Below are 55257 nucleotides of genomic sequence, written 5' to 3' on the forward strand. Positions count from 1 at the left end.
TCTCCCCACGATCGATGATCCGTCGAAACGTTTTCTCGGGACCATCGTGTCAAACCGGGTCGAGGGGGTGGCCGCCGCGCCCTCTCGGCCCGGCGCGCGACGGGATCCGGTCAGGCGATCGGGACCAGCAGTACCGGTGCCTTGGAATGGTGCAGCAGCGTGTGGGTGACACGGCCGAGGTTGGGCCCGAAGCGGCCGTGGCGGCGATGGGCGGCCAGAACGACCAACTCGGCCTCGTCGCCGGCGGCGAGCAGCGCGTGGGTGGGAATGTCGCAGACGATCTGCTCGGTGAGCGGTACCTGGCGATAGCGGTTCACGAAGGGTTCGAGGGCCGTGGCGAGGGTGGCCTCGGCGTTCTTGCGGCCGTCGTCGCCGACCCACAACGAGGGCGCGTAGGGCGCGGCGGGCGAGACCGGGGGCGCCCACGCGTGTACCGCGCGCAGTGCGACGCCGCGCGCCTGGGCCGCGGCGAACGCGGCCTCGACGGCGGGGGCGCAGTCGAGGCCGGACACACCCACGACGACCGTGCCGGGTGCGTCCAGGGGGGCGTTCGCGTGCGGCGCGCGCACCACCAGGATCGGGCAGCGCGCGGCGGCGGCGACGGACAACGACACCGAACCCAGCAGCAGGCCCGCGAAGCCGCCCAGTCCGCGACCGCCGAGGACGACGAGCGCCGCCCGGTCGGTGGCCTGCTCCAGGGTCGGCACGATGCGGGCGACGGTGACCGTGGTGACGATCGCCAGGTCCGGATGGCGCAGCCGGGCCCGCTCGGCGGTCGTTCGGACCAGGGATTCCGCTTCCTCCCGCAGTGCGGCCACCTGCTGGTCCTCCTCGCGGTCCGGCGCCCGGTCGACGACGTGCAGCACCTCCAGGGGCACGCCGCGGAAGGCCGCCTCGTCGGCGGCCTGTTCGACGGCGAGGTCCGCGAGCGCGGAACCGTCGACGCCGACGACCACGTGGCCGCGCAGGGGCGCGCCGTTGTGCTCGGGGGTGGGGACGGACGAGGGGTTGTGGTTCATGGACAGCTCCCGGGTCGGGTGGGGTGGGACCGTCGGATCGAGGTGCGAGGTGATGCGCGGCGGGGGCGCGGGACGGGTGACTCCGCCGCCCGTTGCGCCGGCCGACGCGGACGCCCGGACCGGGTCGTCGGCGGTCGGACGGCCGAAGTTCCTTCGTGCGTTGGGGAGTTCTTGCCACGAGTGGCCACCGGAACACGATGTCTCGGTGCTTCCGGTGCACCCATGCGTACCCCCTTGCCCGCAGGTGAAAAGTCGCCGACGGCATCGGGATCGGCGTCCTCGGCCGGACCCGTCGAGCATGGCGTCGATCCCGGCGGCCCGGCAGGGCCGCGTTACCCGGTCCATAGGGCCGTTCGGCCCGGACAACCGCCCGCGCCGGGCGTGCGCCGCACGGTTCGCGATCGCGGGCGAAGGTCTCTCGGCCCTGGTGGGTTCGGGACCTCCGGCCCTGTCGGGCGCGGTTGGCCCCGCGCAGAATGGGCATGACGCCGACCCGACCGGGTGGCGCGTGTCCGTCACCGTCGGGGAGCACACACCATGGATGCCGGGTCCACCACCGAAGTCGTCGCCGGAGTGCGTCCGCCCCGCGACACGGGTGCCACGCGAACTTCCGCGCCGGAGCGGGTGACCGGGCAACCGGGCGCCACGATCCGGGTGTTCCTTCTGGACGACCACGAGATCGTCCGCCGCGGCCTGGCCGATCTGCTCGGCGCCGAGAGCGACATCGAGGTGGTCGGCGAGTCGGCGTCGGCGGCGGAGGCGACCCGCCGGATACCGGCGCTGCGCCCGCATGTCGCCATCCTGGACGGGCGGTTGCCGGACGGCAGCGGGATCGACGTGTGTCGCGCGGTGCGTTCGTCGTTCCCGGAGATCAACGCGTTGATCCTGACCTCGTACGACGACGAGGACGCGCTGTTCTCCGCGATCATGGCCGGCGCCGCGGGCTACGTCCTCAAGCAGATCCGGGGCAACGATCTGGTGCGCGCCGTTCGGGAGATCGCCGCCGGTCGTTCATTGCTGGATCCGGCGAGCACCGCGAAGGTCCTGGAACGTGTGCGTACCGGAAACCGCGAGGACTCGCTCGTCGCCACCCTCTCCGACCAGGAACGGCGCACCTTCGACCTGGTCGCCGAGGGCCTGACGAACCGCCAGATCGCCGAGCGCATGCATCTCGCGGAGAAGACCGTCAAGAACTACGTCTCCACGATGCTCCACAAACTCGGCTTCGAACGCCGCGTCCAGGCGGCGGTCTTCGCGGGAACCCTGTCCCACCCGGCGGCACCGTCACCGGAGGCGTCCCGAACCGCCGGGCGCGGGTGACGGTACCGTCGGGGCCGCGATCGGGCAGGTCCCGCCGCTTCAGGGCCTGCGGCCGCGGAAGGTGCGGCGCAGGTCGTGCACCCAGGCGTCGGGGTTCTCCCAGGGGATGAAGTGGCCGCCGTGGTCGTGGGCGTTGACGTTGACATGGTTGAACCACGCGGCCTGCGGACCGGTTTCGAACGCCCGGACACGCTCGTCGGCGGTGTGGATGCCGGGCGGGTTCTCGTATGTGACGAGGGTGATGCCGACCGGGGCCCGCACGACCGGGGTGCGGTCGTGGGCCGGGGTCCACGGGTGGCGGTTGGCGTTGGCGTAGTAGCGCATCGACGTGGCGATGGAGTTGTTCACCCAGTAGATCGTGGCGTGGGTGAGCAGATCGTCCTTGGTGAAGACCGACTCGACGTCGTCGCCGTTGTCGCTCCAGGCGTTCCAGCGCTTCAGCAGCCAGGCGAGCAGTCCGGCGGGCGAGTCGCTCAGCCCGTGGGCCAGCGTGGCGCCGTCGAGCATGTGCACGGCGAGGTGGGTCGCCCAGCGGTGGTCCATCTCGACGATGCGGGCGCGGACTTCGGCGGGCTGATCGTCGGTGAGGGGTCGGTTCCGGGCGAAGTCCCAGGCGCGGGGGCCGTTGAAGAAGTCGAGCGGCAACCCTGATCCGATGTGGATGCCGTAGAGCCGGTCGGCGTACTTGTGGCCGAGTTGGCCGGAGACGAGTCCGCCGATGTCGCAGCCTCCCGCGGCGTACTTCTCGTACCCCAGGGTCTCGGTCATCAGGGTGTGCCAGAGGTCGGCGACCTTCCAGAAGTTGACGTCGGGAAAGCCGGTGAGCGGGCCGGGGAAACCGAAGCCGGGCAGGGACGGCACGATGACGTCGAACGCGTCGGCGGGGTCGCCGCCGAACGCGGCCGGGTCGGCGAGCGGGTCGATCACCTTCGACCAGTGCCAGAACGTCCACGGCCAGCCGTGGGTGAGGATCAACGGGATCGGGCGGGGGCCGCGGCCGGGTTTGCGCATGAAGTGCACCGGGACACCGGCGACGTTCACCCGGTAGTGCTCGTGGGCGTTGATGGCGGCCTCGGCCTTGCGCCAGTCGTAGCCGTCCCGCCAGTAGGCGACCAACTCGCGCAGATAGCAGTCGGGGACGCCGTAGGACCAGTCCTCGTTGCCCTCGTCCAGCGGTGCACGGGTCAGGGCGAGACGGGTGCGCAGGTCGTCGAGGACGTCGTCGGCCACATGGATCGGGGTGGGCTCCAGGGGGAAGGCGCGCGAGGTCGTCATGGCGTGGTTCCTTACCGGGCGGGGAAGCGGGCTCCGACGATGGAATGTTTCCACATGCGGCCGAGCGTGAGGTCGCTCACACCGTGTCACAGCCTGGCCGGGTGTCTTGTCCGGGAGGGCGTGACGAAAACACGGCGGGCTTCGGTGCCGACCATCGGGGGCGACTACCCTGCGGACGTCGTACGGAGGCGTCCTCGAGGGGAAGGCATGGACATGAGCGGCGACGGGCCGGGCGGGAGGGGTTCCGTGGGTGAAGCGGTGGACGAGACGGGCGCGATCGGATATCGGCCGCTGCTGTTCTCCATCGCCTACGGGATGACCGGCTCCGTGGGTGACGCCGAGGACATCGTCCAGGACGCGTTCCTGGGCCTGACACGCGCCTGTCGGGCGGGTACGACGATCGTCGAGCCGAAGGCGTACCTGACGACGGCGGTGACGCGCCTGGGCATCAACCACCTGCGCTCGGCGCGGGTACGGCGGGAGACGTACGTGGGGGACTGGCTGCCCGAACCGGTCGTCACCTCGGCCGAGGCGCCGGGGCCGGCCGAGCACGCCGAGCTGGCCGACTCGTTGTCGATGGCGTTCCTGGTGCTGTTGGAATCCCTTTCGCCGGTGGAGCGGGCGGTGTTCATGCTGCGCGAGGTGTTCGGACACGGCTATCCGGACGTCGCGCGGATCACCGGCAAGTCCGAGGTGAACTGCCGGCAGATCTTCACGCGCGCCAAGCAGCGCATCGCCGCCGCGGGAGAGGCGCGCGAGAGCGCACGACCTCCGGAGCGGCGGGCGGAGGGCGCGGAACTCGCGCGCCGATTCTTCGACGCGGCCGGAGGCGGCGACCTGGACGCGCTGCTCGACATGCTCGCGCCCGACGTCGTCTTCCACGGCGACGGGGGCGGCAAGGCGCGGGCCCTCGGGCGGCCGATGACCGATCCGCGGCGGGTCGCGCAACTGCTCGTCGGTGGCCTGCGCCGGGTCCGGAAGCTCGGCGTGTCCCTGCACCCGGTCCTGGTCAACGGCCGACCGGGCGTGGTGTTCCACGACGCCGAGGACCGCGTGCTCAGCGTGGTCGAACTGGACATCGCCGACGGCGTGATCCGGGCGATCCACTCGGTGGCGAACCCGGACAAGCTCGCCCATCTCGGCCCGGTGTCGGATGTGGGATTGCTGCCGACGAACTGACCGGATCGGCTACGCCCCGTGTGGGCCGGGAGCCGGTCTCGTGCGGAAGTCTTCGTGTGGTCGAAGAAGTCGGGCCGCGTCGACGTTCCACTCGTGCGGAAGCGCCTCGTCGCAGACCGCGCGGACGTCGTGCCGATCGCGCACGACGTCGCGTTGCCGACAGGAGGGGCAACGACGGAGGACCACCGGACGCCTCCTGCGGTCCGCGTGCCGAGATCCACGCGTCGACGTGCGCGGCCGAGCCGATCGACCGCCCCGCGTCGTCCGGACGGACGAGGGTCGTCGGGTCGGCGGGCCCGACGTGGCGATACCTCCGCGCGGGCGCCGTGTCCGCCGACCCGACGCGACCCGAACTTCCGGTTACGCTCGGCAGATGCAGAAGGGATGGCCGGCCGGGTCGGTGAGAACCCGCGCCTTGGCGGCGTCATGGGGCTGGTGGTCCGGCTTGCCGGCGCCCAGTTCCAACAGTCGGGCCTCGGCCTCGTCCAGGTCCACGACATCGAAGCACAGGTGCAACTGCTGGGGAACCGTCTGCCCGGGCCAGTGCGGAGCCCGATAGTCGTCGACCCGCTGAAAACCGATGAAGAGCCCGTCCTCGCGGTCGAGACCCGCGAAGTCGGCATCCGACTTCGGGTGCGGTTCGAGGCCCGTGGCCTCCTGGTAGAAGGCCGCCAATGCCGGCGGGTCGGGGCAATCGAGCGTTATCGCGACCAACTTCATCTGCAGGGACATGGCACCTCCGGGCCCATCACCTCACCGGACTTTCGTGACGTCCACCCTAATCGTCGTCGTTCCGAAGGAAGGGCGAGGTGAGGCATGCGGGCGGCGGCCTCGGCCGAGGCCGCCGCCTCGGCCTCGGCCCCGTCGTGCGTGCACCTGTGGCTATTGGAAGTGGTGGGCGTTCTCCGCGAGGAAGGACTCCAGTGTGCGCGGCCGGCGGTTCAGCAGGGTTTCGACCGTTCCGGTCGGGGACTCCGGGTGGGTGATGGCCAGTTGCTGGATCTCGACGATGTGGTCGGCGAGCCAGGCGGGGAGGCCGGCGGTGGTGGTCAGGGTGGTGTGCATGGCCTCGGCCGGCAGGTCGATGTATCGGATGGGGCGGCCCAGGGTGCGCCCGAACAGGTCGGCCAACTCGGGGTTGGTGTAGGTGCGGTCGCCGGTGAGGGTGTACGTGTGGCCGGCGAGGTCCGGGCGGGTCAGGATCTCGGCGGCCACGTCGCCGATGTCGCGGCAGTCGACGTAGTTGCAGGGGGCGTTGCCCATGCTGCTCAGGAACACGCCTTCGGCGGCGATCGACGGTGCGAGGGTCAGCAGTTTCTGCATGAACGCGTACGGTCGGAGCACGGTGTGCGGCAGACCCGTGTCGCGCAGCGCCTGCTCGATCGTGTGGTGGCCGCGCGAGACGGCGACCGGCGAGTCCGAAGTGGCCTCCGGGGCGGAGAGTTTGACGATGTGTCGGATGCCGGCGGCGGCCGCGACGGAGATCGCGCACGTCTCGTGGGCCACCTGCGCCGGGCTGTTGGCCATGGCGAGGAACAGTTGGCTCGCGCCGTCGAACGCCTTGTGCAGCGAATCCGGGTCCGCCGCGTCGGCCCCCCGTACCTCCACGAGCGCGCGGGCCGGCCCGTCCAGGCGGTCGCGCAGCGCGTCCGGGTCTCGGCTCAGCGCGCGGCTCGGGACGCCGAGGGTGACCAGGCGGTGCAGAAGTGCGCTTCCGGTGGTCCCGGTCGCGCCCATGACGACGATCATGTCCGTGCTCCTTGTGCCGTGGGTGAATGGTGCCGTCGGGCGCCGCGCCAGCGCCAGGTGATGATGGTGGTGGCCAGGGCCGCCGACAGCGGCAGGTCCAGGCGCAGCCGGTTCGGCCAGTTCCCGTGGTGGGGAATGATCCGCTCCGGTACCTGGCCCCCGACGAACCAGCCGACGCAGGCCGCGAGGGCGGTGATCGCGAGCGCCAGGACGAGGGTCGGGATCACCCGGGGGGTCGAGGTCAGCCAACCGCGGCGCGGCCCGCGTCGTTGCAGCCAGGAGCCGACGAGTGCGGCCACGATCGCCGAGGTCCCGGCGATCGACGTGCAGGCGGCGATGGTCAGCTCCCGCTGTCCGGTGGCCACGCCGCCCGCCCCGGCCATCAGGGCGGGGGCGAGGTAGGCGACCAGTACCTCCCGCCACAGCGTGAAGGGGGGTGGGCCGGCGCCACGTCCGGTGGAACGTCCTTGCCTCATGGGGATATCGAGCTCCGTTTCGGGGTCGCCATATAATTAGCTCCCTAACTATATGGGCGAAGAAAAGACCATCCCCGGTCATCGCACGCACGGCGTGACGACAACCTCGGGACGGCATACCTGCATGACGAGTGACGAGTGACGAGTGACGAGTGGGAGGTGACGAGGGATGGGTGGCGAGTGACAAGCGAGACGAAGCGGCGGACGCGAGAAGCGCCGGGTGAACCCGGGTGCTACTCCGCCGTCAGCGCCGGAATCCCCCGCACCACACGGCCGAGCAGATCCAGGAAGACGGTGCGCTCCTCGGGGTCGAGCGCGCTCACCATCTCCTGGAGTCGGCCGAAGTGTGTCGGGGCCAACTCGCGCATCCTCTGCGCCCCCCGCGCGGTCAGTACGACCACGGCGGAGCGGCCGTCCTCGGCGGACGGTCGGCGCAGCACCAGCCCCTCCCGCTCCAGGCCGCCGAGCAGTCCGGTCACCGTCGCCCGGGTGACCCCGAGTACATCGGCGAGGCCGGAGGGGGTCATCTCCCCGTCGGCGTCCTCCAGGGCCGCCAGCAGTCGATAACGACCGGCCGACAGGCCGAATCCGGCGAAGTGCGCCTCGACCGCCTGTCCGAGTCGCGCCCCGGCCGCCAACAATCGCACGGCGACCAGCACGGCCTGCGGGTCGGCGTCGAGCCCGTAGCGCCGGATCTGGCGGGCCGCCTGATCGAGCGTGGGGGTTTCCTCGGGCAGTGGGTCGTGGTGCATGGAAAGTAGTATGGCTCCTAACTACTCATTCCGTCAACACGCCCTCCCGTCGTGCGGGCACGGACCCGGGTGGTGAACGTTTCAAGGGTGACGACGACCGGGCGCCGCGCGCCGACGGCCGGCCCGAGTGGGTCAATGGGTTGCTCCCGTTGGTCGTCGGGGTGCCGGCCCGCACGGGTGAATCCCGGCGGGGACGATGTCGCGGTCGTGGTGGCGGGGCATGCGGGGGGCGACCTTCGTTCACCGTCGTTTCGATCGGGAGTATGCCGTGGTGGTTGCGCCGTTGGATCATTCCGCGTCCGGTTACAGCCTCGAGCAGGCCTATTGGATGGCGCAGGCCGCCGCGCTCGCGTACAAGGAACCGGATGTCGTCGAACAGCAGGCCCGGGATTGGGGGTTCGACGACGTGCGGCACCTGAAGTCGACGCACGCGATGCCGTTTCCGATCGAGGACACGCAGGCGTACGTCGCCGTGTCCGACCGGATGATCCTGGTGGCGTTCCGGGGTACCGAGCCGGCGCAGATCCGGGACTGGCTCACCGACGGCACCACCCCGCCCTCGCCGGGGCCGGGCGGGAAGGGCTTCGTGCACTACGGATTCGACCGGGCGTTGTCCTCGGTGTATCCGCAACTGCGCGACACGCTCGCGGAGTCGGACGACGACGGTCGCACGGTGTGGTTCACCGGGCACAGCCTCGGCGGCGCGCTCGCGATGCTTGCCGGGGCGCGGCTGTACTTCGAGGACCCGCGTCGCCTCCCGGACGGCGTGTACACGTTCGGCCAGCCGCGCACCTGCGAGCGACTGCTGGCCGCGGCGCACCGGACCGCGTTCAAGGATCGGCATCACCGGTTCGTCAATCATCACGACATCGTTCCGGAGCTGCCGCCGGAGCCGGCGTTCACGCACGTCGACCGCCTCCTGTGGTTCGACGCCGACGGGCGCCTGAAGGAGAGGGCCGCCGGTCTCGGCGGCCTCGCCGGTCGGGCCACGTCGACGGTCGGGGACCCGTTCGGATCGGCGACCGACGGTGTCAAGGACCACTCCGTCGCCCGCTACATCGCGGCGATCGAGAAGAACCTGACGCCGGCGAACAGCACGGCGTAGGCGGCGCATCCCGCGCCCGGGCACCGCGGCCCGCCCACTCGGCCGGGGTGTCCGGCATGGATTCGGCCGCCGAGGGCGCCCGTCGGCGACGGCACGACGGTCTCGGCGGCCGGTGGGACGCTCACCCGGGGGCGGCGATCGGTCGAGCGATCCCAGGGCATGTTGCCGGGCGCTCGGGGGCTCGGGCGGCGGGATCGGGTGTGGGCGTCGGACGGGCCCGCTGACAGACTGGTCGGCGGGGCGGGGGTTCGCGCCCGACGTCGGTGGGGACCGAAGGGGGCGAAGGATCGTGCTCAGCAGGGCCGTCTCGACACTGTGGCGGCATGCCGATCCGGCCGTGGTGACCAGGCTGGTCGCGCGTTGCGACCCGGCCGAACGCGGCCGGGTGCTGGCCGAGTTGGCGGATGTGCCCGGCGTGCTCGAATACGCGCTGGCACACGGCGACCGGACCGATCATCTCGCGCTCGCCCGATACGATCGGCAGCGGCGATCCGTTCTGGATGCCCTGGTCGCGCTCGACGACCCCGAGGTCGATCGGCACGTCTTCCTCAATCCGCGCGCCGATACCCGCATCCGGCGTCGGATCCTGGGCCGCGACCGCCCGCCGCACCCCGAATTGCGCGAGATGTTGTCGACGACGCGGGCCCGGCCGTACATCCTGGCCCTGGTGTACGCGCGCGAGGCCCGGTTGATTCGGCACGCGCTGGCCGTACTGGGCCGGCAGCCGAACCGGGCCGTCGTCGAGCGGGCCCGGCTCCGGGCGCTCGTCGGGCTGTGGCGGGCCGAGGGACCGGAAGCGGTGCTCGCCGCACTGTCCGTGGAGCGCTACCGCACCCGGGTGGTCGCCCCGCTCGTGCGCGCGGCGCTGGACGCGCCCGAGGGGCTGATGTTGCTGGAGGTCGGGGCGTGTGCCGACGCGGACACCGACGAACTGATCGGGATGTTGCGGTCCGCCGGCCTGCGCCGCGCCGAGGCGCGGCACGTGCTCTCGCTCGCGGCCACGCCGCCGGACTGGGACGCGCTGCTGCGGGCACACCGGCGGACCCCGTTCGCCCCGATCGTGGCGGCGGCGCTCGCCGGCACCGAGGGTTGCCCGCCGGAAGCGGTCGTCGAGTTCGACGCCCTCCTCGACCACGCCAATCGCCCGCTCGAACGCGCCCTGCTGGAACAGGTGTTGACGCCCGAGCGCTTCCTGCACGCGGGCCGGCCCGCGTGGGACGTGCTGCGCTCGGTCGACGATTTCTGTCCCCGCTCGGCGCAGGCCGCCGCGTTCGGCCCGCTCGTGACGGGGCTGCGGGCGCTGCTGCCGGACGACGTTGAGGGGTGGCTGCGGCTGGCCCGGGTGGGGCCGTCGTATCCGGGCACGGTGCACGAACTGCTGCGCCACGTCCGGGAGTCGGGTGGAGCGCACGGGGACGACGGGACCGGGAGGGCTTCGGTGGCCGGCGCCGACCCGGCCGCGCGGCCCCGGCCGCCGGTCGGGCCGTCCGAGCTGCTCCGGGGCGCCCCCAGCCCGCTGTCGCTGCTGCTGTCCCGGGTCGATCCGGACCTGGTGGCCGAGGTGGTCGCCGGACTCGAACCGGCCGACCTGCTCGCGTTCGGCGCCGGCCGGCACACCCTGGCCCCACCGGTCGCGCTCGCGCTCACCCGCCGCGGGCTCGGGGAGTTCCCGTACCGGCTCGCCCGGCGGATCACCGCACGCGGCGACGCGCTCCAAGCCCTGGCGGCGGTCGACGACGAACTCCCTTCGCACGTGCGCAAGTCGCTCGCGGACGCCGACGAGGGCATCTGGTACTTCGATCCCCACCGCGGCCGAACCCACTACCGGATCGAGGGCCGTGCCTCGGTGGCGGACCTGGCGACGTGGCCGGCCCCGGAAGCGCTGCGCGCACTGCCTTCTCGGGTGCCGGCGGCGCTGTGGGCCCGGCTGGCCGAGGGCCCGGTGCCCGCGCCCACCCGTGATCCGGCGGTCGTCGTCGCCGCGTACCACCCGGACTGCCCCGAGGCGCTGATCCCGACGCTGATCCGCCGTCAACCGGGCTTCTTCTCCCACGGGTCGATTCGATCGCCCGCGGTCGCGCGCGCCCTGATCGCCGACCCCCCGGTACGCGACCTGCCCATCTGGGAACTCGGCGACCTGCTGTACGACGGGCTGCTCACCCCCGGCGAGATCCTGACCGGAGCCCGCCCGGCCGCACCCGCCCTGGCCGTCTGCCACGCGTACGCCCGCGACCTGATCCGTGGGCATCTGCGCGACGACGACGACGCCTGGACGGTGGCCGCCAACCTGCTTCGCGACTTCACCGGGACACCGGCGGAACTCCTGACCACGGCGGTGGCGATGACGTCGTGACGGGGTGACGCACGCGCGTGGCGGGCCGGTCGCCCGGGAGCCGCGACTGTGGCGACTCCCGGGCGACCGGCGGGCGTTCAGGAGGTGCCGCGGGAGGCCGTCTGTCGGATGGAGATGGCGACCAGGACGAGGACGCCGCCGAGGATCCGGCGGCCGTCGAGGTGTTCGCCGTGCAGCAGCACGGCGAGGACGGTGGCGGTGAGCGGTTCCAGGAGCACGGCGATCGTACCGGCGCCCGGGCCGGCCCGGTGGAGTCCGGCGAAGTAGCCGGTGTAGGCGGCGGCGGTCGGGAACAGGCCGAGGAAGAGCAGGACGCCGAGGGTGTCGGGGCGGACCTGGAAGGTCATCCCGGATACCAGGCCGGCGGGCAGGAGCAGGGCCGCCCCGGCGAGGAAGCCCAGGCCGGTGGAGGCGATCCGGTCCAGCCCGGCGGGTTGCTCGCGGCGGTCCAACGACAGGACGGCGAAGCCCGCCGCGGCGAGCAGGGCCAGTGCGGCGCCCGCGACCCGATGGCCTCCCGCGGTGGGTGAGCCGAGCAGGAGGACCAGGCCGCTCGCGGCGGCGACGAGGGTGCCGACGGCACGGCGCGAGGGCCGGCGCCGGTCGAGCAGCGCGGATCCCACGGTCACCATGACGGTGACGCCGACCATCGTGGTCAGCGTGGCCAGACCGACGGAAGTGGTCGCCACCGCACCGAAGTACGCGGCCTGGAAGACCGCGAGCAACAGACCGGCGGTCACGATCCGGGACAGTGCGGCCCGTCCGCGCGGAAGGGCCCCGAGACGGCCGCCGGCCGCGGCGTAGGCGGTGATCAGGATGCCGCCGAGCAGCAGGCGGTACGCGGCGACGGCCAGTGGGCCCAGCCCCGCGCGGGAGGCGAGGAGGGAGCCGGCGAGGCCGCCGGTACCCCAGAGCAGGCCGGCGAGGATCAGCAGGCCGGTGCCGCCGCGCGGGTTGCGGGCGGCGGGCGAGGAGGATGCCGAAAGGAACGACGATGGACGTGCGGACATGGGGAAGCTCCGACTTCGACGTGGACGAGGACAACGTCGGAGCGGGGTGTCGGCGGTTCAACGCGGATCACTGCACAACGGGCAGCACCGAATGGGGCCTCGGCGGCAACGGCCTGCCGGACCCGGAAGACGCCCCGCTCAGTGGCGGGGCGGCGGGGTGATGACGCGATGGCGATGCACGAGGATCACCGTATCGTGCGGCCCCGCGACGGCGTTCGACGGGACGCGAAGTGCCGTGCGGGTGGTGCCGTCGTTCGCGAAGTGCCGTGCGAGGCGCGGTGATACGTGAAGTGGCGTGCGGAGAACGGTGCTACGGCAAGGGCCGTGCGGGCCTGGGCCGGATGCGAGGCGGTGTGCGGGTGGCGGGGTTCGCGCAGGGCTGGGTGAGGCTCGGTGCGGCGCGAAGTGCTCTGCGGCGCCTGGTGGTACGTGCGTGCGGGGTTGTGCGGGCCTTGGTGGGATGCGAGACGCCGTGCGGGGCTCGGGTTCGCGGAATGGCTTGTCCGTCTTGCGGCGGTGTGGCCCGGTGTCAGTCTCGGCGGAGGATCGCGGCGGCCTCCTCGGGGGTCTCGATCACGATCGAGTGGTAGCTCTCGATGCGTGATACGACGCCCTCGCGCGGGCCCCGGCGCCAGGTGTCGCTCGCGTAGAACGCCTCCTCCTGCTCGCGGTGTTCGTCGAGCGAGGCGAACGCGCGGATCAGGTACGCCTCTTCGTGGCCCTCCTCGGCGACGAGCGAGGATCCGCAGTCGACGACGCGGATGCCCGCCTTCTCCAGCATCGGCACCGCCTCCTCCCGCATGACGCGGACGAAGTCGTCGGTGGTGCCCGGCTTCAGGCGGTACGTACGGATCTCGAGAATCACGAGCGATCTCCCGGGTGGTCGGGTCGTTCTCGGCGGGTACGGAGGCACGTCGGGCGGCCGGCCTTCGGCACGCTACCGGCTGCCCCGGACACCGCGCCCGGGGATCGGCGGAGCGCGCCCCGGGTCGACCGGCCCGTCGATTCACGCGTCGTCCCGGTCCGGGGTCGTTGTGTCGGGAGCGCCGGGCACACCGGGAACACCGAGGATGCCGAGGAACGCGCTCGCCGCCGGGGTACGGGCGAAGCGGCTCCAGATGACGTATTCGACCCGCGCCGGCGCATCGGCGATCTCCAGCGTGACGACACCGGCGAAGCGCGGCGCGTAGGCGGCGGGCAACATCGCCACGCACAGGCCGCGGCCGACGAGGCGGGGGATGAAGTCGGTGGTGGTGATCTCGAAGGCGACGTCGCGGGTGAGCCCGGCCGCCGCGAAGGCCTGGTCGGACTGGATGCGCCCGGCGGTCCCGGCCGGGAGGTCCACGAAGACCTCGGCGGAGAGCCGGTGCAGGTCGACGGTCGACGCGGCGGCGAGCGGGTGGTCGGGGGCGACCATGGCGACGAGGTGGTCGCGGCCGAGTTCGTGGGCGGCCACGCCCTGGGGGTGGGCGGTGGTGGGCAGGCCGAGGAAGGCGACGTCGAGCGTCCCGTCCCGGACCCGGTCGATCAGGTCGTCGCTGGCGCCGACCCGCAGGCTGATCCGCACCTGCGGGTAGCGCCGGCGGAAGTCGCCGAGCGCGTCGGGGATGTCGGCGGCGGAGACGGTGGGGATCAGGCCGACGGCGAGGCGTCCGCGTACTTCGCCGACGGCGGCGGCGACCTCGGCCGCGGCCCGTTCGGCCGCGTCCAGGCACTGGCGTGCGGCGGGCAGGAACGCCTCGCCGGCGGGGGTGAGTCGCACCCGCCGACTGGTCCGGGCGAACAGTCGCGCGCCCAGTTCGCGTTCGAGCCGGGCGATCTGGTGGCTGAGGGCGGACTGCACGACCAGGCAGCGCTCCGCGGCGCGGGTGAAGCTGTTGGTCTCGGCCACGGCGACGACATAGCGCATCTGTTGGAGCTCCATGGATCCATCTTGAATCGAGATCGATGCGGTGACAAACATGTCTTGGACTCATCGATCGATGTCGGGCCAGACTTCGAGCCATGACAAGCCGAGCCGGCCGCGGGCCGTCCGGCGGCGCGGGCGGCGTCCGCCACGGGAGCCTGCCGCGCACCGCCCTGACCGCCCTGGCGCCCCTGGTCTGGGGCACGACCTACATCGTCACCACCGAACTGCTCCCGTCCGGCCACCCGCTCTTCGCGGGCCTGATGCGCGCGCTGCCCGCCGGTCTGATCGCGCTGGCGTTCACCCGGACGCTGCCGCGCGGCGCCTGGTGGGCCAAGGCCGCGGCGCTCGGCGTCCTGAACATCGGACTGTTCCTGCCGCTGCTGTTCATCGCGGCCGAACGCCTGCCCGGTGGCGTCGCCGCCACGCTGTCCGCGGCCCAGCCGCTGATCGTCGCCGTCCTGGCGGTCGGCGTGCTGCACGAACGCCTCTCCCCGCGGCGGCTGTTCTGGGGCGTGACGGGCGCCGTCGGCGTCGGCCTGGTGGTGATCGGGCCGAACGCGGCGCTCGACACCGTCGGCATCGTGGCGGGTCTGGGGAGCGCGGCCATGATGGCGTCCGGCCTGACGCTCACCAAACGCTGGGGGCGTCCGGACGGGGTCGGCCCGCTGGCCTTCGCCGGGTGGCAGATGACCGCCGGGGGCCTGTTCCTGGTACCGGTCACCTTCCTGGCCGAGGGAGCGCCGCCGGCGATCGACGCGAACGCCGCCGCCGGCTACCTCTGGCTGGGCGTGGTCGGCGGCCTGATCACCTACGTCCTGTGGTTCCAGGGCATCGGTCTGTTGCCCGTCACCTCCGTCGCGGTCCTCGGCCTGCTCTCCCCGCTGGTCGCCGCGACGCTGGGTGCCGTCGTCCTCGACCAGAGGCTGGGCCCGATCCAACTCGCCGGGTTCGCCCTCGCCCTGGCCGCCATCGTCGCGGGCCAACTCCCCGCCCCCACCCCGAAGCCCGCCGTCCCCGCTCCCGCCGCCCCGAGGAAACGAACGGTCGACTCGGCCGGCCGGTGACCGCCGATCGCGACCCGTCGACCCCGTCGACCCGGCGTGATCGGGCGGCCGTCGGTTCCCCGCCGACGGCCGCCGGCCCGTGCCGGGCCGGGCGGCGCGCGGCGGCGTCCCGCGTCACTCCTCGTCGCTGTGGGCGTACAGCTTCAGCACCGGCACACCCACCTTGTGCCGGGCGCGGCTCGCCCAGTCCCGGTGGAAGAACTCCTCGACCAGGTGCGGGGCGGTCAGGACGATCACCTCGTCGGCGTGCGTCTGATCGACCACGGACCGGAGCAGATCCAGCGGATGGCCCTCGACGAGTTGTCCGACGGCCTCGCTTCCCGCGTCCCGCAGGCTGCGGAGCGAGTGCTCCAGGGCGAGGGCGGCGGGCCGGCGCGCATCCTCGCCCTCCGGCTCGTCGGATTCGTGGGCCGCCTGCTGGAGTTCGCCCAGGGCGACGTCGTCGATGGCGCGCAGCAGGCGGTCCTCGGCGCCGCGCGGCTGCAGCAGTACGACGAAGGACATCGTGTCGTCGTGGAGAGTGGTGACGAGGTCGACGTCCGCCGCGGACAGCGGCTGCTCGACCATCAGGACGCTCGTGAACACCGTGGCCCCTTCCGTGGCGCGCCCCGAACGGGCGCGGACGGTGAGTAACGATAGCGACACGGATCGGTCGCGATGCCGGTTTCGCGCCGGGCGGCGCCGAGGTCGTCGATTGCCCGGTGGCCGGTGCGACGGGCCGGGACGCGGGGATCGCCGGCATACCCTGTTGTCCGTACGCGTCGGGCGGCCGAGTCGTGCGGCCGGGCGCGTTCGTGCGCGTCGGGGCCGGGAGTTCGGTCGGGGATCCGCGCGGTTGGCTCGGTACGGACGTCCGCCTCCCGATGGGGGAACCATTGCTCGCGCCCACCCTGGAGTCGACGCGGCGTGCCGTCCGCGCGTTGCGCGCCTGGATCGTGTCGGCGCCGGCCACGTACCTCTGGCTGTTGATCATTCACGTCACGACGCTCGACATGTATGTGCGACTGACCGCCGACGAGCGGATGGCCTTTCTGCGCCGGCAGAGCACGAATCTGCACAATCTCGACACCAGGCCGCTGCGGGTGATGGTGGCCAGCGCGGTGTGGGCCGAGGGCTGGCACGTGATCAGGTTCGTCGTGATACTCACCGCGCTGTGCGCGGTCGCCGAACGGTGGGTGGGGACCCGGCGCATGCTCACGGTCGCCGCGCTCGGGCATGTGGGCGCCACGTGCGTCAGCCAGGCGCTGGTCCTGGTCCGGATCCACGAGGGCACGCTGGCGGAGAGCGCGCGCCTGCAGGTGGATGTCGGGCCCAGCTACGGCTACATGGCGGTCGCCGGGCTGCTGTTCCACGGCCTCGCCGGCCGCGGGCGATGGGTCTACGCGGTGGGCCTGGCCCTGTACGTGGGCCTGCCGTTGCTCTCGCAGCGGGACGTCACCGCGACCGGGCATCTGTGCGCGGCGTTGATCGGGCTGTGCTGTCACCGCTTCGCGCGCGGGCGGCCGAGGTGGGATCCGGACGCGTGGTGGCGCGGCAGGCGTGGGTCACGCGCCGCCGGCAAGGCGGTCGGGGCGACGTCCGGCGGTTCGTAGGGCGCGGCGGGCGACGACGTGGCCCGAAGAGCGCGTGGCCCGGACCGGGTCAGCGTTCGTCGGGCCCGGTCCCGTCGTGTGCCGGCGTGCCGCCGGTGGGGGTGGGGCGTTCGAAGAAGGTGTCCAGGGCGATCGTGGCCTGGGTGCTGCTCACCCCGGCGATGGCGTGGATGCGGCGCAGCACGTCCTGGAGGGCACCGGTGGACGTGGTGCGGACCTTGAGGAGGACGGAGGCCGCGCCGGCGACCACGTGCGCCTCCTGGATCTCGGTGATCGCGGCGAAGGCCGGTCCGGAGTCGCCGATCCAGGCCACGGAGTCGACGGTGACGAAGGCGAGCACGTCCAGGTCCACGGCGGCGGGGTCGATGTCGACGGTGGTGCGCCGGATGACGCCGGCGGCGCGGAGCTTGCGGACCCGCTCGTGGGTGGCGCCGGCGGACAGGCCGATCTCCCGGCCGAGATCGGCGTAGGTGCGCGTCGCGTCGGCTTGGAGCAGCGCGAGCAGGCCCCGGTCGACGTCGTCCATGGGTCCTCCGTACGGGTGATGTCGATCGCGGGGGCTCGATGTTAGCGGGCGACGGCGGTGTCGGGGAGAGGGATGGCGTGTGTTCGGCTCGGGATTGACGTCGTCGAATCATATTCTGTATTCATTGATCCATGCGAGATGATGTTCTGTGACGACGAGGAGCTGCGAGACGATGTCCGACGCACGAACTCCGATCTACGACGTGATCGACGAACGGTTCCGCACCGAGCGGTGCGTCTACGGCGACGACCGACTGGAGACGCTGTACGACGGCGGTCGTTGGTCGGAGGGGCCGCTGTACTTCCCGGCCGGGCGCTTCCTGATCTGGAGCGACATTCCCAACGACCGCATGATGCGCTGGGACGAGACCGATGGGGCGGTGAGCGTCTTTCGTTCGCCGGCCGGGCATCCCAACGGCAACACCCTCGACGCGCAGGGCCGCCTGATCACCTGCGAACAGGGCAATCGCCGGGTCACCCGCACCGAACACGACGGCTCCGTCACCGTGTTGGCCGATCGTTTCGGGGGCAAGCGGCTGAACAGTCCCAACGACGCCGTCGTGCACTCGGACGGATCGATCTACTTCTCCGACCCCGACTTCGGCATCACCACCGACTACGAGGGGTATCGCGCGGAGAGCGAGATCGGGGCGCCGAACGTGTACCGGATCGACCCGGTCACGGCGGATGTGCGGCTGGTCGCGGACGGGTTCGCCGGGCCCAACGGTCTCGTGCTCTCCGCCGACGAGCGCCGGCTGTACGTCTCCGACACCCGCGCCAACCACGTGCGCGTGTTCGACGTCCGGTCGGACGGGACCCTCTCGGAGGGCGAGGTGTTCGTCGAATGCCGGGCCGGCGACGGGCGGTTCGACAACATCCGCTTCGACGACGGGGGACGGTTGTGGGTGGCGGCGATGGCCGACGGGGTGCACTGCTACGCCCCCGACGGCACCCTCATCGGCCGCATCCGCACCCCCGAACCCGTCGCCAACATCACCTTCGGCGGCGCCAAGCGCAACCGCATGTTCATCGCCGCCACCAACGCCCTGTACTCCCTGGTCACCTCCGTCACCGGCCTGTCGCGGTTGCCCGGGCGATGACGGAGCCGGCGGATCGGCGGCCGAACCCCCGTGTGGTGCGGCCGAGTTGTCGCGCTCGTGCTACGTCGTCCTGCGGTGGCGGCCGGTGCCCTCGCCCAGGTACGGAGCCGGCCGCGTGCGGTGGGCGGCCGTCGTACCGCCCCCGCCGACTCCCTCCCGCGACGACGGATACACCAGCCGTGCCGCTTCGAGGTAGTTCGCGGCGACGGCCAGGGTGACCCACTGGTAGCCGTCCCACTCCAGGACGACGCGCGGTGCCTCACGATCGACGTGGGACGCGCGGGGTGGACCGGTGAGGTGTACGGCCTTGCGTTCGCCGACGGGACGCAGGCGCCGCTCGCGTCGGGCCGCCCACTCTTCCAGGGGTTCGTCGTTGCTCACGTGCTCTCCGGTCTGGACGGGTACGCTTCGACCGGAACCGTAGCGCCTTGATCGGGCACGGGTGCAAGGATCCGCGAGGGTTGATCCGGGTGGGGGAAGCCGCCGCCGCTCAGCAGGTTTCGTAGCGATACTCCCGGTTGCCCGCCGGCGTCACGTCCCGGTCGCGCAGGACCACCGACACCTTCCCGCCCCAGGCCCGGCAGGTCGCGATGAAGCGGGGCTTGGCGTACTCGACGACGAAGACGCGGTTCGCGTAGGCCGAGGCGTACGCGCCGCATTCGTCGTGGCGGCCGCACTCCTCGGCCACCGCGAAGTCGAAGCCGACATCGGAGCTGCGGTCGAGCAGTTCGGCGCCGTTCTTCTGGGCGATGGCCAGGTGGGCGGCGTGCGCCCGGGCGGCGAGGAGCCGGGCGAAGGCGATGTCGTCGGCCGGGGTGAGGAGACGGTGGGAGCGGGTGTAGGACTCGAAGTTGTCCGGCTCGACCGCCTGGAAACCCGACCGGGCGCACTCGTCGATCCAGTCGCCGACGATCGAGGCGAGGGCGGTGCGTTTGGCGTCGGTGGAGATGTCGAGCAGGGCCTCGTTCCACTCGGTGTCCATCACGAGGGTGCCGCCGTCGCGCAGCAGCAGGTCCGGGTGTTCGCGCTGCCACCGGTCGAGGGCGTCGGGTTGGACCTGGAAGGCGTTGACGTAGCAGATGTTGTACCGGCCCGGTTCGGGACGGGCGGTGCGGTCGCGGGACAACACGCGCACCCCGGGCGGCGGGGCGTAGGCGCCGCCGAGTTGGTAGTCGAACCGGGCGTGCGGATCGGGACGCACCACGCCGGGAGCGGGCGGGGCGATCGACGCGGGCGCCGGCGGATTCGGTGCCGGCACCGGCGCGATCTCGATGCCCTCCGACGCGCACCCCGTCAGCAGGGTCGCCGTGACCACTCCGGCGAGCGCGAGGAGGAGGGTGCGGCGACGGCGGCGGGCCGGTGGGCGCATGGTCGGGACTCCGGGAGGATCGGCGAGGGGGTGGGATCGCGCGGCTGCGCGGAACGGGCCCATCGTGCGCCGTCGACCGTGAGGAAATCGTGAGCGCGGCGACGGCTTCCGTCCGCGTTCGACACGTGGCGTGACGTGTCATGAGCGCCGTGTGATCGCTACGCTGCCGGGAGGTTGCCGTGCAGTGCGACGAAAGGGTCGGCCATGAGTACGACTTCGACAGGCTCCCCGTACGTGATCGTCGGTGCGTCCCTCGCCGGCGCCAAGGCGGCGGAGACCCTGCGTGCCGAGGGATACGCGGGCCGGATCGTGCTGATCGGCGACGAGGGGGAGTACCCCTACGAACGCCCGCCGCTGTCGAAGGGATACCTGCTCGGCAAGAACCCCCGCGACGACGCCTACGTGCACGAGGAGTCCTGGTACGCCGACCACGACGTGGAACTGCGCCTGGGGCGTACGGTCACCGCGATCGACGTCGCGGCGTCCGCCGTCGTCCTGGACGACGGCGAGCGCATCGACTACACCAAGCTGTTGTTGACCACCGGTGCCACGCCGCGCCGACTGCCCGTGCCCGGCGCCGACCTGGAGGGCGTGCGCTATCTGCGCCGCCTGGCCGACAGCGACCGGCTGTTGGCGGACTTCCGCGCCGGTCGTCGGGTCGTGGTGATCGGCGGCGGCTGGATCGGCCTGGAGACCACCGCCGCGGCCCGGGAACACGGGTGCCCGGTGACCGTGGTCGAGGCGGCCCCGCTGCCGCTGCTGCGGGTGCTCGGCGACGAGGTCGCCCGGATCTTCCTCGACCTCCACACCGCGCACGGCGTCGAGTTCCGGTTGCACGCCGACGTCGCGGAGATCGTCGGCGCGGGCGGAAAGGTCACCGGCGTCCGGCTCGGCGACGGCACGGAGGTGGCCGCGGACGTGGTCGTGGTCGGGATCGGCGTCACCCCGAACACCGCGCTCGCCGAAGCCGCCGGGCTGACCGTGGACAACGGCATCCGTACCGACGCCGCGCTGCGCACCTCGGCCGCCGACGTGTACGCGGCCGGCGACGTCGCCAACGCGCTCCATCCCGTCCTGGGCCGCGGCATCCGCGTCGAGCACTGGGCCAACGCGCTCAACCAGGCGCCCGCCGCCGCGCGTTCGATGCTCGGCCGGGACGTGTCGTACGACCGGATCCCCTACTTCTTCACCGACCAATACGAACTCGGCATGGAGTACACCGGCTACGCCGAACCGGGGGAGTACGACCGGGTGCTGTTCCGGGGCGATCCGGCCGGCGGGGAGTTCATCGCCTTCTGGCTGGCCGAGGGTCGCGTGCTGGCCGGGATGAACGTCAACGTCTGGGACGTCACCGACGCCATCGGGCAACTCGTGCGCTCCGGCCGCGCCGTGGACCCGGACAGGCTGGCCGACCAGGGAATCCCGCTCGATCGGGTGTAGCCGCCCGGGGTGAATCCGGTGCCCGATGGTGGTGCCCGCACCACCATCGGCACACCCGTGGCGACCTCCCCGGATACGCCCGTACGCGGGATGGGTCGCGCCGGCGGCGAAGCCTAGATTCGAGGCAGTCGGCGGATCCGTGATTCCGCCGACTCCACGGAATCGACGCCGCGACGCCCGGAGCACCCGTGAACCACTCCCGCACCGACCACGAACTCCCGGACGCGAGAACCCACTTCGCCGTCGTGCCGGACGCGGGTGGCAAGTCCTGCCGCACCGCCGGCGGAGCGGTCACCACGCCGCACCCGACCGACATCGGCTTCGCCGCCGGTACGGGAGGTGGCCGCCCGGGTCGGCCCGACGCGGTCTTCGCCGACGAGCCCACCGGGGCGAGTCGGGTGGTCTTCCCGGCCGACGGGCGCGTCACGGGCGAGGCGGCGGCGCCGACCGAGCGGGAGATCGCCGAGCGGATGACCGGGCTCGGGGAGGGACACGCGTGTGGTACCTGATCCGCCGCACGCCGCGCGCCCACACCGGCGGCCCGGTCGCGCCGTTCGTGGCGCCGCTCGGCGCCTGTGCGCCGATCACCGCGTTCGGGATCGTGTCGGGTTCGCGGCTCGCCGTCCTCGGGGGCGGGTCGGCGGTGCGGCCGAGCGCGCTTGCATCGACTCGATTCATCCCACCGAGGAAAGGACGTGCGTCCCGATGAACGATCGACCCGAATGGCAGCCCCCGAAGGAACGCCCGCTCTGGCTCTGGGTGGTGCTGGTCCTCGTGGTGGTGGCGGTCACGATCAACGTATTGGTGACGGTGTGACGCGTGGCCGCGCCGCGGTGCGTGGGGATCGGCCCGGGCACACCCGATGCGGGTGTGCCCGGCGGTCCGCTCTCAGCGCGCGGTCAGCGGCGCGTACGCGTCGGGGCGGCGCGTGGTCAGGAACGGGAACAGGTCGAGCCAGTCGCCCCGGGCGTCCAGGTCGAGATCGGCGACCAGTACGGCGGGCTCGTCGCGCGGTGCCTGGACGAGCACCCGGCCGTAGGGGTCGACGATGAAGGAACTGCCGTAGAAGGTCAGGCCGTTCTCCGCGCCGATCCGGTTGGGGACCACCATGAACAGGCCGTTCGCCGCGGCGTTTCCGGTGATCACCCGCTGCCAGATCGGCTGGGTGTCGAAGCCGGGGAAGGCCGGCTCGGAGCCGATCGCGGTCGGGTAGACCAGTACGTCGGCCCCGGCCAGCGCGTAGGCGCGGGCCAGTTCGGGGAACCACTGGTCCCAGCAGGTGGGCAGGCCGAGGGTCGCCTCGCCGACCGGGACGACGGGGAACGCGTCGTCCCCGGCCGGGCCGGGACGGAACCAGTGGTCCTCGTAGTAGCCCTCGGTCACGGGGATGTGGGTCTTGCGGGTGCGTTGGATCAGCGTGCCGTCGGGGTCGACCAGGATCGCGGTGTTGTAACCGCGACCGTCGTCGGTGCCGTCGGGCGCGGGCGCCTTCTCGTACAGCGAGGCGTGCACGTGGACGCCGTACGTGCGGGCCGCCTCGGCGGCGAAGCCGAACGTCGGCCCCGACAGCAGGTCTTCCGGTTCGGCCGGCGCGGGGTGGTCGGCCTTGCGGACGACGGCGAAGTACGGGGAGAGGGTCAGCTCCTGCAGGCAGACGATCCGCGCGCCCTCGGCCGCGGCGAGCCGGATGCCCTCCAGGAGCGCCGCCCGGTGTTCGGCGGGGTCGGCGTGCCACCGCTGCTGGATCGCGGCGACGCGCAGCGGCGCGCGGCGTGCGGGGTGCACCCGAGCCGGTGAGGCGGGCGGGTTCGGGGCGGTGATGACGCGCATGGGTGTGGTCCTCCGCTTCGGCATGCCGGAACGTTCCGGCGCAGGCAGCGTAGTCACGCCGGAACGTTCCGGCAAGCAGTTCGGGACCCGCTAGACTCCCTCGATGTGACCGGCCGCCCCGCAACCCTGCTCGACGTCGCCCGTGTGTCCGGGGTCTCCAAGAGCACCGTGTCCGACGCCCTCCAAGGCACCGGACGGGTGGCGGAGGCGACTCGGGAGCGGGTCCGCCGAGTGGCCCGCGAACTCGGCTACCGTCCCAACAGCGCGGCGCGCAGCCTGCGCCGGTCGAGCACCGGGAGCATCGGGCTGCGCCTGCCCCGGACCGCGACCCGGCTGGACTACTACATGTCACTGGCCTTCGGCGTGGTCGAACGTGCCCAGGAGGCCGGGCTCGACGTGATGTTGCTGGCCCCGGGTGGATCGGCCGACGGCCTGGCCGCCCGGGTCGACGGCCTGGTGATCGTCGATCCCGACGCCGAGGATGCCGCGCTGCCCGCGCTCCTGGACGCGGGAGTTCCGGTCGTGACCGGCGAGCGCTATCCCGGACCGGCCGCCGCCCCGCACGGGGTCGTGGTCTGCGACACGGCCGGGTCGCTGAACGCGCTCCTGGACCACGTCCGCGAGCGGGGCGCCCGCCGTCCGGCCCTGTTGGCTCCGGACGGGACGTCCGCGTGGGCGGTCGCGCTGCGCGACACCGCGGCGGACTGGGCCCGCGCGCACGACACGGACGTGGCGGTCCGACTGGTGCCGTTCGTCTGCTCGCCCGCCGAGGCCGAGGAGGCCGCGGCGGCGCTGCTCGCGAGCGACCCGGCGGTCGACGCGATCGTGTGCGCGCCCGACGGCGCGGCCCCGGGCGTGTTGCGGGCGGCCGCGGGCGCGGGGCGCCGCGTCGGTACGGACCTGCCGGTCGCCTCGTGCGTGGACGGCGCCGCCATGCGCAACGCGACGCCGCCGGTGACCGCCGTGGACCTGGACCCGGCGGGCTACGGCCGCGCCTGCGCCGACCTGCTGTCCGACCTGCTCGCCGGCACCGAACAACCGGGCACCGTCCGTGAACACCCGTGGGAACCACGGCTGCGCGACTCGACGCGACGCTGACCACGACCGGGCGCCCGCGCCCGTCGACACGACCGGAGCCCGCCCGCCGACGGCTCGTCCCGGCCCCGCCCGGGCGCTCCGCGTGGTTCGACCCTCCCGGTGATCTTCCCCTCGATGGTGATCGTCGGGTACGACATCGGGGACCGTATCGTTTTTCCGCACCGAGGTGACACCCACGTGACGAACCACCACCGCCGAAGCCTCGCCCGCGTGGTCGAGGACTTCGGCCGCACCTTCCTCGACCTCGTCCACGGCGACGCGGACACCGTGGAGGAGATCGGCGGGGTGGTCATTCACGACCCGTACGACGAACCGGCCTACCCCCGGCACGCCGTGGTGCTGGGACCGGCCGTGCACGGCCCCGCCGAGATCGCCCGGCTCCTGGGCGCGCTCGGCGTGCACGGCGTCACCGCGCTGATCGTGCGTGGACCCGTCGAGCCCGACGACGAGGTCGCGCGCGTCGCCGCCGAGACGGGCATCGCCGTGCTGGCGCTGACCCGAGGTGCGTCCTGGGCCCAACTCGCGGCCATGCTCCGCACGTTGCTCACCGAAGGCGACTTCGGCGACGCCGGCGGGCAGACCCTGGGCGGGGTGCCCTCGGGAGACCTGTTCGCCCTTGCCAACGCCGTGGCCACACTGCTCGACGCGCCGATCACCATCGAGGACCGCCGTTCACACATCCTCGCCTTCTCCGGCCGACAGGACGAGGCCGACCCGTCACGCGTGGAGACCATCCTCGCCCGCCGCGTCCCGGAGAAGTACCTGCGCGTCTTCGAGAGCCGGGGCGTGTTCAAGGAGTTGTACCGCACCGGAGAGCCGCTGCTCATCGCCCCGGCGGTCGACGACCCGGACGAGCCCGCGCTCTGGCGCACGGCGATCGTGGTCCGGGCGGGCGACGAGATCCTCGGCTCGGTGTGGGCCGCGGTCCGCGAACCGCTCAGCCCGGAGCGCACCGCCGCGTTCCGTGACGCCGCCCAACTCGTCGCCCTGCACCTGCTGCGCCACCGGGCCGGCACCGACGCCGAACACCGACTGCGCGCCGACCTGGTCACCACGGTCCTGGAGGGCGGTGCCGGCGCGACCGACGCGCTGGCCCGCCTGGGGCTGGTGCACGAGCCGACGGTGGTGCTCGCGCTGGGTGTGGTCTCGGACCGGGCCGAGGACGATACCCGACTCACCGCCGAGCGACAACGATTGACCTCGGCCTTCGCGGTGCACCTCCACGCCGTGCAACCCCGCTCGGCCGTCGCGCTCCTGGGCGACGTCGCCTACGCCGTGCTGCCCGCGCCGGGTGATCCGGGCGCGGCGCGGGAGCGTGCCGTGCAGATCGCGGACAACTTCCTGGAACGCACCGGCGATCGGGTCAAGGCGCTGATCGGCGTCGGGTCGATCGCGGAGGAGCCCACCGCGCTGCGCCGCTCGCGTCGAAACGCCGACCGTGCGCTGCGGGTCTTGTCGAGTGGTGAGGTGAAGTTGCGGGTCGCCTCGATCGCCGACGTGCACATCGACGCGCTGCTCCTGGAGATGCGCGACCTCGCCGCCGTCAACGGCGATGAACTCGTGGGCCCGCTGGCCCGATTGGTCGCCTACGACGCCAAGCACCACTCGAACCTGGTCGAGACGCTGCGGGCGTGGCTGGACGCCTTCGGCGACGTGGTCTCCGCGTCGGCGAGCATGTTCGTGCACCCGAACACGTTTCGCTATCGCATGCGTCGCATGGCCAAGGTGGGCCGGGTCGACCTCCAGGACCCGGCGGCGCGGTTCGCGATGACGCTGCAACTGCGGCTGATGGGGCCGCGGTCGGGCGGGTCGGTCGGGGAGGACGAGGCGCGGTCCACGGGGGTGTGGTGATCAGTCGGTGGGGTTATCGCGCCCCGGTGAGGACGCGGCGCAGCACCTCGCGGAGTTCGGGGCCCGCGGGTGGGGCGGCGGCGCGCCAGGCGATGTGGCCGTCGGGGCGGATCAGGGCGGCGCCGCTCGAGGGCAGGCCGTACAACCGCCGGAAGGTGCCGGGGCGTTCCTCGCGCAGGCGGACGCCGTCGAGCGGGTGGACGGTGACGGGGATCCCGGCGGTCGTGGCGGCGTCGGCCTGTCGGTTCCAGGCGGGGGTGTCGGCGGCGGTGATCAGGGTGAAGTCCGGGCCGACGAGGTCGAGGGTGGAGGCGACCGCGGGCGGGCCGACGAGGCGGACGTGCGGGGCGCGGTGTCCGGCGGCGCCGCTCGGGTGGTAGCCGGTGACGTCCAGGGGCGGTGGGGCCGGGATATCGGGGTCGGGGGCGACGGCGGTGGAGCGGTAGGCGGCGGTGAGCAGGAGTTCGTCGTCGATGCGATAGCCGGTCCGGGAGCGGGCGTTGCCGTCGGATACGTCGATGACGTGGCGGGCGACCGGGCGGCGTTCGGCGTCGTAGCTGTCCAGCAGGGCCACGTCGGCGCGGCCGGCCACGACGGCGGCGAGCTTCCAGGCGAGGTTGTCCGCGTCGCCGATCCCGGTATTCATACCGTGTCCGCCGGTGGGCGGGACGACGTGGGCCGCGTCGCCGGCCAGGAGTACGCGCCCGCTGCGGTAGCCGGCCGCCAGGCGGGCGTCCATCCGCCAGGACATGGTGTCGCGGACGGTCACGTCCAGGTCGGGGATGCCGGCCGCGGTGCGGACGAGGGCCGCGAGCCGGCGCGGGTCGTCGAGGTCTTCGCCCGCGCGCGGGTGCTCGGGGTCGAAGGGGTACTGGTAGATCCAGTTGCGGTCGTTGTCCACGGCCATGAAGCCGCCGAGTGCGGGCGGGGTCAGGAAGTAGGAGGCACTGGCCCGGTCCGCCACGACGGCGCCGAGCGGTGCCTCGAAGCGGATGCTGAGGAAGTGGGCGAGGCCGGTGGGGCCGTCCATGGCGATGCCCGCGCGAGGGCGGACCGTACCGGCGGCGCCGTCGCAACCGACCAGCCATGCGGCGCGCACGGTGTGCCGGCGGCCGGTGTCCCGGTCTTCGAGGAGGACGTCGAGGCCGGCACCGGCCTCGGTCTCGGGCGCGTGTTCGGCTCCGGCCTCGGCTCCTGCCTCGGTGAACGACAGCAGGCGCGTGCCGAATCGGACGCGGCCGGGTGCCGACTCGCGGGCCCGGCGCAGCAGTACCGGTTCCAGCGCGTCCTGGGAGCAGATCAGCCCGGGCGAGGGGGTGTGCTCGTCCCCGCCGGGCGTGTCGTCGGCGACGCCGGTGCGGACGAAGTCCGGATCGACCAGGTCCCGACCCCGATAGAAGAAGACCTGCGAGGCCGGGAGACCCGCGTCGCGCACCGCCTCCTCGAGCCCTAGACGCCGCAGGATCTCCATCGAACGGGCCGCGATGCCACGGGCCTTGGGGTGGCGGGAGGTGCCCGGATGGGCTTCGACCAGCAGGTGGTCCACGCCGTGTCGGGACAGCAGGATCGACAACGTCAGGCCGATCGGTCCGCCGCCCACGATGAGCACGGGAGTCGTCGGTGGTGGTGTCGCGTGCATGGCTCTCCCGGGGGCGGATCTCGCGCGGCGGAGTGGACGGTCGTCGATGCCGTAACGCTCGGCGAATGATTTAGACGTTACCATGGCAGGGTCGCCCGGGAAGGAAGCCCGCGACGGAGCCGGTCGGAAGGACGAAGCACATGCCCGAGGACTTCGGCGCGGACAACCCCCGCGGCCTCTACTTCATCGCCGACCTGGCGAACACCGTCCAGGCGGACCCCGGGGTCGGCGCGGCCGCTCTCCAGGACCTGCTGGCGCACCACGGCGGCCCGCCGTTCGCGCTCACCGAGGACGACGCCCGGCGACTGCGCGAGGCCGCCGCCCGGTTGATCCGCATCCTGGAGACGGGCGACGAGGACCGGGCGGCCGAGGCGATCAACGGCCTCCTCGACGAACACCCCGCGCAGCCCTGCCTGGTCCGCCTTCCCGGACGCCCCTGGTCGATGCACGCGAAGGCGCCCCGGGACGCCGACCCCGCCCACTGGCTCCTGGCCACCTGTGCCCTGGCCCTGGGTCTGTGGCTCGGCGAGCGCGGCCGCTGTGCCTGGGGGCGGTGCGCCGCCCCGGACTGCGACCACTTCTTCATCGACACGGGCCGCCGCACCCCGCAGCGCTACTGCACCCCCCGCTGCGCCACCCGGGTCCGGGTGGCCGCGCACCGGGGTCGGCGGGGCGTTTGACGAAACGAAACCATGTTCGGACGGTTACGCGCGGACTTCCGGGCGAGCCACGGCTTCGTGGTCGTCCGGCCCACCCACCTGAGTTCGACGACGCTGAAACTCGCCCCCGACACCCCCGGGGCACCGATATTCCGGCGATCGCGCGTCGAGGACATGACCCGCGTCCTCGACGCGCTCGACGTGATCGAGACCGCCGTGCCACGCCTCCTCGGGCGCCTGGACCCGAGCCGGGTCGCGGTCGCCGGACACTCGATGGGCGGCCACACCGCGAGCCTGCTGCCGGGCGCCCGGCTCACCGACCCGGACGACGGGAGCGAGGCGCACCCGGCCGAGCCCCGGGCCCCAAGTTCCTGCTCACCCTGTTCGACGCCGAGCACGGGCTCGGCGGGATCTCCGGCTGCGACGTCGCCGAAACCACGGACGAGAACCCCGAACGTGTGGCCGCGGACCAACTCCTCGCCCGGGCCCACCTGCGCGCCGAACTCCACGCGGACGACCCCGCGAGCCGGTCGGTATGGCAAGCCGCGTGCGACGCGCCGGCGCGCGACCCGAAGCCCTTGGGTCGCGTCGAATCCGAGTGCACATAGGACGGCGGTCCCCGGGAACCTGCCTTCCGGGGACCGCCGTTGCCCGATGTGGGGTCAGCAGGGAACCGGCAGGTCCAGGGTCACCGGGCGGGCGGGCCACTGGTAGGACTCGACCTCGAAGCTGCCGTGGACGGTCGAGCCGCACGTGATCGCGCCGCCGACACCGTAGACCTTGATCGTGGCGAAGTCGAAGACGTCGTCGCGGCTGACCGCGCCGAGGGACACGCCGGACACGTTGCCGGTCAGCCGCAGCGTCACCGGGAGCGGCCGGGGGTACGGGCCGCCCGGGGACGGGGGACCGGCGAGCCCGACCTGGCCGAAGAGCTGGACATTGTCACCGGTGACCTCGGCGCACACCTTGGTCGACAGGCCCGACTGCAGGCCGTAGGTGCCGCAGGTGACCGACGTGGGCGTGGTCGCCCGCGTGTCGTCGGCGGACGCCGGCGGCGCCGTGGCCAGGACGCTCAGGCCGGCTACGCATATCGCCGCCGCGGTGGTGATGACCTTCTTCATGGGAGACCTCCGTATTCGACGCCCGAGACGGACGCACATCGCTGATGAGGTGTGACATTTCACATCTCACATGACACATACTCGCACGACTGTGAGCCACCGAGTGACATCGGCGGGTGACTGTGGACGTGATGTGCGTTACATCGGGTTGATCAGCGATGACTTTCCGTCATGCGACGGGCCTCGTGGCCGAAACCCGGTCCTCGCTCCCCGTGCGGTCGCTCAGTGGGCCTGCTGCGAGTGCTTCGGCAGCAGGCCGACGAGCAGGAGGGTGAGGAGGTACAGCGCGGCGCAGATGGCGAAGACCAGTTCCGCGGCGTGGAAGTGGGCGCGGGTGCCGCCGTGGGCGACGCGGCCGAAGAAGACGGTGCCGAGGGCGGCGACGCCGATGGCTCCGGCGAACTGCTGGACGGCGTTGAGCATGCCCGCGCCGGAGCCGACCTCCTCGGTCGTGGCGTCGCCGAGGACGAAGTCGAAGAGCGGGACGAACATCAGGCCCGCGCCGAAGCCGGTCAGGAAGAGCGACGGGGCCAGTCGCCAGACGGTGACGTCGGTGTACCAGTGCACGGTGGACCACCACAGGCCCAGGAGGCCGACGATCGCGATGGACAGGCCGATCCGCAGGGTGGCGCGGCCGAGTTTCTCGGCGAGTACGGCACCCGCGAGCAGGACCGCGACGGCGGTGCCGAGGGCCCAGGGGATCAGGGTCAGGCCGGTGCGCAGCGGCGTCCAGTGCAGGCCGAGTTGCAGGAGCAGGTTGATGACCAGCACGAACGCGCTGAGCGAGGCGTAGAAGCCGCCGACGATCAGCAGTCCGACCACGAAGCTGCGCCGGCGGAACAGGGACGGGGTGATGACGGGGTGCGGGCTGCGCCGTTCGGAGCGGACGAAGAGGGCGAACACCACGATCGAGGCGGCCATCGTGAGGTGGGTCCAGACGGGCCAGCCCAACTCCTGCCCCTGGATGAGCGGGACGATCAGCAGGGCGGATCCCGCGGTGAGCAGCCCGACTCCGGTCACGTCCAGGCGGGCACTCGGGTCCTCGCCGCTGTCGTGCGGCAGGACCCGTCGGCCGAGGGCCACGGCGGCGATGCCGAAGGGGATGTTGATCAGGAAGATCGAGCGCCACTCGGTGCCGAACGGGTTCAGGTCGAGCAGCCAGCCGGCCAGGATCGGCCCGGCGACGGTGGCCAGGCCCATGATCGGGCCGAACGGCATCAGGGCCTTGCGCAGGTGTTGCGGGGGGAAGACGACCTTCACCAGGGCCATGCCCTGGGGGATGGTCACGGACCCGAACAGTCCCTGGAGCAGGCGGGCGGCGATCAGGAAGCCGGGACTGGGCGCGAGACCGCAGGCCAGTGACGCGAGGGTGAACCCGGACATGCCGAGCAGGAACAGCCGGCGCCGGCCGAGGATGTCGCCGAGTCGGCCGGAGGTGACCAGGCCGAGGGCGAAGGCCGCGGTGTAGGCGGTCAGCACCCATTGCAGGGTCATCGGGCCGCCGCCGAGGTCGGCGCGGATCGACGGGCCGGCGAGGTTGGCGATGCCGGAGTCGAGGAGATCCATGATCTCGGCCATGAAGACGACGGCCAGGACCAGCCAGGCCCGGCGCAGCGGCAGGGGGTCGGCGCGCGAAGTCGTCAACGAACTAAGTTCAGTAGTCATGAACAAAGTTCTACGCGACGAACTTAGTTCTGGTCAAGCTAGGATGTGCCCATGCCTTCCGATCAGCCGAGGCGGGGCCGAGCCGCCCGTCACGCACCGCCGCCCGCCGACCCCGCGGCGACGCCCCCGCGCAGGGAGCCGATCACCCTCGACCGGATCACCGACGCCGCATTGCACGTGGTCGCCACCGAGGGCTACGACTCGCTCACCGTCCGCAGGATCACTCACGTCCTGGGCACCGGGCCGTCCTCGCTGTACGCGCACATCGTCAACAAGGACGACATCGACGACCTGATCATCGGCCGCCTCTGCTCCCGGATCGTGCTGCCGGAGCCCGATCCGGCGGCCTGGCGGGCCCAGACCCGGGACGTGTGCGGGCAACTGCGCGACCAGTTCCTGATGTACCCGGGCATCTCGCGTGCCGCGATGGCCATGGTCCCGACCAACCTGGAGACGTTGCGGGTGAACGAGGGGCTGCTCGCGATCCTGCTCGCGGGGGGCGTCGCGCCGCGGACGGCCGCGTGGGCGATCGACAGCCTCACCCTCTACGTCGGCGCCTACACCCTGGAGCGCGCGCTGCTCGAGCAGCGCCGGAAGCACCCGGACTACGCGTGGGTGCTCAGTCGGGACGAACTGGTCGGCCGGCTCGAGGCACTTCCGGCCGACCGGTTCCCGCGGATCACGCGGCATGCGGCCGAACTGACCTCGGGGGAGGGGAACGAACGGTTCGACTTCGCCCTCGGGTTGATCATCGACAACCTCGTCCCGGGCGGTCCCGGACCGGCGGCCCCGACGGTCTCGTAGTCGGGTCCCGCCGGCGGCGGTCTCAGCGACCGGTGGTGCCGTCGACGAGTTCGCGGAGGATGTCCGCGTGGCCGGCGTGGCGACCGGTTTCCTCGATCATGTGGGTGAGCGCCCAGCGCACGCTCGGCGCCGGGCCGGAGCGGCCCGGCCGGGGGAGCGGGGCGCCGAGGTCGGTGCAGGTGTCGAGGACCGTGTTCGCGCGGTCGACGGTCTCCCGGTAGCGGGCGACGACGTCGGTCACACCGTCCTCGGCCGTGGGCCGGAACGTCGCCTGCCAGTCGGTGACCTTCTCGCCGAGGAACATCGCGCCCTCGACGGCGGTCAGATGGGTGAGCAGGCCGAGCAGATTCGTCCCCGAGGGCACCGCCGCGGTCCGCACCGCGGGTTCCGGGGCTCCGTCGACCTTCGCGGCGATCGAGGTGCGCAGGTAGTCGAGGAATCCGCGCAGGACGTCGACTTCGGTGTTCGCGGTGCGGGGCGGCGGGGTGTCACGGCGGCGGGTGGGCACGGGGTTCTCCTGGTGCGTGGTGGGGCCCGTCGGTGCGGGCGCCTGTTTCGGTGGGAGCGGTGTCACGCGATGCGGCGGACGAGCAGGACGTGGTCGATCACCTCGGCGGTGCGGCCGTCGGGGCCGACCGCGATCCGGTGCGGCATGTCCGCGCGTTCGACCCGCCACTGTGTGGGGGACAGGCGCAGCGGTGCCACGACCTCCCGGGGTGTCGGATACCGCACGTCCGGGTCCTGATTCCACGACCACGGCGCCGTCGAACCGTGGTCGACGACCAGCAGCCGTCCGCCCGGACGCAGCAGCTCGGCGGCGGAGCGCAGGACGGCGGTGCGGTCCTGCTCGTACGGGGTGTGGAAGTAGTGCGCGTTGACCAGGTCGAAGCGCAGGTCGGGCAGCGCGGCGCGGATGTCCTGCGGGGTGGCGGTGACGCGATCGCCCAGGCCGCGGGCGTGGGCCTGCCGGGCGAGTCGGGAGGTGGCCACGGCCGAGACGTCGAGGGCGGTGACCCGCCAACCCCGATCCGCGAGCCACAGCGCGTCGCCGCCGCCACCACATCCGAGGTCCAGCGCGTCGCCCGGGGGCAGTGGCGTGACCGCCTCGACGAGGCGGGTGTTCGGCCGCGGGTCGGTGGGCGCGGGGCGCCGGGCGTACATCGAGTCCCAGTAGCGTGCGGCGTCGTCCCCGGACGGGTGCGGGTCGGTGAGGTGTGGTGCCGCGTCGGTGGGGTGCGGCGTCGTGTCGGTGGGGTGCGGTGCGGCGTCGTTCCGGTGCGGTGCGGCGTCGGAGTGCTCCATGGGATTCCTTCCCCTCGGTGTCGGTGCGGCCAGTCTCGGCCGACGTATCACCGGGTGGCGCGCTTCCTTGCCGTTTCGGCAAGCTGGTCCCATGGACTCTGCACTGGAAGACGTGCTCGACGCGGTCGGACCACGACTGCGGGCGCTGCGGCAGGCGCGTGGCATCACCCTCGCCGAACTCTCGGCGACCACCGGGGTGTCCGAAAGCACCCTGTCCCGGTTGGAGAGTGGTCGGCGCCGGGCGACCCTGGAACTGCTGCTGCTCCTGTCGGACGCCTACGACGTCCCGCTGGACGACCTGGTGGGCGCCCCGCGCGCCGGCGATCCGCGCATCCACCTGAAGCCGATCCGGCGGTTCGGAATGACGTTCGTACCGCTGTCCCGACGGCCGGGCGGCACACAGGCCTTCAAGATGATCATTCCGGCGCGCCCGGAACCGCTCGAACCGACGTTGCAGACCCACGAGGGGTTCGAGTGGCTGTACGTGCTCGGCGGCACGTTGCGCCTGGTGGTCGGCGAGCGGGATGTGACGGTGCGGGCGGACAACGCCGTCGAGTTCGACACCTCGCTGCCGCACTGGCTGGGCAGCGCGGATGGCGGGGCGGTGGAGCTTCTGGTCCTGTTCGACCTGCAGGGGACGCGGGCGCACGTGCACGGGGGCCGGGGTGCGCCTCGGGTGCGCACGTAGGCCGGAGCGTCAGTGCCTGCGGGGGCCGCGGTGGCGTTTGGCCAGCCATCGGGTGGTCAGTACCACCAGCAGGATGACGAGGCCGATCATCACGACCGCCGCGATGCGTAGGCGCAGCACCGATTCCGTCGACATTCCGGCCTCCTTCGGCGTGCGTGGGTACGGCGGGTACCTGCGGGCCCGGGGCTACCTGCCGTGTCGCCGGGACCTGGTCCTGGTGCGCTTCCAGAGCAGGAGGGCGACTCCGGCCGCCGCCGCGCCGAGCGCGGGCGCCCCTCGCCTGGCGCGATGCCCGGGGGCGGCACCGTGATCGGCCGCGCGGTCCTTGACGGCGTCGGGGGTCGGGGTCACGGTGCGGGCCTTGGTTCCGGCGCGGGATTCGTGGCGGCTGCCCATGGTCGTCGTCTCGCTTCCTGTGGTTCGGGCGTGGCTTCCTGCGTGTCCTCCGGGTCTTCCTGTCGGGCGGCTACCCGGGTCGTGGTCGATGACACGTCCGTTCGGGTGTCCGCGTTCACTCCGGTGGTGGAGTCGCGGTGGTGACGCGGTCGGCCAGGTGCCTGTCCAGGTCGACGCGGACCAGTGCGGCGGCGAGTCGGGCCAGGTCGTCGGCGGCCACCAGGGCCGCGAGGCCCCGCGCGGTGGTGGGCAGGTCGAGCCGGGCGGCGCCGTGCAGGGCCCGATCGTCCAGGGTCGGCCGCAGGAACGGCCAGACGGCCTGGGCCTCGCGGCAGAACATCCCGGCGCCGGTCGGCCCGATGCCGGGGAATTCGCGGAGCAGTTCCCGGACCCGTTCGGGTCGTTCGTCGGCGTCGCGGGCGAGTCGACGCAGGTCGTCGGCGTAGCGACGGTGGATCAGGTCGGCGCAGTCGCCCAGCCGGGTCGCGGTGCCCTCGTCGTAGCGCACGTAGTGGGCGCGGCCGAGTGCGTCGACGCGTTGTCGCCAGGTGAGTGCGGCCAGGCCGGTGGGTGTGCCGCCGCCGGCCGCGAAGAGTTCACGGGCGGCGGCGACGGCGATCGAGGCCTTGATCCGGGTGGCGGCGAGATTGCTCAGGACCAGCAGTCGCCACAGCGGCGCGGGCTTGTCCGCGAGCCGCACGTCGGCTTCCTCGGCGTAGGTCGTGCCGGCTTCGGCGAGCAGGGTCCGGACGGTGGCACGGTGTCGTGCGGGGGACTGCGGCCTGTCGGTCACGGGCGCCTTCCGGGCGGGATGCGGTCGGTCGTTCCTGGCGGGAGCGAGTACCCGGACGGTCCGATCACAACCGTGTGCGGCGGGCCGGCGGATCGTGTCGCCCGGTGGGCGCGGCCGCGGGGGTGCGGGCGGTTTGGGAAGTGCCGCGGGGGCGGGGTGTGGAGCGGTGCGTTGTACGAACAACCTTTGCTGATAAGGGAGTTGGCCGTCCTCATGGTTGGTCGGCTGGAGCTGCCGGGGACTCGCGCGTTGATCGGCGGAACCGGGGCAGCCGGACGGGCACCGTTCGATGTCCTGGGGTTCCCCCACGGATCCGGGCGCGGGTCTCGTGCGATTGCGTGGAGGAGCCCGGGGTAACGGCGTGGAATCGAGCGAGCGAGATGAGGAACGATGTCGGAATTCCTGAGTGACGTGGAAACCCTCCGGGCCAAGGCTCGGCAGCAGATGGACAAGGGCCCGGTGACCGCCGCGTACGGGGCGGACCTGGAGCGGGTGGTGGAGGTGCTCAATACCGCCCTGGCCACCGAGATCGTGTGCGTGCTGCGCTATCGCCAACACCACTTCGCGGCGAAGGGCGTGCACGGGGAGACGGTCGCGGAGGAGTTCCTGGTCCACTCGAACGAGGAGCAGGAGCACGCGGACAAGCTCGCCGCGCGGATCACCCAGCTCGGTGGTGTACCGGACTTCGACCCGTCCACGGCCGCCGGGCGCGCCCATTCGCAGTACGAGACGTCGTCGGATCTGACCGAGATGATTCGGGAGAACCTGGTCGCCGAGCGCATCGCGATCCAGGCGTACACGGAGATCGTCGGCTGGCTCGGCGACGGGGACCCGACCACGCGGCGGGTGATCGAGGACATTCTCTCGGTCGAGGAGGAGCACGCCGACGACATGCTGGGGTTCCTGGAGAAGAGTTCCTGAGCGTACGCCGGGAACGCGCGGGACCGGGGTGGCGGTCGCGCCCCCGGTCCCGCGTGTCGAGTCGTGACGAGATCCCGGTCGAGGCGGCGGCTCCGCGGTGCGTCCGCCCGCTGCCTCCCGGGTCACTCTCCCGATCGAATCGATCGTGTCGGGAGGGGAATTCGGGGTAGCCGCCGGTTCGCCGGCGAAGACGATTCCAAGACATGCGAACTCCCGGGCTTCATGGCCTTGTCGGAGCTGTTCGACGCTGCCCGGACCCGACCCGATCAGGAGGGGATGCACCGTGGCCGACGTATCGGGACCGAGCACCCGACCGAGAGAGTCCACGACGTTCACCACGAACGTGCCGGCACGTCTGGATCGATTGCCGTGGTCGACGTGGCACTGGCGCATCCTGATCGGTCTCGGCACGGTGTGGATCCTCGACGGCCTCGAGGTCACGGTCGTCGGCAACGTCGCGGGCAGGTTGTCCGAATCCGACAGCGGTCTCGACATCACCGCGGCGCAGGTGACCGGCCCGGGCGCCGCGCTGTACGTCGCGGGAGCCTGTATCGGCGCCCTGTTCTTCGCGTGGCTCACCGACCGGTTCGGGCGCCGGAAGTTGTTCATGGTCACCCTCGCCGTCTATCTGGCCGGCACCGCGCTGACCGCGCTGTCGGTCGAGGCGTGGATGTTCTTCCTGTTCCGGTTCGTCACCGGACTGGGCATCGGCGGGGAGTACGCGGCGATCAACTCCGCGATCGACGAGTTGATGCCGGCCCGCTACCGGGGCCGCGTGGATCTCGCGGTGAACGGCACCTACTGGGCCGGGGCGGCCGGTGGGGCGCTGTTGTCCGTACCGATGTTGAACACCGGGCTGTTCCCGGCCGATGTCGGCTGGCGGTTGACCTTCGCGTCGGGCGTGGTGCTGGGGTTGGTGATTTTGCTGGTGCGCCGGCATGTCCCCGAATCCCCGCGGTGGTTGTACCTGCACGGCCGCGGCGAGGAGGCCGAGCGGCTGGTCGCGGGCGTCGAGGAGAGGTTGGTCGCGGAGGGTGCGCACGGTGCCGGGGAGCGCCGCGAGTTGCCCGCGCCGGAGGGCGAAGTGACCATCGACGAAGGCAAGTCCGCCGGGCTCGGCACGATCGCACGGGCCGTGGTGCGGGACTATCCGCGGCGTTCGGTGCTGGGATTGTCGCTGTTCATCGGGCAGGCGTTCCTCTACAACGCCATCACCTTCGGCTTCGCGTCCATTCTGGAGACGTTCTACGACGTGCCGAGTGGTCGGACGGGGTACTACTTCGCGGTGATCGCGGTCGGCAACCTGCTCGGACCGCTGCTGCTCGGGCCCCTGTTCGACTCGCTCGGCCGGCGGGTGATGATCACGTCGACGTACGTCGGCAGTGGCCTGGCGCTCTTCGGCACGGCCTGGCTGTTCGGTGCCGGACACCTGAACGCCTCCACGCTCACCGCCTGTTGGTGTGTGGTGCTGTTCCTGGCCTCGACCGGTGCGAGCAGTGCGTATCTGACCGTCTCGGAGATCTTCCCGATGGAGGCGCGTGCCTCGGCCATCGCGCTGTTCTACGCGGTCGGCACGGCGGCGGGCGGGATCGCCGGCCCGCTGGTCTTCTCCGACCTCACCAAGTCCGGCGATGTGGGCGACACCGTACTGGCGTTCTGCATCGGCGCGGCCCTGATGGTCGCGGCGGGCGTGGTGGCCGGGTTCCTCGCGGTGAACGCGGAACGCCGCTCGTTGGAGGACATCGCGCCGCCGCTGACGGCGGCGGACGAGCGCGGGTAGGGGCCGGGCGGGGCCTCGGGCCGGTCGTTCTCGGGCGGGGGCCGGCGGTGGCCCGGTGTACCGCGTTCACGGCCGGGGCGACGAGGCGGGGCGCAGGCGCGTCGCTACCTGACCACGACGATGCACTCCGTGCGCACACCCTTCTCGTTGGTCCCCGCGTGGCACTTTTCCCGGTCCTTGTCCTGGGCGGACACCAGAAGCCAGGTGAGTCCGGCGAGGAGCACGAACACGGCCAGGGCGATCAGGAACCCCATCGCGACGTGCTTCACGGCCCTTGGCCACCTCCGTCGAGCAGCACCCTCGGCGCGCTCATGGACGACACGTTCATCCTAGAGCCGACGTTACGAGTGGTGGGTCAGGAAGCCGCGCAGTACGCCGACCAACGCGGCCGGGTTGTCCTCCTGGACGTTGTGTCCGGCGTTCGGGACGACCGCCAGTCGTCCGTCCGGGATGCGCTCGACCAGGTGTTCGGCGGTGCTTCGCGGGAGCACCCCGCTGCGACCGCCGCGTACGAGCAGGACCGGAACTCCGGTCAGCAGTGCGGCCATTCGATCCATGGCGGCGAGAATGCCGGCGAAGTCCGGCGGACGCGGATCACCCTTCGGTACCCAATTGCCGTCGGGCGCACGGCGGAACAGTGTGCTCACGCGGTAGGCGACACTCGGGCGGTCGGCGCGCGGATTGACCCGCATCGCGGCTTCGACCACCGTGTCCAGTTCCGGTACGGGGCCCAGTCCGGCCACGAACGCCCTCGCCCGCCGGGTGCCCTCGAAGTTCACGCCCGGCGCGACGTCGACGAGCGCCAGGCGTTCCACCCGATCGGGCCGCGCAGCGGCGACGTGGGCCGCGACCACGCCGCCGAGTGACATGCCGACCAGCGCGAATCGATCGAGGCCGAGATGGTCGGCCGCGGCGACGACGTCGGCCGCCATGGTGTCGATGCGGTAGTCGTCGGACCAGCCGCTGTCGCCGTGACCACGCAGATCCGGTGCGATCGGCCGGACGGCGCCGCGCAGGCCGAGGCAGACGAAATCCCAGGTGCGGGCGGTCAATCCGCCGCCGTGCAGCAGGACCACGGGGGCTCCGACGCCGCCCCAGTCGAATCCGTGCAGCCGGCAGCCCGCACGGGAGTGGTGGAACTCGCGGGGCGGCGTCGGATCGTCGATCGGCACGCCCAGGGCCGTCGCCAACCCGGTCATCGCCGAAATCGTGGCTCGTCCGGGCACGGTGTCTCCGTTCTTCCTGACTTCCCGCCTACCTTGAGCACTCAAGGTAGGCGGATTACCTTGATGGGTCAAGGTAGGCTGCGGCCATGGCCACCCGAGTGCGACGCAACCCCGATGACGCCCGGCGGATGATTCTGGAGGCGGCGAGCAGGCTGCTGACCGAGGGCGGGCCGGCCGCCGTGCAGGTGCGCGCGGTCGCCGCCGAGATCGGGATGACGGATGCCGCCGTCAACCACCACTTCGGCACGCGCGATCGACTCCTGGACTCGCTGCTGCGCTTCGGCGGGGCCAGGCTCAAGGCCGAGTTGCGCGCCGTGCTGGACGCGTGGAGCGACGGCCCGACCGACCCCGCCGAGCTGGTGCGCGCGCTGGCCGCGCTGTACGCCGACGGCTACGCCGAACTGGCGCTCGCGCTGCACCGCTCCGGCCGGCGGGACACCGGCGCCGGACTGCTCGACGAGGTGGTGGACCGCCTGTACGCCCAGGCACGGGAGCACTGCGCGGCCGACGGCCGAACGCCGCCGACCCGCGACGCGATCCGGCTGACGATGGCCGGCCTGCACCAGGCCGTCGCGATGGAGCCGCTGTTCGGCGACGACTTCCGGCGCAGCGTCGGCCTCGACGCGAGCGCGCGGGAGCACACCCTCGACTGGTGGATCGAGGTCCTGCGGACGACCCTGTCCGGCCGAGGGCCCGGGCGAACGGTCACGGGTTCAAGGGAGGGCCACGGGGACGGCGTCGGGGCGGCCGCCGAGCAGGGCGGCGATGTGGTCCGCGCATCGGAGCGCCGCCGTGGTCATGGCGGACCCGGTCATGCCGGCGATGTGGGGGGTGAGCAGGGCGTTGGGGAGGCCGGAGAGGGGTGAGGCGAAGCGGGCGTGTTCGTGTTCGAAGGTGTCGACGGCCGCCGCCGCGAGGGGGTGTGTCGGGGTGGTGAGCGCGTCGGCGAGGGCCTGCTCGTCGACGATGCCCCCTCTGGCGGTGTTGAGGAGGATCGATCCCGGTCGCATGGACGCGAGTTCGGTGCGGCCGATCAGTCCCCGGGTCCGGTGGGTGAGCGGGAGGTGCACGGAGACCACGTCGCTGGTCGCCAACAGGGCGTGCAGGGAATCGGTGGTCGCTACGGGGGATTCGGCCGGGCGTCGGGTGTGGGACTGGACGCGCATGCCCAGCGCGGTCGCTCGTGCCGCGAGGGCCCGGCCGATGCGGCCCAGGCCGATGATTCCCAGGGTCAGGTCCGACAGTTCCACCGCGGGGGCGGATGGTGTGCTCCAGCGGCCCTGATGCGCGGCGCTGTTGTGGTCCGGGAGGTTTCGGGTCAGGGCCAACAGTTGGGCCAGGGCGAATTCGGCGACGGCGTTCGCGTTGGAGCCCGGGGTGTGGGTGACGGTGACGCCGTGGCGGGCGGCGGCGGCGAGGTCGACGTGGTCGGTCCCGGCGCCGGCGCGGCCGATCACCCGCAGACGGTGGGTCAGGGCCGCGTCGGTCGCCGCCGCGAGGAACGCGGCGCGCAGCGGCACGCCCGCGCGGGACTTGATCGCGTGATGGCCGATCCCGTCCCGGACGGTCTCGGCGATCAGCGCCGACTCGTCGAAGGCGTCGAAATCGGTGAACCGCATCCGCCCGGCCCAGGCGGCTCGCGTCCCCGCCGGGTCGGCCACCCGCCGCAGGTTCAGCGTGACACTCAGGCCGTGGTCGAGCAGGCGTTCCAGTTCCCGTGCGAGCAGCTCGCCGGGAGCGGCGTCCAACACCAGGATTCGCGATGGCTCCACGTGATCACCCTTCCCGGGTGGGACCCTACCGCCGGCCGTTGCTACACCGCGTAGTGGTGTGGGCGGTGGAGGGCGAAGACTCGGGGAGGTTGGTGAATCCCGGAGTCATGTCGTCGAAACCGTGGGGTAATTCCCGTCGAAGGTTTTGGTTTCGTCGGGTTTGTGACCGGGTCGCCCTGCATACTCACGATCGTTGTCGACGTGCCGTGGTCGGAAGGCGTCGACTTCGGTCCTTTCGGCTTCCCGATCCCATGCACGCTCCCCATGGTCTCACCGCGGGTGGCCGCCGGTGTCGGGGTGAGTGACGGGTCATCACCTCCACATGGGTACAACGCGTAGTCGTCCCCTGTTCATGATCGGCGCCTTGCGGCTGCGACGGGTCGCGGTCGCTCTGATCGTGCTGGGTCTGCTGGTTCTGCTCTTTCCGATGATGTCCTCGGCCGCGGAGTCGCCTCCGGCGCGCGGTGCGCGGGCCGACTACCTGACCGGCGAACAACGCGCCATGACCCCGGGGTTGGTCACCCGGTCCGGCAGCTATGCCGAACTGGCCTCCGGGCCCGACGAGAGTTTCGGCGACACCCGTTCGCGGGCGGCCGACTGGTTGACCGTGCCCGCGGCCGGCGCGGACGGTACCGCCTCGGCGGATCGATCGGTGCCCGCCGGTACGCCGTTGGGCAAGCGTACGGCCGCCATCACCTCGGCGGCGCTGAACGTCTCGCGCACCGCGCAGAGCCTGAGGGCCACGTCGGACGTGAACGGATTCGACCACCCGCTCAACCAGTTCCGCGAACTCGACCAGGTGGTCGGCGTGACGTCGCTGGTGCGCATCGACAAGGTGCACTCGGAGGTGGGGGCTCCGAGCGCCGCGGCCGACGCCGGTCCCGTCGACGCTCCGCGAGCGGTGACCGAGGTCACCGGCCTCACGTTCTTCCCCGGGTCGGCGCGTGAGGAGCGGGTGGAACTGCCCGGTGGGCGGATTCCCGGCGGGCTGCTCAGCCGTACGCTGCACTTCCGTACGGACGACGACGGCCTGGCGATGAAGAGCCTGTACAAGGGCGATCCGGCGATGTACCGGGCCATGCTCGGCGACGGCACCGGCTTCCTGGACGCCACCTGGACCGTGATGGTCGCCGATCTCGCCTCCACCACGGCCGACTCCGCGCGGGCCGGACTGGGCGTCACCATCGACATGCGGTGGCGGGTCGGCATCGACGCGCGGGACACGCTGCAACTGCGCATCGACGGCAACGAGCGGTACGTGGACACCCGGATCGCCGAGGTGACCGCGGGCGACCCGGCCGCGGTGTTCCGGCGCCCGGCGGTGCCGACGACCACGGTGGGCGGGTTCGGCCCGCCGGGAGCCGGGCCGGGGGACACGGTCACGGTGACCGGGAGCGGCCTGGACGCGGGCGGGATCGGCGTGTACGTGGACGGTTCGCCCGAGCGGATCACCGGTGACGCGCTGCGGGTGGCCGCCGACGGTACCTCGCTCACCTTCGCCGTGCCGGCGGGGGCGACGCCCGTCAAGGGGGTGCTCGTGGTCGGCGACCACGGGGAGGGCGGCGCCGGGAGCTTCCCGCTGCCGGGCGGCGGCAGCTCCGGTCCCACCACCACCGCGACGGGTGCGCCGCCGAGTCCCACCGAGGAGGGGCCGGTCCGACACGCCTCCTGGGCGGGGCCGGCGGTCAAGGCGGGCGACCTGCCCGAGTCCTGCGTGACGGCGGCGCAGTGGCGAGTCCCGGCGGACCGGGCCGTGTTCACGGCGGCGCTGGGTGACGGCGGGGTACGGGCACCGGTGATCGCCTCGGCGGTGTTCACGTTCGCCGACGAGAGCGGCGTGCGGCACGAGGTGGCCACCGGAGCCGGGCCGATCTGGGGGCAGCCGTGGCCGGCGGGGCCGGCCGCGCACGTGGTGGGCACCCGGCCCGGGCAGGTCGCGGCGGTCGTACCGAACGGGTGGAGCCTGGTGGCGCTGGGCGCCGACCACCGCGGTGGGGAGAGCGCGAAGCAGGTCGCGCTCAGGCCGGTCGGCGGGTGCTGGGCACTGGGGCACGAGCGGCCCACGACGCCGCCGACGAGCGGGCCGCCGACCACGACGCCGCCCACGAGCGCGCCGCCCACGAGCGCGCCGCCCACGAGCGCGCCGCCCACTACGACGCCGCCGACGAGCGGGCCGCCCACGACGGCGCCGCCCACGAGTGCGCCGCCGACCGGTGAGCCCTCTGGTGGGCCGACCGACACCTCGACGCCCACCGGGTCCGGCGGCACCACCCCGGGCGCGAACAGCGGCGGTTCCGGCGGTTCCGGTGGTTCCCACACCGTCCCCGAGACCGCGACCGGCGCCGGCGGCAGCCTCTCCCGTACCGGCGCCGACATCGTCCTCCCCGTCCTCCTCGGCACCGCCGCGCTCGGCGCCGGCCTCGTCCTGCTGTTCGCCGCACGTTCCAGGAGCGCCCGATGACCCCCGCCCCCGACCGCAACCCCCACCTGCCCCGTTCCGGCGTGCCCGATCGGCTGGCCGCGACGATGAGCATCGCCGAGCAGCACGAGTACCTGCGCGCCCGCCGCCGCACCGTCTCCCGTCGCGGCGTACTCACCGCGATCGGCCTCGGCGGCGCGGCCGTTCCGCTCTTCGGTGCCTCCTCGTCGGCCGGCCCGCGCCGCGCGCCGTCGCTGCTCTCGGGCACGGATTACGTCGACGGGAACGCGCTCAAGCCCGCCGCCCGGCATCTCGCGTTCGGCGCCGATCCGCGCGGCCAGGCGGCGATGAGCTGGCAGGTGCCGCAGCCGGTGCGCCGGCCGTACCTGCGCCTGGGCACGTCCCCGAAGCAGTTGGACCAGGTGGTGCCCGCCGAGATCCGGCACCTGCACTCGCACCTGATCGAATACGCCGACAACCCCGCCTCGGCCTACTTCGACTACGACCAGTACCACCTGCACGCCGCCCTGGACGGTCTCGACCCGGGCACGCGCTACTACTACGCGCTCGGCCACGAGGGGCTGGACGCCGCGTCCGTCGCCGCCACCGTCGGCTCGTTCCGCACCGCGCCGGCGGTCGACGGCGTGCCGGAACCCTTCACCTTCACCGCGTTCGGCGACGAGGGCGTGGAGTTCGGCGGCGCCGCCAACCAGACCCTGATGCTCCGTCAGAACCCGGCGTTCCACCTGCTCGCGGGCGACATCGCCTACGCCGCCTCGGGCACGGGGCTGCCGTCCAGTCACCACAGCGCCGAAGGCGCGGACAAGCTCCAACCCGAGATGTGGGACGAATACCTGCGGATGATCGACCCCGTCGCCGCGTCGGTGCCGTGGATGGTGGCGATGGGCAACCACGACATGGAGGCGCTGTACTCGCCGGACGGCTACGGCGGCCACCTGGCCCGCTGGCACCTGCCGGGCAACGGGCCGCGCAACTCCCATGCCACGTACGGCTTCCGCTACGGCAACGTGGCGGTGGTCAGCCTCGACGCCAACGACGTCTCGCACGAGATCCCGCACAACCGCGGCTACACCTCCGGCGCGCAGACGGCGTGGCTGGCCGGCCATCTGGCCCAGGTGCGGCGTACGCCGGGGATCGACTTCGTGGTGGCCTTCTTCCACCACTGCGCCTACTGCACGGCGACCGACCACGTCTCGGACGGCGCGATCCGGGAGGAGTGGATCCCGCTGTTCGACCGCTACCAGGTCGACCTCGTGATCAACGGGCACAACCACGTCTACGAGCGGGCCGATCCGATGCGCGGCGGCGTACGCACCCGGCGGGCCGACATCGGCGACCGCATTCGGCCGGCCACGGACGGCACCACCTACCTGACCGTGGGCAGCGGCGGGAAGAGCGGCTACGAGTTCTCCGCGCCGGAGACGTACGCGGGCGGCCCGGCCGACGTCACCGACGCGGTCAAGGGCGGTTACCACACGAAGGCCGGCAGGCTCGACGAGACCGTCGAGTGGTCGCGGGTGCGGTTTCGCGGCAACGCCTTCATCGCCGTCGACGTGCGACCGGCCGCCGCCGGGCGGGAGACCACGATGACGATCCGCACGCTCAGCGCCACGGGCGCGCAGATCGACACGGTCACGCTGGTCCGGGAGGCGGGTACGCCGATCCCGATCGCGGGTACGGGCGGGCGCGGGACCGGGGGCTGAGCGCGGGGGCGGGCGTCCCGCGCGCTGCGTCGGCGGTCGGCCTCGTTCGCCGGACGCCCGTCGGGGGTCGCCCCCGTGCCTCCGGTCGCACGCGGGACGGCCGCCGACGCACGCGCGGGAGTCGGGCCCGGTGCGGCCACCGGGCCCGGGCTCAGCCCACCGCCCGCCTGACGAGTTCCGCGATCCGCGCCTCGACCTCGGGGGTCACCTCGGTCAGGGCGAAACCGGCCGCCCACATCGGGCCGTCGTCGAGCTTGGCCAGGTCGCTGAACCCGAGCGTCGCGTAGCGGGCCTTGAACTTCTCCGCGCTCTGGAAGAAGCAGACGACCTTGCCGTCGATCGCGTAGGACGGCATGCCGTACCAGAGCTTCGACTCCAGGGTCGGCGCGTTGGCGGTGACGACGGCGTGCACGCGCTCGGCCAGGACGCGGTCGGCGTCCTGCATCTCGGCGATCTTCGCGAGCAGGTCCCGCTCCGCCTCGGCCGCCTTCTCGGCGCGCGTGGCCCGCCGCGACGCCGCCTTCAGCTCCTTGGCGTGGTCCTTCATCGCGGCGCGTTCCTCGGCCGAGAAGCCCTCGTGCCTGCCGTTTTCGGTGTCGCCCATGACAGATCTCCCCGTGTTGATCATGATTTCGTGATCTTGGACGGGACCTTATCCCGGCTCCCCGATACGGGGTCAACGGTGACGCGCGAATCGCTCGTCGCCGACCCCATCGCGCGGCGCAGCGCCGCCACGACCACGGTCGGCTCGTGCACGCCGGCCGCCGCGCGTTCGGCCGCGTCGAGTACGTCGGCCAGGGTGTCGGGCGTGGCGCCGGACACGACCTCGCACATCCATTCCGCCAGGCGCCCGGCGTCCCGCGGTACGTCCGGCAGGCTCGGGCCGGCCGCCGACGGCGCGTACGGGCCGCACGGGGACCGACGCCCGGAGCGGCCCGCCGGCCGGGGCAGGGCACGTTGCCACCAGCGACGACGCTCCCGAGGCGGCGCGGGTTCGACCGGCGCGGGCTCGGCCGAGGTGGGCTCGGCCGGCGCGGCCCGGCGCGGGGCCGACCGGCGCGGGGTCGGCGTCACCTCGAGGGCCGCGCCGTCGGGTGCGCCGCCCGCCCGGTCGGCTTCGGCCGCCTCCGCCTCCGCCGCCAGGTCCCACCCGGACAGGTCCGGAAGGCGCCCCTCGCTGCCCCAACGGCCCACGGGAAGGCGGACCTTGTGCGGGTGCACGCACACGCCGACCCCGGTGCGCGCGTCCACCCGGCGTCCCTCGCCCCGGATCCACGGCCAGGCCCGGTCCGGGCGCGGCGCCACGTCGAACGCTCCCGGGGCGAACAGGCGGGAGGGGCAATATCCGCACACCTCGTCGTCGATCGAGGGCGGGATGCGTCGTTCCGGCGGCATGAGCGCAGCGTAGCGACCGTGCGGAGCCGCCCGGCCGGGAGCCGCCGACCGGGGCGAAGCGGTGTGCGGTTCAGCCGCCCACCCTCGGCAGGACCGGGACGAGGCCGTCCCACCGGGCGATCTCGCAACCGTCGGTCCGGTCGAACACGGCATCCACCGGACGGCCCGCCCACACGCCGATGATGCGCGCGGTGGCGGGCCCGCCGTCGATCATCGTGCACATCGCGCCCCGCGGCACGGGCGCGAACGGGTCCCCGCCCCGCGTCGTCATCGAGTCCAGCCGCTCGCACGCCTGCCGGGGCGCGGGGTGACCACCACCGGCGGGGTGGCACTCCAGCGGGTACACCCCCGCCCCGCCGGGGGCGTCCGTCACGGTGACGGTCAACCGATCCCCCATCCCGGAGTCGTCCGACGCGGCGAAGGCGGCGGGAGCCGGGTACGGCCCCGCGACAAGGACCAGGGCGGACACGACGAGACGACGAAGCGACACCGAACACTCCCGATGCGTGCGCGCATGCGTACCGGACGAGGACGCCCCACGCACCCGCGCGCGCCGGGCCCCACCACCCCTAACGCCCGCACCCCCGCGCGGGTTACGTGTCGCCCCCGCCCCGATCGATTCATGTTTCCAGGTCGGGTGGGGTGTGGCGGGGCGGGTGGGGACAGAGTTCGGGGGGTCGATGTTGTGGGGTCGCTTCATTGTTGCGGGTGATCACACCCGGTGAGACTGCGAGGCATGACGACATTGCTCGATGGGCTCGTAGGCAAGGCGCTGCGGCGCGAAACGCCCTCCCGCGACGAGGCGTTGGCCGTGTTGACGGGGGCGGAGGAGACGCTGGACATCGTCGCGGCGGCCGGGCGGGTGCGGCGGCACTTCTTCGGTCGGCGGGTGAAGCTGAATACGATCATCAATATGAAGAGCGGGCTGTGCCCGGAGGATTGCTCCTATTGCTCGCAGCGGCTCGGGTCGTCGGCGGAGATCCTGAAGTATTCGTGGATCTCGCCCGAGGAGGCCGCGCGGACCGCCGATCAGGCCGTACGGGCCGGTGCCAAGCGGATCTGCCTGGTGGCGAGCGGACGCGGTCCGGGCGCTCGCGACATCACCCGGATCGAGGACACGATCGCCGCGGTCAAGGAGGGCAGCCCCGAGGCGGAGATCTGTGTCTGCCTCGGGTTGCTCTCCGACGGTCAGGCCGAGCGACTGGCCGCCGCCGGGGCGCACGCGTACAGCCACAACCTCAACACGAGCGAGGCGCGCTACGCCGACATCTGCTCGACGCACACCTTCACCGACCGTACCGACACCCTCCGTCGCGCCGGCGCGGCGGGTTTGTCGCCGTGTTCCGGGGCGATCTTCGGGATGGGCGAGTCGGACGAGGACATCGTCGATCTCGCCTTCGCACTGCGCGAGTCGGACCCGGACTCGGTGCCCGTCAACTTCCTCATCCCGTTCGAGGGCACCCCGCTCGCGGACAACTGGGAGCTGACGCCGGAGCGTTGCCTGCGCATCCTGGCGCTGTTCCGGTTCTGCTTCCCCGACGTCGAGGTCCGCCTCGCGGGCGGCCGGGAGATCCACCTGCGCAGCCTCCAGCCGCTCGCGCTGCACCTGGCCAACTCGATGTTCCTGGGCGACTATCTGACCAGCGAGGGCCAACCGGGCACGGACGACCGGCAGATGATCACCGACGCGGGTTTCGTGATCGAGGGCGTCGACGAACGGACCCTGCCCGACGCCCGGCACGACCTGGTCGCGATCCGGCGGCGGGGCGCGGGCAGCGACCTGCCGGCCAACACGTGACCGCCGGGAGGCGCCTCCCGGCGCCGCTCGACGGGCGACCGGGTCGAGTGCGTACCGGCCGCCGGGGCCGTACACCCGGCGAACTGCTCGACCTGGACCGGGAACACGTCTGGCACCCGTACGCCGCGATGCCGGGCACGATGCGGCCGCTCCTGATCGAGTCGGCCGAGGGAGTACGGCTGCGCCTGGCCGAACCGATCGGGGACGTCGAGGAGTTGATCGACGGCATGTCCTCGTGGTGGGCGGCGGTGCACGGCTATCGCCATCCCGTACTGGACGCGGCGATCCACGACCAGGTGGGGCGGATGAGCCACGTGATGTTCGGTGGCCTCACCCACGAGCCGGCGATCCGCCTCGCGCACACCCTGGTGGAGATCACCCCGGAACCGCTGCGGCACGTCTTCCTCGCCGACTCCGGCTCCATCTCGGTGGAGGTCGCGATGAAGATGTGCCTCCAGTACTGGCGGGGCCGGGGCCGCGGCGGCAAACGGCGCCTGCTGACCTGGCGCGGCGGCTACCACGGCGACACGTGGCATCCGATGTCGGTGTGCGACCCCGAGGGCGGGATGCACCACATGTGGCAGGGCGCCCTGGCCGAACAGGTCTTCGCCGACGCCCCGCCGCGCGACTTCGACCCCGCCTATGTCGACCACCTGGACGCGCTGCTGACCCGACACCGGGACGAGGTGGCGGCCGTGATCGTCGAGCCGATCGTGCAGAACGCCGGCGGGATGCGCTTCCACTCCCCGCGCTACCTGCGGGTGCTGCGCGAACTGTGCACCACCCACGACGTGTTGCTCGTGTTCGACGAGATCGCCACCGGCTTCGGCCGCACCGGCGAACTGTTCGCCGCCGATCACGCGGGGGTCGGCCCCGATGTCATGTGCCTCGGCAAGGCCCTGACCGGCGGATACCTGAGCATGGCCGCCACGTTGTGCACGGAGGAGGTGGCGGCCGGGATCGGCGCCGGCGAATCGCCCGTACTCGCCCACGGTCCCACCTTCATGGCCAACCCCCTGGCCGCGGCGGTCGCGAACGCCTCGCTGGACCTGCTGCTCGACCAGGACCGGCGGACGAACATCGCCCGGATCGAGGCCGCCCTCACCGCCGGCCTGGCCCCGGCCCGAACCATTCCCGGTGTTCGCGACGTTCGTGTCCTCGGCGCGATCGGCGTGGTCGAACTCGACCACGAGATCGACCTGCCGACCGCCACCGGGGCGGCCACGGAACACGGCGTCTGGCTGCGCCCGTTCCGCAACCTGATCTACACGATGCCGCCGTACATCACCACCGACGAGGACCTGGCCACGATCACCACCGCGGCCCGAGCGGCCGCGGCCGCGACCTGACATCGCGCGGAGGCGGCCTCGGCGCGGTGCGGCCCGCGCCACGCGTACCGGCCGACACGGGCTTTCGTCCCTCCTGCCCGACCGCGTCGCCGTACCGCCCGCAGCCCGGCCGGGTCCGCCTACGCGGCGGGCACGGTTCGGAGCGTCGCGGCCAGGCGGGCGGGTGCCCCCGGCGTGCTCACCAGCGGCCGCGAGACGTGGGCGGTCTCCACGCAGACGAACTCCCGGTAGCCGTCGTCGGGTACGTCCGCCATCGAGCGCGCGAGGTCGGCGCCCGGGTTCCACACGACCACATCGGTGTGCCCCTCGTGGCGCACCTCGACGACCCGCTTGCCGGCGGGATCCTCGACCGGGCTCACGTCGCCGGGGTGGGTGTACACCCGATCGGTCCGCCCCCGGAAGGCGACCCCCTCCGCGGCCGGGGCGGCGTGCACGGGCGTGTCGAGGACCTTGTCGACGTACGGCCCGCCCAGACCGGTGACCCGCACCTCGTCCAGGTCACCGACCCGCAGATAGGTGTGCAGGGCGGCGGTGCTCTCGAAGTCGCCCCCGGCCTCCAGTTCGATCCGGCACTCGCGCCCCAGCACGAACCGGGCGAAGACCTCGAACTCGTGCGGCCAGTACGCCCGCGTCTCCTCGCTCGCCCGCAACACCAGCGTCAACCGCACCGCCTCGTCGCCGGAAACGGCCTCGTCCCCGACCCCGCTCTCGTCGACGTCGAGCAGTTCCCACGGCAGGATGCGCGCGAAGCCGTGAGTCGGTCGACCCGCCGCGCCGAACCACGGCCAGCAGATCGGCACTCCGCCCCGCACCGCTCGCCCCTCCTCGAACGCCGTGGTCTCGCTCAGCCACAACACCGGCTCCTCGCCCGCCGGTTGCCAGTGCAGCAACTGGGCGCCCTGGAGGGTGACCGCGGCGCGCACACGCGGATGGGTCACCACGACCACCGGCAGCGCGCCGACCCGACGCAGCGTGGTGTGCGCGCCCAACCGCCGGTCGACGGGAAGGGCGAATACGTCTTCGGGCACGTCGGGACCCCTCACACTCGGCGGGACGGCCGTCGCCCGCACAACCCGCCACAATGCCACAACCCCACTCGCCGTCCTCCGGTACACCCGCGACGACGCGCGACGCGCCCTGCGCCGGCCCGGATCGACCCGGCCGTGATCGGGCCGGGTACCGGGTGGTTTCGGCCGGCACGCGGGCGCGTATTCGGTGGTTTCCGAGGTCGTGGGGATCGTCGGCGGCGGGGTGCGCCGACCTCTCGGCCCGGCTGTCCGCGCGGGTGTGGGGCGGCGACGAGGTAGGCCACGCAGCGTATACGGCCGCTCACGGACACCTCCGAGCCGGTGTGCGGCACCGGGGCCGGCGGGGTGTGGCGCGGCCGCCTCGGAGGGGTGTTCGAATGGCGTGGATTCGGCTCCTCAAGTCGTGATCATCAATGCGACGATCTGATGATCGACGGGGCTTCCGCCGGCGCGGCGGCGTTTTTCCCACCACCGGAAGGGGTCACGTTCGTGGACTCGCTGGATCTGAAGACGGTGCGCACCAGCCTCGACGGGGCGGTGTTGCGGGTGCGGTTGGCCCGGCCGGAGGCGGGCAACGCGCTGGACGAGCAGATGCTGGACGATCTCCTCGCGGTGCTGGCCGAGTTGCGCTCGCGCTCCGACGTTCGCGTCGTGGTGTTGTCCGGTGAGGGCGATTCGTTCTGCGCGGGCGGTGATCGTGGCGAGATGTTGCGGCTGGCGGCCGACGATCCCGGGGGTCCGGCCGTGCGCCGGCTCGGCGAGAAGGCGCGGGCGGTGTGCGAGGGGCTGGCCGCCGCCGACCCGGTCACCATCGCCCGGGTGCACGGTCAAGTGGTCGGCGCCGGGTTGGCCCTGGCGATCTTCTGCGACCTGCGGGTGGGCGACATCGAGACCCGCTTCCGCATGCCGGAGCTGGCCCTCGGGGTGCCGACCGCGTGGGGTGGTGCGATGGCCCGGTTGATCGGCGAGGTCGGCGCCGCCCGGATCCGCGAACTCGTGTTGACCGCGGACATGTTCGACGCGCCCACCGCGCACCGGTTGTCGATCCTGCATCGGGTGGTCCCGGCCGTCGACCTCGACGACGCGGTGAGCCGCTGGGTCAAGCCCGTGGTGCGCCGCCCGGTCGCGGCGCTGCACGCGACGAAGACGCTGATGAACGCGTACAGCCGAAGCGACCGGTACGGGGATCTGTCCCTGCTCGACGGGCACTTCCTGTCCGCGTTCCTGGGCGCCGGGACGGCCCGCTGATCCGCTGCCGTCGGAGGCCGGTCGCATCGGCGCGGCGCGACCGGCCTCCGTCGGGGCGGGTCAGCGCACGCTCACCCGCATCGCGGTGATCCGGCGAAACGCCAGGCGGGGCTCCCACGTCGGCGGCGCGGTGACCCGAAGCGCGGGCAGCCGGCGCAGCATCGCCTCGAGCAGGAGACCGGCCTCCAGACGGGCCAGGCCGGCGCCGATGCAATAGTGGATGCCGCCGCCGAAGGAGATGTGCCGGGCCCGGCGCGTGACGTCGAAGGCGTGTGCGTCCGGGGTCAGGGACGGGTCGTGGTTCGCCGAGGCCAGCATCGTGTGCACGACCTCGCCCCGCGCGATCGCAGTCCCGGCCAGTACCAGGTCCCTACCCGCGTAGCGCGTGGTCACGGCGATCGGCGGGTCGTAGCGGAAGACCTCCTCCACGGCGTCGGCGAGGGCCATCGGGTGGGCACGCAGCCAGGTTCGCTGTCCCGGATGCCGGTCGAGGGTCCAGACCATCGTGGACAGCAGCGTGGAGGTGGTCTCCAAGGACGCGATGACGGTGAACATGGCCAGCGCGTACACCTGTTCGTCGGCGAGATCGCGGTCCGGCTCCAGTGCGTCCCAGGCGCGCAGCCAGCCCGAGATCACGTCGTCGCCGGGCTCGGCGCGGCGGCGTGCGACCAGGGTGGTGAAGTATTCGCGCAGGCCGCGGATGGCCTCGTCGGCGGCCCGGAGTTGGCGTTTGACGGGCAGCAACTCCTGGGCGTACGCCTGTGCGTGGGTGAGCGCGCGGAGCAGGTCGAAGTCTTCGGGCGGCACGCCGAGCCAGTGTCCGACGGTGGCCACCGGCAGTTGCTCGCCGACGAGTTCGGCGAAGTCCGCGTCCCCTTCCCCGGCCTGCTCGATCAGGGTGTCGATCAGTGTGTCGGCCACTCGGCGCACCTTCGGGCGCAGCGCCTCCAGGGTGCCGCGGTCGAAGATGGTGTTCACCGATCTGCGAACCCTGGTGTGCTCGGGCGGATTCAGCGCCACCAGCGTCTGCTCGAGTTCGCGCGAGGAGGGGGTCGACCAGCGGGAGTCGTCGGACTGGCGGGCGCGCCACGCGTGATCCAGGGCGAGCCAGTCGGGGCTGCGCAACACCTCGTCGCAGGCGCGGTGGCCGGTCGCGAGGTATCCTCCCCAGGGAGCGGGCACGACCTCACCCAGCTCTCGCAAGCCGGCGTACAGCGGCAGGGGATCCGCCTGACCGGCCACCGAGCGCAGGCGGGACAACAGGGTGACGACGCTTCTGCTGTCGACGACGGTGGATGACGCGGAAGACTGCACGACGGCTCCTTCGAACTCGACACGATGTCAACGGACGACTCGGCACAGCGTTGATCGATCGGGCCGCCGGGGCGGGGCGGCCGACGATGAAGGGTGTCTGCGGTTGTCGGGGGGCATTCGGCACGGGTGTGTGCCGCCGCCTCGTTCGGGTGCGCCGAGGTCGGGCCCGGGAGCGAACGAACGCCTCCCGGGCCGCGACGCCGGCACCGACGGTGGGTGGTGCCGCCCGCCTGGTACGGCGGGGTCGGAATGGGGCTACTGGCCTCGCCACCAGTTCAGGAACGAGCTCCACACGCCGCCCTTGCGCGCCCCGGATTCCGGGCGTTCGGGAGCGGTGGCGGGGCGGGCGGGCACCGGCTCGGCGGTGGGTGCCGGGCGCGGCGCGATCGGGGTGAAACGGGCGGGCAGCGCGGTCAACGCCCGGTTGAACGGGCCGGGTCGCCAGTCCAACTCGGCTACCGGGACCGCGAGTTCCAGGTCCGGTAGGCGGTTGAGCAGCTTTTCGATCGCGGCGGTGGCGATCAGCCAGGCGGAGTCCTTGGCCGGGCAGGCGTGCGGTCCCGCGCTCCAGGCCAGGTGCGAGCGGTTGCTCGGCCGGCGGCCCTGCGCGATCAGGGCGGGGTCGCTGTTGGTGGCGGCGAAGCTGATCACCACCGGGGTGCCGCGCGGCAGGACCACGCCCGACATGTCCACGTCCCGCACCGGATAGTGCACGGCGTAGTTCGCCATCGGCGGGTCGGTCCACAACACCTCGTCGAGCGCGTCCTCGACGGAGGCGCCGCCGCCGAACAGGCTGGCCGAGAACCGTTCGTCGGACAGGATCAGCCGCAACCCGTTGGCGATGAGGTTGCGTTGCGGTTCGGTGCCCGCGCTCATCAGCATGACGAGTTGATGGATCATCTCCTCGTCGGTGAGCCGGTTCGGGTGGGCCATCAACCACGAGGTGACGTCGGAGCCGGGCTGTTCGCGCTTGAGCGCGACGAGTTCGACGAGGGCGCCGGTCAACATCGTGTTGGCCGCCTCCGCGTCGCCCACCGCGTCGAAGATGCCCGCGATGCCCGCGACCAGACGGTCGCCCAACTCGGGTGGACTGCCGAAGAGTTCGCTGAACACCAGGAGCGGCAGCGTCTTCGCGTAGTGGTTCAGCAGATCGACGCGGCCGGTGCCCGCCCACTGGTCGACGAGGTAGTCGGAGCTGCGTTCGACGAAGCGGCGCAGCTGGTACGGGTCGATCCGGTCGAGGCTGTCGGTGACCGCCTGGCGCAGCCGCAGGTGTTCGGCGCCGTCGGAGAACAGGGCGTTGGGCCGATACATCATCATCGGCACGACCGGACTGTCGGCGGGGACGGTCCCGTCGGCCAGCGCGAGCCAGCGGCGGGGGTCCTTGGCGAACAGTTCGGGGGAGTGCAGTACGCGCAGCGCGGCGGCGTGGTCGGTGACCAGCATCGCGTCCACCCCGGGCGCCAGTTCCACCGGCGCGGCCACGCCCTGGCGGCGCAGGTGTTCGTACGCGGCGCGCGGGTCGGCGGAGAACGTCTTGTCGTACAGGGGAAGGGCCCCGCCGGCGTGCGCGGGGCAGCCGGGGGGCGGGCCGGCGTGTGCGCCGGGGGAGGGGGCCGATCGATCGAGGGGGCCGGTGTTCCCAGTGTTCACGCGAGTTCCTTGGATGCCCGGAGCTGGAGGTAGCGGACGAGGGCCATCAGGGCCTCGGTCGAGGAGGCGCGGTCGCGGGCGTCGCAGGTGACCAGCGGCGTGTCCGGCAGCAGGTCGAGCGCCGCGCGCAGCTTCTCCAGGGGATGTTCGACGGAGCCGTCGAACCGGTTGACGGCGACGGCGTAGGGCACGTCGTACTCCTCCAACAGGCCGATGACGTCGAAGGATTGGTCGAAGCGCTGGGGGTCGATCAGGACCAGCGCGCCGAGTGCGCCGACGGTCATGTCCTTCCACACCTGGGCGAAGCGCTGTTGCCCGGGGGTGCCGAACAGGTAGAGCACGAGTCGGTCGCTGAGGGTGAGGCGGCCGAAGTCGAGGGCGACCGTGGTGGTGGTCTTGCGTCCCGCGCCCGTCAGATCGTCGACGTGCGCGCCGGCCTGCGTCATCGTCTCCTCGGTGCTGAGGGGACGGATCTCGGACATGGTGCCGACGAAGGTGGTCTTGCCGACGGCGAAGTGCCCCACGATCAGGATCTTCGCCGCGATCT

Annotated in this window: 54 protein-coding genes and 2 pseudogenes (1 of these 56 only partly in view); 24 read left to right on the forward strand and 32 right to left on the reverse strand. The window is 72.4% G+C overall.

Annotated features, from left to right (window positions below; all coding sequences use genetic code 11):
- Window positions 1-110: 110 nt before the first annotated feature.
- Window positions 111-1019 carry a universal stress protein gene (locus EMA17_RS15605; RefSeq protein ID WP_126637622.1) on the reverse strand — a complete coding sequence of 303 codons (909 nt, stop codon included), beginning with the start codon at window positions 1017-1019 and terminating at the stop codon, window positions 111-113.
- Between the two features lie 537 nt (window positions 1020-1556).
- Here EMA17_RS15605 and EMA17_RS15610 point away from each other — a divergent pair.
- Window positions 1557-2339, forward strand: a complete 783-nt coding sequence (locus EMA17_RS15610) for a response regulator (protein ID WP_126637623.1) — start codon at window positions 1557-1559, stop codon at window positions 2337-2339.
- A 39-nt stretch (window positions 2340-2378) separates the two neighbouring features.
- On the opposite strand, the gene EMA17_RS15615 is transcribed toward EMA17_RS15610, so the two are convergent.
- A complete protein-coding gene (locus EMA17_RS15615) occupies window positions 2379-3614 on the reverse strand; it encodes an epoxide hydrolase family protein (RefSeq protein ID WP_126637624.1) in 1236 nt (411 codons plus the stop codon).
- Between the two features lie 213 nt (window positions 3615-3827).
- Here EMA17_RS15615 and EMA17_RS15620 point away from each other — a divergent pair, with 213 nt between their 5' ends.
- Complete coding sequence (locus EMA17_RS15620; protein ID WP_126637625.1) at window positions 3828-4793, forward strand: RNA polymerase sigma-70 factor; 966 nt, start codon at window positions 3828-3830, stop codon at window positions 4791-4793.
- Window positions 4794-5153: 360 nt separating this feature from the next.
- Here EMA17_RS15620 and EMA17_RS15625 read toward each other — a convergent pair whose 3' ends face one another.
- The 4 genes from EMA17_RS15625 to EMA17_RS15640 all read right to left on the reverse strand — a co-directional run bounded on the left by EMA17_RS15625 (window position 5154) and on the right by EMA17_RS15640 (window position 7770).
- Window positions 5154-5525 (reverse strand): VOC family protein, encoded by a 372-nt coding sequence (locus EMA17_RS15625; protein ID WP_126637626.1) that lies wholly within the window; start codon window positions 5523-5525, stop codon window positions 5154-5156.
- Between the two features lie 150 nt (window positions 5526-5675).
- A complete protein-coding gene (locus EMA17_RS15630) occupies window positions 5676-6542 on the reverse strand; it encodes an NmrA family NAD(P)-binding protein (protein WP_126637627.1) in 867 nt (288 codons plus the stop codon).
- Window positions 6539-7018, reverse strand: coding sequence for a hypothetical protein (locus EMA17_RS15635; RefSeq protein WP_126637628.1), 480 nt, complete (start codon window positions 7016-7018; stop codon window positions 6539-6541). Before EMA17_RS15635 ends, EMA17_RS15630 begins: the two co-directional genes overlap by 4 nt.
- A 233-nt stretch (window positions 7019-7251) precedes the next feature.
- Window positions 7252-7770: a MarR family winged helix-turn-helix transcriptional regulator gene (locus tag EMA17_RS15640; RefSeq protein WP_126637629.1), complete on the reverse strand. Its 519-nt coding sequence runs from the start codon at window positions 7768-7770 to the stop codon at window positions 7252-7254.
- Window positions 7771-8053: 283 nt separating this feature from the next.
- On the opposite strand from EMA17_RS15640, the gene EMA17_RS15645 reads away from it, so the two are divergent.
- The gene (locus EMA17_RS15645) at window positions 8054-8875 is read left to right on the forward strand and encodes a lipase family protein (RefSeq protein WP_443093114.1); all 822 of its coding nucleotides are present in this window, start codon (window positions 8054-8056) and stop codon (window positions 8873-8875) included.
- A 289-nt stretch (window positions 8876-9164) separates the two neighbouring features.
- Entirely contained in the window at window positions 9165-11228 is a 2064-nt protein-coding gene (locus tag EMA17_RS15650; protein WP_126637631.1) for a hypothetical protein, read from the forward strand.
- Between the two features lie 77 nt (window positions 11229-11305).
- On the opposite strand, the gene EMA17_RS15655 is transcribed toward EMA17_RS15650, so the two are convergent.
- Window positions 11306-12238 carry a DMT family transporter gene (locus EMA17_RS15655; protein WP_126637632.1) on the reverse strand — a complete coding sequence of 311 codons (933 nt, stop codon included), beginning with the start codon at window positions 12236-12238 and terminating at the stop codon, window positions 11306-11308.
- Here EMA17_RS15655 and EMA17_RS51755 point away from each other — a divergent pair.
- Window positions 12223-12399 carry a hypothetical protein gene (locus tag EMA17_RS51755; protein ID WP_160161419.1) on the forward strand — a complete coding sequence of 59 codons (177 nt, stop codon included), beginning with the start codon at window positions 12223-12225 and terminating at the stop codon, window positions 12397-12399. The genes EMA17_RS15655 and EMA17_RS51755 overlap by 16 nt on opposite strands.
- A gap of 368 nt (window positions 12400-12767) precedes the next feature.
- On the opposite strand, the gene EMA17_RS15660 is transcribed toward EMA17_RS51755, so the two are convergent.
- Together EMA17_RS15660 and EMA17_RS15665 are read right to left on the reverse strand one after the other, a co-directional pair.
- Complete coding sequence (locus EMA17_RS15660; protein ID WP_126637633.1) at window positions 12768-13103, reverse strand: NIPSNAP family protein; 336 nt, start codon at window positions 13101-13103, stop codon at window positions 12768-12770.
- A gap of 141 nt (window positions 13104-13244) precedes the next feature.
- Entirely contained in the window at window positions 13245-14162 is a 918-nt protein-coding gene (locus EMA17_RS15665; protein WP_126637634.1) for a LysR family transcriptional regulator, read from the reverse strand.
- 80 nt (window positions 14163-14242) lie between these two features.
- Here EMA17_RS15665 and EMA17_RS15670 point away from each other — a divergent pair, with 80 nt between their 5' ends.
- Entirely contained in the window at window positions 14243-15211 is a 969-nt protein-coding gene (locus EMA17_RS15670) for an EamA family transporter (RefSeq protein WP_126637635.1), read from the forward strand.
- 114 nt (window positions 15212-15325) lie between these two features.
- Here EMA17_RS15670 and EMA17_RS15675 read toward each other — a convergent pair whose 3' ends face one another.
- Window positions 15326-15796 (reverse strand): indole-3-glycerol phosphate synthase, encoded by a 471-nt coding sequence (locus EMA17_RS15675; RefSeq protein WP_126637636.1) that lies wholly within the window; start codon window positions 15794-15796, stop codon window positions 15326-15328.
- 278 nt (window positions 15797-16074) lie between these two features.
- On the opposite strand from EMA17_RS15675, the gene EMA17_RS15680 reads away from it, so the two are divergent.
- A complete protein-coding gene (locus EMA17_RS15680) occupies window positions 16075-16803 on the forward strand; it encodes a rhomboid-like protein (protein ID WP_126637637.1) in 729 nt (242 codons plus the stop codon).
- Between the two features lie 49 nt (window positions 16804-16852).
- On the opposite strand, the gene EMA17_RS15685 is transcribed toward EMA17_RS15680, so the two are convergent.
- Entirely contained in the window at window positions 16853-17329 is a 477-nt protein-coding gene (locus EMA17_RS15685; RefSeq protein ID WP_126637638.1) for an Lrp/AsnC family transcriptional regulator, read from the reverse strand.
- Window positions 17330-17501: 172 nt separating this feature from the next.
- Here EMA17_RS15685 and EMA17_RS15690 point away from each other — a divergent pair, with 172 nt between their 5' ends.
- Entirely contained in the window at window positions 17502-18428 is a 927-nt protein-coding gene (locus EMA17_RS15690; RefSeq protein ID WP_126637639.1) for an SMP-30/gluconolactonase/LRE family protein, read from the forward strand.
- A gap of 60 nt (window positions 18429-18488) precedes the next feature.
- On the opposite strand, the gene EMA17_RS15695 is transcribed toward EMA17_RS15690, so the two are convergent.
- Window positions 18489-18809 (reverse strand): DUF6087 family protein, encoded by a 321-nt coding sequence (locus EMA17_RS15695; protein WP_126637640.1) that lies wholly within the window; start codon window positions 18807-18809, stop codon window positions 18489-18491.
- 109 nt (window positions 18810-18918) lie between these two features.
- Complete coding sequence (locus EMA17_RS15700) at window positions 18919-19797, reverse strand: endo alpha-1,4 polygalactosaminidase (protein WP_126637641.1); 879 nt, start codon at window positions 19795-19797, stop codon at window positions 18919-18921.
- Between the two features lie 204 nt (window positions 19798-20001).
- On the opposite strand from EMA17_RS15700, the gene EMA17_RS15705 reads away from it, so the two are divergent.
- The gene (locus tag EMA17_RS15705) at window positions 20002-21237 is read left to right on the forward strand and encodes an NAD(P)/FAD-dependent oxidoreductase (protein WP_126637642.1); all 1236 of its coding nucleotides are present in this window, start codon (window positions 20002-20004) and stop codon (window positions 21235-21237) included.
- A 188-nt stretch (window positions 21238-21425) separates the two neighbouring features.
- Window positions 21426-21746 carry a hypothetical protein gene (locus EMA17_RS52925; RefSeq protein ID WP_174861373.1) on the forward strand — a complete coding sequence of 107 codons (321 nt, stop codon included), beginning with the start codon at window positions 21426-21428 and terminating at the stop codon, window positions 21744-21746.
- 379 nt (window positions 21747-22125) lie between these two features.
- On the opposite strand, the gene EMA17_RS15715 is transcribed toward EMA17_RS52925, so the two are convergent.
- Complete coding sequence (locus EMA17_RS15715; RefSeq protein ID WP_126637643.1) at window positions 22126-23067, reverse strand: carbon-nitrogen hydrolase; 942 nt, start codon at window positions 23065-23067, stop codon at window positions 22126-22128.
- A 105-nt stretch (window positions 23068-23172) separates the two neighbouring features.
- On the opposite strand from EMA17_RS15715, the gene EMA17_RS15720 reads away from it, so the two are divergent.
- Entirely contained in the window at window positions 23173-24165 is a 993-nt protein-coding gene (locus EMA17_RS15720) for a LacI family DNA-binding transcriptional regulator (protein WP_126637644.1), read from the forward strand.
- A gap of 177 nt (window positions 24166-24342) precedes the next feature.
- The gene (locus tag EMA17_RS15725; protein WP_126637645.1) at window positions 24343-26016 is read left to right on the forward strand and encodes a PucR family transcriptional regulator; all 1674 of its coding nucleotides are present in this window, start codon (window positions 24343-24345) and stop codon (window positions 26014-26016) included.
- Between the two features lie 13 nt (window positions 26017-26029).
- On the opposite strand, the gene EMA17_RS15730 is transcribed toward EMA17_RS15725, so the two are convergent.
- A complete protein-coding gene (locus EMA17_RS15730) occupies window positions 26030-27655 on the reverse strand; it encodes an FAD-dependent monooxygenase (RefSeq protein WP_160161420.1) in 1626 nt (541 codons plus the stop codon).
- Window positions 27656-27795: 140 nt separating this feature from the next.
- Here EMA17_RS15730 and EMA17_RS15735 point away from each other — a divergent pair, with 140 nt between their 5' ends.
- Complete coding sequence (locus EMA17_RS15735) at window positions 27796-28335, forward strand: CGNR zinc finger domain-containing protein (protein ID WP_126637647.1); 540 nt, start codon at window positions 27796-27798, stop codon at window positions 28333-28335.
- A gap of 30 nt (window positions 28336-28365) precedes the next feature.
- Window positions 28366-28922, forward strand: a pseudogene (locus tag EMA17_RS54075) (alpha/beta hydrolase family protein); the annotation flags it as partial.
- Between the two features lie 54 nt (window positions 28923-28976).
- Here EMA17_RS54075 and EMA17_RS15745 read toward each other — a convergent pair.
- Together EMA17_RS15745 and EMA17_RS15750 are read right to left on the reverse strand one after the other, a co-directional pair.
- Window positions 28977-29435, reverse strand: a complete 459-nt coding sequence (locus tag EMA17_RS15745; RefSeq protein ID WP_126637648.1) for a hypothetical protein — start codon at window positions 29433-29435, stop codon at window positions 28977-28979.
- Window positions 29436-29657: 222 nt separating this feature from the next.
- Window positions 29658-31100, reverse strand: a complete 1443-nt coding sequence (locus EMA17_RS15750) for a DHA2 family efflux MFS transporter permease subunit (RefSeq protein ID WP_126637649.1) — start codon at window positions 31098-31100, stop codon at window positions 29658-29660.
- Window positions 31101-31151: 51 nt separating this feature from the next.
- On the opposite strand from EMA17_RS15750, the gene EMA17_RS15755 reads away from it, so the two are divergent.
- A complete protein-coding gene (locus tag EMA17_RS15755; RefSeq protein ID WP_126637650.1) occupies window positions 31152-31904 on the forward strand; it encodes a TetR/AcrR family transcriptional regulator in 753 nt (250 codons plus the stop codon).
- 22 nt (window positions 31905-31926) lie between these two features.
- Here EMA17_RS15755 and EMA17_RS15760 read toward each other — a convergent pair whose 3' ends face one another.
- Complete coding sequence (locus EMA17_RS15760) at window positions 31927-32412, reverse strand: DinB family protein (RefSeq protein WP_126637651.1); 486 nt, start codon at window positions 32410-32412, stop codon at window positions 31927-31929.
- A 62-nt stretch (window positions 32413-32474) separates the two neighbouring features.
- Window positions 32475-33065, reverse strand: a complete 591-nt coding sequence (locus EMA17_RS15765; protein ID WP_246126722.1) for an SAM-dependent methyltransferase — start codon at window positions 33063-33065, stop codon at window positions 32475-32477.
- 232 nt (window positions 33066-33297) lie between these two features.
- Here EMA17_RS15765 and EMA17_RS15770 point away from each other — a divergent pair, with 232 nt between their 5' ends.
- A complete protein-coding gene (locus EMA17_RS15770; RefSeq protein ID WP_126637653.1) occupies window positions 33298-33894 on the forward strand; it encodes a helix-turn-helix domain-containing protein in 597 nt (198 codons plus the stop codon).
- Between the two features lie 9 nt (window positions 33895-33903).
- Here the strand turns inward: EMA17_RS15770 and EMA17_RS55360 are convergent, their stop codons facing one another.
- The 3 genes from EMA17_RS55360 to EMA17_RS15780 form a co-directional block, all read right to left on the reverse strand.
- Entirely contained in the window at window positions 33904-34029 is a 126-nt protein-coding gene (locus EMA17_RS55360) for a hypothetical protein (RefSeq protein ID WP_281290500.1), read from the reverse strand.
- Between the two features lie 51 nt (window positions 34030-34080).
- On the reverse strand, window positions 34081-34290 hold the full coding sequence (locus tag EMA17_RS15775) for a hypothetical protein (protein ID WP_126637654.1): 210 nt from the start codon (window positions 34288-34290) through the stop codon (window positions 34081-34083).
- A gap of 115 nt (window positions 34291-34405) precedes the next feature.
- Window positions 34406-35083, reverse strand: a complete 678-nt coding sequence (locus EMA17_RS15780) for an HhH-GDP family DNA glycosylase (protein WP_126637655.1) — start codon at window positions 35081-35083, stop codon at window positions 34406-34408.
- A 390-nt stretch (window positions 35084-35473) separates the two neighbouring features.
- On the opposite strand from EMA17_RS15780, the gene EMA17_RS15785 reads away from it, so the two are divergent.
- Together EMA17_RS15785 and EMA17_RS15790 are read left to right on the forward strand one after the other, a co-directional pair.
- Window positions 35474-36004 carry a ferritin-like domain-containing protein gene (locus EMA17_RS15785; RefSeq protein ID WP_126637656.1) on the forward strand — a complete coding sequence of 177 codons (531 nt, stop codon included), beginning with the start codon at window positions 35474-35476 and terminating at the stop codon, window positions 36002-36004.
- A gap of 283 nt (window positions 36005-36287) precedes the next feature.
- A complete protein-coding gene (locus tag EMA17_RS15790) occupies window positions 36288-37784 on the forward strand; it encodes an MFS transporter (RefSeq protein WP_126637657.1) in 1497 nt (498 codons plus the stop codon).
- A 104-nt stretch (window positions 37785-37888) separates the two neighbouring features.
- Here EMA17_RS15790 and EMA17_RS51760 read toward each other — a convergent pair whose 3' ends face one another.
- Window positions 37889-38053, reverse strand: coding sequence for a hypothetical protein (locus EMA17_RS51760; protein ID WP_160161421.1), 165 nt, complete (start codon window positions 38051-38053; stop codon window positions 37889-37891).
- Between the two features lie 72 nt (window positions 38054-38125).
- Window positions 38126-38983: an alpha/beta fold hydrolase gene (locus EMA17_RS15795; RefSeq protein WP_126637658.1), complete on the reverse strand. Its 858-nt coding sequence runs from the start codon at window positions 38981-38983 to the stop codon at window positions 38126-38128.
- 155 nt (window positions 38984-39138) lie between these two features.
- Between EMA17_RS15795 and EMA17_RS55365 the strand changes: the two are divergent.
- Window positions 39139-39267, forward strand: a pseudogene (locus EMA17_RS55365) (TetR family transcriptional regulator); the annotation flags it as partial.
- A gap of 456 nt (window positions 39268-39723) precedes the next feature.
- On the opposite strand, the gene EMA17_RS15805 reads toward EMA17_RS55365, so the two are convergent.
- Window positions 39724-40782 carry an NAD(P)-dependent oxidoreductase gene (locus EMA17_RS15805; RefSeq protein WP_126637659.1) on the reverse strand — a complete coding sequence of 353 codons (1059 nt, stop codon included), beginning with the start codon at window positions 40780-40782 and terminating at the stop codon, window positions 39724-39726.
- A gap of 322 nt (window positions 40783-41104) precedes the next feature.
- On the opposite strand from EMA17_RS15805, the gene EMA17_RS53130 reads away from it, so the two are divergent.
- Together EMA17_RS53130 and EMA17_RS15815 are read left to right on the forward strand one after the other, a co-directional pair.
- Window positions 41105-43243 carry a hypothetical protein gene (locus tag EMA17_RS53130; RefSeq protein ID WP_176605551.1) on the forward strand — a complete coding sequence of 713 codons (2139 nt, stop codon included), beginning with the start codon at window positions 41105-41107 and terminating at the stop codon, window positions 43241-43243.
- The gene (locus tag EMA17_RS15815; RefSeq protein ID WP_126637660.1) at window positions 43240-44925 is read left to right on the forward strand and encodes a purple acid phosphatase family protein; all 1686 of its coding nucleotides are present in this window, start codon (window positions 43240-43242) and stop codon (window positions 44923-44925) included. The genes EMA17_RS53130 and EMA17_RS15815 overlap by 4 nt, the downstream gene beginning before the upstream one ends.
- 151 nt (window positions 44926-45076) lie before the next feature.
- Here the strand turns inward: EMA17_RS15815 and EMA17_RS15820 are convergent, their stop codons facing one another.
- From EMA17_RS15820 to EMA17_RS52930, 3 genes are all read right to left on the reverse strand, one after another.
- Complete coding sequence (locus tag EMA17_RS15820) at window positions 45077-45529, reverse strand: iron chaperone (RefSeq protein ID WP_126637661.1); 453 nt, start codon at window positions 45527-45529, stop codon at window positions 45077-45079.
- Window positions 45530-45549: 20 nt separating this feature from the next.
- Window positions 45550-46320, reverse strand: a complete 771-nt coding sequence (locus EMA17_RS15825; RefSeq protein WP_126637662.1) for a hypothetical protein — start codon at window positions 46318-46320, stop codon at window positions 45550-45552.
- A 70-nt stretch (window positions 46321-46390) separates the two neighbouring features.
- Entirely contained in the window at window positions 46391-46810 is a 420-nt protein-coding gene (locus tag EMA17_RS52930) for an SSI family serine proteinase inhibitor (protein ID WP_246126694.1), read from the reverse strand.
- Window positions 46811-47056: 246 nt separating this feature from the next.
- Between EMA17_RS52930 and bioB the strand changes: the two genes are divergently transcribed.
- A complete protein-coding gene (bioB, locus tag EMA17_RS15835) occupies window positions 47057-48118 on the forward strand; it encodes a biotin synthase BioB (protein WP_126637664.1) in 1062 nt (353 codons plus the stop codon).
- 47 nt (window positions 48119-48165) lie between these two features.
- Window positions 48166-49467, forward strand: a complete 1302-nt coding sequence (locus EMA17_RS15840) for an adenosylmethionine--8-amino-7-oxononanoate transaminase (protein WP_281290503.1) — start codon at window positions 48166-48168, stop codon at window positions 49465-49467.
- A gap of 119 nt (window positions 49468-49586) precedes the next feature.
- Here the strand turns inward: EMA17_RS15840 and EMA17_RS15845 are convergent, their stop codons facing one another.
- Window positions 49587-50495, reverse strand: a complete 909-nt coding sequence (locus EMA17_RS15845; protein WP_126637665.1) for a D-hexose-6-phosphate mutarotase — start codon at window positions 50493-50495, stop codon at window positions 49587-49589.
- A 489-nt stretch (window positions 50496-50984) separates the two neighbouring features.
- Here EMA17_RS15845 and EMA17_RS15850 point away from each other — a divergent pair, with 489 nt between their 5' ends.
- Window positions 50985-51743 carry an enoyl-CoA hydratase/isomerase family protein gene (locus tag EMA17_RS15850; RefSeq protein ID WP_307721541.1) on the forward strand — a complete coding sequence of 253 codons (759 nt, stop codon included), beginning with the start codon at window positions 50985-50987 and terminating at the stop codon, window positions 51741-51743.
- A 60-nt stretch (window positions 51744-51803) separates the two neighbouring features.
- Here the strand turns inward: EMA17_RS15850 and EMA17_RS15855 are convergent, their stop codons facing one another.
- The 3 genes from EMA17_RS15855 to EMA17_RS15865 form a co-directional block, all read right to left on the reverse strand.
- Complete coding sequence (locus EMA17_RS15855; RefSeq protein ID WP_126637667.1) at window positions 51804-53057, reverse strand: cytochrome P450; 1254 nt, start codon at window positions 53055-53057, stop codon at window positions 51804-51806.
- Window positions 53058-53312: 255 nt separating this feature from the next.
- Entirely contained in the window at window positions 53313-54542 is a 1230-nt protein-coding gene (locus tag EMA17_RS15860) for a cytochrome P450 (protein ID WP_174861382.1), read from the reverse strand.
- 164 nt (window positions 54543-54706) lie between these two features.
- Window positions 54707-55257: the 3' portion of a GTP-binding protein gene (locus EMA17_RS15865; protein WP_126637668.1), read on the reverse strand. The gene runs 58 nt beyond the window's last position; 551 of the gene's 609 nt are visible here — the last part of the coding sequence; its start codon lies off the right edge, out of view — the gene reads right to left on this strand; the stop codon is at window positions 54707-54709.

It is taken from the genome of Embleya hyalina, assembly GCF_003967355.1.
GTDB lineage: Bacteria > Actinomycetota > Actinomycetes > Streptomycetales > Streptomycetaceae > Embleya > Embleya hyalina.

Bases quoted from the DNA above. Each gene is read 5' to 3' on its own strand.
- EMA17_RS15610 (WP_126637623.1), top strand. From the start codon at position 1,557: ATGGATGCCGGGTCCACCACCGAAGTCGTCGCCGGAGTGCGTCCGCCC.
- EMA17_RS55360 (WP_281290500.1), bottom strand. From the start codon at position 34,029: ATGTCGACGGAATCGGTGCTGCGCCTACGCATCGCGGCGGTCGTGATG.
- EMA17_RS15685 (WP_126637638.1), bottom strand. From the start codon at position 17,329: ATGGACGACGTCGACCGGGGCCTGCTCGCGCTGCTCCAAGCCGACGCG.
- EMA17_RS15820 (WP_126637661.1), bottom strand. From the start codon at position 45,529: ATGGGCGACACCGAAAACGGCAGGCACGAGGGCTTCTCGGCCGAGGAA.
- EMA17_RS15750 (WP_126637649.1), bottom strand. From the start codon at position 31,100: ATGACTACTGAACTTAGTTCGTTGACGACTTCGCGCGCCGACCCCCTG.
- EMA17_RS15640 (WP_126637629.1), bottom strand. From the start codon at position 7,770: ATGCACCACGACCCACTGCCCGAGGAAACCCCCACGCTCGATCAGGCG.
- EMA17_RS15730 (WP_160161420.1), bottom strand. From the start codon at position 27,655: ATGCACGCGACACCACCACCGACGACTCCCGTGCTCATCGTGGGCGGC.
- EMA17_RS15715 (WP_126637643.1), bottom strand. From the start codon at position 23,067: ATGCGCGTCATCACCGCCCCGAACCCGCCCGCCTCACCGGCTCGGGTG.
- EMA17_RS15735 (WP_126637647.1), top strand. From the start codon at position 27,796: ATGCCCGAGGACTTCGGCGCGGACAACCCCCGCGGCCTCTACTTCATC.
- EMA17_RS15670 (WP_126637635.1), top strand. From the start codon at position 14,243: ATGACAAGCCGAGCCGGCCGCGGGCCGTCCGGCGGCGCGGGCGGCGTC.
- EMA17_RS15655 (WP_126637632.1), bottom strand. From the start codon at position 12,238: ATGTCCGCACGTCCATCGTCGTTCCTTTCGGCATCCTCCTCGCCCGCC.
- EMA17_RS15680 (WP_126637637.1), top strand. From the start codon at position 16,075: ATGGGGGAACCATTGCTCGCGCCCACCCTGGAGTCGACGCGGCGTGCC.
- EMA17_RS15785 (WP_126637656.1), top strand. From the start codon at position 35,474: ATGTCGGAATTCCTGAGTGACGTGGAAACCCTCCGGGCCAAGGCTCGG.
- EMA17_RS15770 (WP_126637653.1), top strand. From the start codon at position 33,298: ATGGACTCTGCACTGGAAGACGTGCTCGACGCGGTCGGACCACGACTG.
- EMA17_RS51755 (WP_160161419.1), top strand. From the start codon at position 12,223: ATGGACGTGCGGACATGGGGAAGCTCCGACTTCGACGTGGACGAGGAC.
- bioB (WP_126637664.1), top strand. From the start codon at position 47,057: ATGACGACATTGCTCGATGGGCTCGTAGGCAAGGCGCTGCGGCGCGAA.
- EMA17_RS15705 (WP_126637642.1), top strand. From the start codon at position 20,002: ATGAGTACGACTTCGACAGGCTCCCCGTACGTGATCGTCGGTGCGTCC.
- EMA17_RS15625 (WP_126637626.1), bottom strand. From the start codon at position 5,525: ATGTCCCTGCAGATGAAGTTGGTCGCGATAACGCTCGATTGCCCCGAC.
- EMA17_RS15775 (WP_126637654.1), bottom strand. From the start codon at position 34,290: ATGGGCAGCCGCCACGAATCCCGCGCCGGAACCAAGGCCCGCACCGTG.
- EMA17_RS15615 (WP_126637624.1), bottom strand. From the start codon at position 3,614: ATGACGACCTCGCGCGCCTTCCCCCTGGAGCCCACCCCGATCCATGTG.
- EMA17_RS15795 (WP_126637658.1), bottom strand. From the start codon at position 38,983: ATGACCGGGTTGGCGACGGCCCTGGGCGTGCCGATCGACGATCCGACG.
- EMA17_RS15700 (WP_126637641.1), bottom strand. From the start codon at position 19,797: ATGCGCCCACCGGCCCGCCGCCGTCGCCGCACCCTCCTCCTCGCGCTC.
- EMA17_RS15755 (WP_126637650.1), top strand. From the start codon at position 31,152: ATGCCTTCCGATCAGCCGAGGCGGGGCCGAGCCGCCCGTCACGCACCG.
- EMA17_RS15825 (WP_126637662.1), bottom strand. From the start codon at position 46,320: ATGCCGCCGGAACGACGCATCCCGCCCTCGATCGACGACGAGGTGTGC.
- EMA17_RS15745 (WP_126637648.1), bottom strand. From the start codon at position 29,435: ATGAAGAAGGTCATCACCACCGCGGCGGCGATATGCGTAGCCGGCCTG.
- EMA17_RS53130 (WP_176605551.1), top strand. From the start codon at position 41,105: ATGGGTACAACGCGTAGTCGTCCCCTGTTCATGATCGGCGCCTTGCGG.
- EMA17_RS15605 (WP_126637622.1), bottom strand. From the start codon at position 1,019: ATGAACCACAACCCCTCGTCCGTCCCCACCCCCGAGCACAACGGCGCG.
- EMA17_RS15765 (WP_246126722.1), bottom strand. From the start codon at position 33,065: ATGTACGCCCGGCGCCCCGCGCCCACCGACCCGCGGCCGAACACCCGC.
- EMA17_RS15620 (WP_126637625.1), top strand. From the start codon at position 3,828: ATGAGCGGCGACGGGCCGGGCGGGAGGGGTTCCGTGGGTGAAGCGGTG.
- EMA17_RS15665 (WP_126637634.1), bottom strand. From the start codon at position 14,162: ATGGAGCTCCAACAGATGCGCTATGTCGTCGCCGTGGCCGAGACCAAC.
- EMA17_RS15815 (WP_126637660.1), top strand. From the start codon at position 43,240: ATGACCCCCGCCCCCGACCGCAACCCCCACCTGCCCCGTTCCGGCGTG.
- EMA17_RS15630 (WP_126637627.1), bottom strand. From the start codon at position 6,542: ATGATCGTCGTCATGGGCGCGACCGGGACCACCGGAAGCGCACTTCTG.
- EMA17_RS15690 (WP_126637639.1), top strand. From the start codon at position 17,502: ATGTCCGACGCACGAACTCCGATCTACGACGTGATCGACGAACGGTTC.
- EMA17_RS15635 (WP_126637628.1), bottom strand. From the start codon at position 7,018: ATGAGGCAAGGACGTTCCACCGGACGTGGCGCCGGCCCACCCCCCTTC.